Origin of the sequence: Streptomyces sp. SKN60 (genome assembly GCF_026236535.1) — a bacterium.
Taxonomy (GTDB): Bacteria; Actinomycetota; Actinomycetes; order Streptomycetales; family Streptomycetaceae; genus Streptomyces.
Genome location: NZ_JAHTMW010000011.1, coordinates 227,651 through 285,321 on the forward strand (window position 1 = coordinate 227,651; position 57,671 = coordinate 285,321).

45 protein-coding genes (2 of these 45 running past the window's edge) are annotated in these 57,671 nt (G+C 72.7%); 18 read left to right on the forward strand and 27 right to left on the reverse strand.

Translation table 11 applies throughout. The annotated features are described in order from the left end of the window. Positions 1-545: the 5' portion of an enoyl-CoA hydratase/isomerase family protein gene (locus KV205_RS20435; RefSeq protein WP_265865895.1), read on the reverse strand. It extends 526 nt beyond the left edge of the window; the window shows 545 of its 1,071 coding nt (coding positions 1-545); it begins with the start codon at positions 543-545; the stop codon falls past the left edge of the window. Between the two features lie 124 nt (positions 546-669). On the opposite strand from KV205_RS20435, the gene KV205_RS20440 reads away from it, so the two are divergent. Beyond that, a complete protein-coding gene (locus KV205_RS20440; protein WP_265865896.1) occupies positions 670-1,185 on the forward strand; it encodes an SRPBCC family protein in 516 nt (171 codons plus the stop codon). 138 nt (positions 1,186-1,323) lie between these two features. Further along, entirely contained in the window at positions 1,324-4,158 is a 2,835-nt protein-coding gene (locus tag KV205_RS20445; RefSeq protein WP_265865897.1) for a SpoIIE family protein phosphatase, read from the forward strand. Between the two features lie 91 nt (positions 4,159-4,249). On the opposite strand, the gene KV205_RS20450 is transcribed toward KV205_RS20445, so the two are convergent. Next, positions 4,250-6,574, reverse strand: a complete 2,325-nt coding sequence (locus tag KV205_RS20450) for a glycosyl hydrolase family 18 protein (RefSeq protein WP_265865898.1) — start codon at positions 6,572-6,574, stop codon at positions 4,250-4,252. Positions 6,575-6,995: 421 nt separating this feature from the next. Here KV205_RS20450 and KV205_RS20455 point away from each other — a divergent pair, with 421 nt between their 5' ends. Next, the gene (locus KV205_RS20455) at positions 6,996-7,577 is read left to right on the forward strand and encodes a TetR/AcrR family transcriptional regulator (RefSeq protein WP_265865899.1); all 582 of its coding nucleotides are present in this window, start codon (positions 6,996-6,998) and stop codon (positions 7,575-7,577) included. Here the strand turns inward: KV205_RS20455 and KV205_RS20460 are convergent, their stop codons facing one another. Beyond that, on the reverse strand, positions 7,578-8,222 hold the full coding sequence (locus KV205_RS20460) for a TetR/AcrR family transcriptional regulator (protein ID WP_265865900.1): 645 nt from the start codon (positions 8,220-8,222) through the stop codon (positions 7,578-7,580). A 71-nt stretch (positions 8,223-8,293) separates the two neighbouring features. Here KV205_RS20460 and KV205_RS20465 point away from each other — a divergent pair, with 71 nt between their 5' ends. Further along, on the forward strand, positions 8,294-8,494 hold the full coding sequence (locus KV205_RS20465; RefSeq protein WP_265865901.1) for a hypothetical protein: 201 nt from the start codon (positions 8,294-8,296) through the stop codon (positions 8,492-8,494). A gap of 168 nt (positions 8,495-8,662) precedes the next feature. Here KV205_RS20465 and KV205_RS20470 read toward each other — a convergent pair whose 3' ends face one another. The 3 genes from KV205_RS20470 to KV205_RS20480 form a co-directional block, all read right to left on the reverse strand. Then, a complete protein-coding gene (locus KV205_RS20470; RefSeq protein WP_265865902.1) occupies positions 8,663-9,931 on the reverse strand; it encodes an alpha/beta family hydrolase in 1,269 nt (422 codons plus the stop codon). Positions 9,932-9,977: 46 nt separating this feature from the next. Beyond that, positions 9,978-11,105, reverse strand: a complete 1,128-nt coding sequence (locus tag KV205_RS20475) for a CapA family protein (protein WP_265865903.1) — start codon at positions 11,103-11,105, stop codon at positions 9,978-9,980. 87 nt (positions 11,106-11,192) lie between these two features. Next, the gene (locus KV205_RS20480; protein WP_265865905.1) at positions 11,193-11,639 is read right to left on the reverse strand and encodes a DUF1772 domain-containing protein; all 447 of its coding nucleotides are present in this window, start codon (positions 11,637-11,639) and stop codon (positions 11,193-11,195) included. A gap of 91 nt (positions 11,640-11,730) precedes the next feature. On the opposite strand from KV205_RS20480, the gene KV205_RS20485 reads away from it, so the two are divergent. Further along, the gene (locus KV205_RS20485; RefSeq protein WP_265865906.1) at positions 11,731-12,321 is read left to right on the forward strand and encodes a TetR/AcrR family transcriptional regulator; all 591 of its coding nucleotides are present in this window, start codon (positions 11,731-11,733) and stop codon (positions 12,319-12,321) included. Between the two features lie 30 nt (positions 12,322-12,351). Here the strand turns inward: KV205_RS20485 and KV205_RS20490 are convergent, their stop codons facing one another. Continuing rightward, the gene (locus KV205_RS20490) at positions 12,352-12,957 is read right to left on the reverse strand and encodes a hypothetical protein (RefSeq protein WP_265865907.1); all 606 of its coding nucleotides are present in this window, start codon (positions 12,955-12,957) and stop codon (positions 12,352-12,354) included. A gap of 93 nt (positions 12,958-13,050) precedes the next feature. Here KV205_RS20490 and KV205_RS20495 point away from each other — a divergent pair, with 93 nt between their 5' ends. Beyond that, positions 13,051-13,698 carry an NADPH-dependent F420 reductase gene (locus tag KV205_RS20495; protein ID WP_265865908.1) on the forward strand — a complete coding sequence of 216 codons (648 nt, stop codon included), beginning with the start codon at positions 13,051-13,053 and terminating at the stop codon, positions 13,696-13,698. Between the two features lie 9 nt (positions 13,699-13,707). On the opposite strand, the gene KV205_RS20500 is transcribed toward KV205_RS20495, so the two are convergent. Together KV205_RS20500 and KV205_RS20505 are read right to left on the reverse strand one after the other, a co-directional pair. Further along, positions 13,708-15,219 carry an aspartate ammonia-lyase gene (locus KV205_RS20500; RefSeq protein ID WP_265865909.1) on the reverse strand — a complete coding sequence of 504 codons (1,512 nt, stop codon included), beginning with the start codon at positions 15,217-15,219 and terminating at the stop codon, positions 13,708-13,710. A gap of 99 nt (positions 15,220-15,318) precedes the next feature. Next, complete coding sequence (locus KV205_RS20505) at positions 15,319-16,359, reverse strand: asparaginase (protein ID WP_265865910.1); 1,041 nt, start codon at positions 16,357-16,359, stop codon at positions 15,319-15,321. A 108-nt stretch (positions 16,360-16,467) separates the two neighbouring features. On the opposite strand from KV205_RS20505, the gene KV205_RS20510 reads away from it, so the two are divergent. The 5 genes from KV205_RS20510 to KV205_RS20530 all read left to right on the forward strand — a co-directional run bounded on the left by KV205_RS20510 (position 16,468) and on the right by KV205_RS20530 (position 22,084). Continuing rightward, positions 16,468-16,923 carry an Lrp/AsnC family transcriptional regulator gene (locus KV205_RS20510; protein WP_265865911.1) on the forward strand — a complete coding sequence of 152 codons (456 nt, stop codon included), beginning with the start codon at positions 16,468-16,470 and terminating at the stop codon, positions 16,921-16,923. 177 nt (positions 16,924-17,100) lie between these two features. Then, the gene (locus tag KV205_RS20515; RefSeq protein WP_374214697.1) at positions 17,101-18,618 is read left to right on the forward strand and encodes a hydrolase; all 1,518 of its coding nucleotides are present in this window, start codon (positions 17,101-17,103) and stop codon (positions 18,616-18,618) included. Between the two features lie 162 nt (positions 18,619-18,780). Beyond that, a complete protein-coding gene (locus tag KV205_RS20520) occupies positions 18,781-19,584 on the forward strand; it encodes an endonuclease I family protein (protein WP_265865913.1) in 804 nt (267 codons plus the stop codon). A 146-nt stretch (positions 19,585-19,730) separates the two neighbouring features. Next, positions 19,731-20,564, forward strand: coding sequence for an AraC family transcriptional regulator (locus KV205_RS20525; protein WP_265865914.1), 834 nt, complete (start codon positions 19,731-19,733; stop codon positions 20,562-20,564). Between the two features lie 122 nt (positions 20,565-20,686). Next, positions 20,687-22,084 (forward strand): alpha/beta fold hydrolase, encoded by a 1,398-nt coding sequence (locus KV205_RS20530; RefSeq protein ID WP_265865915.1) that lies wholly within the window; start codon positions 20,687-20,689, stop codon positions 22,082-22,084. A gap of 8 nt (positions 22,085-22,092) precedes the next feature. On the opposite strand, the gene KV205_RS20535 is transcribed toward KV205_RS20530, so the two are convergent. From KV205_RS20535 to KV205_RS20585, 11 genes are all read right to left on the reverse strand, one after another. Further along, a complete protein-coding gene (locus KV205_RS20535) occupies positions 22,093-23,490 on the reverse strand; it encodes a serine/threonine-protein kinase (protein WP_374214698.1) in 1,398 nt (465 codons plus the stop codon). A 6-nt stretch (positions 23,491-23,496) separates the two neighbouring features. Beyond that, positions 23,497-24,282 (reverse strand): serine/threonine protein kinase, encoded by a 786-nt coding sequence (locus KV205_RS20540; RefSeq protein ID WP_265865916.1) that lies wholly within the window; start codon positions 24,280-24,282, stop codon positions 23,497-23,499. Between the two features lie 150 nt (positions 24,283-24,432). After that, on the reverse strand, positions 24,433-26,484 hold the full coding sequence (locus tag KV205_RS20545) for a family 43 glycosylhydrolase (protein WP_265865917.1): 2,052 nt from the start codon (positions 26,482-26,484) through the stop codon (positions 24,433-24,435). A gap of 33 nt (positions 26,485-26,517) precedes the next feature. Beyond that, positions 26,518-27,987 carry a hypothetical protein gene (locus KV205_RS20550; RefSeq protein WP_265865919.1) on the reverse strand — a complete coding sequence of 490 codons (1,470 nt, stop codon included), beginning with the start codon at positions 27,985-27,987 and terminating at the stop codon, positions 26,518-26,520. Between the two features lie 14 nt (positions 27,988-28,001). After that, positions 28,002-29,540 carry a peptidoglycan DD-metalloendopeptidase family protein gene (locus KV205_RS20555; protein WP_265865920.1) on the reverse strand — a complete coding sequence of 513 codons (1,539 nt, stop codon included), beginning with the start codon at positions 29,538-29,540 and terminating at the stop codon, positions 28,002-28,004. A gap of 13 nt (positions 29,541-29,553) precedes the next feature. Next, positions 29,554-30,534, reverse strand: a complete 981-nt coding sequence (locus tag KV205_RS20560) for an alpha/beta hydrolase-fold protein (protein WP_265865921.1) — start codon at positions 30,532-30,534, stop codon at positions 29,554-29,556. Positions 30,535-30,817: 283 nt separating this feature from the next. Continuing rightward, entirely contained in the window at positions 30,818-32,233 is a 1,416-nt protein-coding gene (locus tag KV205_RS20565) for a beta-xylosidase (RefSeq protein ID WP_265865922.1), read from the reverse strand. Positions 32,234-32,317: 84 nt separating this feature from the next. Beyond that, positions 32,318-33,301, reverse strand: coding sequence for an acetylxylan esterase (locus KV205_RS20570; RefSeq protein ID WP_265865923.1), 984 nt, complete (start codon positions 33,299-33,301; stop codon positions 32,318-32,320). A 160-nt stretch (positions 33,302-33,461) separates the two neighbouring features. After that, positions 33,462-36,326 carry a glycoside hydrolase family 3 protein gene (locus KV205_RS20575; protein WP_265865925.1) on the reverse strand — a complete coding sequence of 955 codons (2,865 nt, stop codon included), beginning with the start codon at positions 36,324-36,326 and terminating at the stop codon, positions 33,462-33,464. A 175-nt stretch (positions 36,327-36,501) separates the two neighbouring features. Further along, the gene (locus KV205_RS20580) at positions 36,502-36,789 is read right to left on the reverse strand and encodes a hypothetical protein (RefSeq protein ID WP_265865967.1); all 288 of its coding nucleotides are present in this window, start codon (positions 36,787-36,789) and stop codon (positions 36,502-36,504) included. A gap of 56 nt (positions 36,790-36,845) precedes the next feature. Then, a complete protein-coding gene (locus KV205_RS20585) occupies positions 36,846-37,661 on the reverse strand; it encodes a phytanoyl-CoA dioxygenase family protein (protein ID WP_265865926.1) in 816 nt (271 codons plus the stop codon). A 146-nt stretch (positions 37,662-37,807) separates the two neighbouring features. On the opposite strand from KV205_RS20585, the gene KV205_RS20590 reads away from it, so the two are divergent. Then, positions 37,808-38,608 (forward strand): helix-turn-helix domain-containing protein, encoded by an 801-nt coding sequence (locus KV205_RS20590; protein ID WP_265865968.1) that lies wholly within the window; start codon positions 37,808-37,810, stop codon positions 38,606-38,608. Positions 38,609-38,768: 160 nt separating this feature from the next. Further along, on the forward strand, positions 38,769-41,180 hold the full coding sequence (locus KV205_RS20595) for a SpoIIE family protein phosphatase (RefSeq protein ID WP_265865969.1): 2,412 nt from the start codon (positions 38,769-38,771) through the stop codon (positions 41,178-41,180). Here KV205_RS20595 and KV205_RS20600 read toward each other — a convergent pair. Next, complete coding sequence (locus KV205_RS20600; protein ID WP_265865927.1) at positions 41,173-42,366, reverse strand: Gfo/Idh/MocA family protein; 1,194 nt, start codon at positions 42,364-42,366, stop codon at positions 41,173-41,175. The two genes, KV205_RS20595 and KV205_RS20600, sit on opposite strands and share 8 nt — an antisense overlap. A gap of 105 nt (positions 42,367-42,471) precedes the next feature. On the opposite strand from KV205_RS20600, the gene KV205_RS20605 reads away from it, so the two are divergent. The 5 genes from KV205_RS20605 to KV205_RS20625 all read left to right on the forward strand — a co-directional run bounded on the left by KV205_RS20605 (position 42,472) and on the right by KV205_RS20625 (position 49,744). Further along, positions 42,472-43,332 (forward strand): helix-turn-helix domain-containing protein, encoded by an 861-nt coding sequence (locus KV205_RS20605; RefSeq protein WP_265865928.1) that lies wholly within the window; start codon positions 42,472-42,474, stop codon positions 43,330-43,332. A gap of 344 nt (positions 43,333-43,676) precedes the next feature. Continuing rightward, positions 43,677-44,786 carry a ricin-type beta-trefoil lectin domain protein gene (locus KV205_RS20610; RefSeq protein WP_265865929.1) on the forward strand — a complete coding sequence of 370 codons (1,110 nt, stop codon included), beginning with the start codon at positions 43,677-43,679 and terminating at the stop codon, positions 44,784-44,786. 97 nt (positions 44,787-44,883) lie between these two features. After that, the gene (locus KV205_RS20615; protein WP_265865930.1) at positions 44,884-47,019 is read left to right on the forward strand and encodes an alpha-galactosidase; all 2,136 of its coding nucleotides are present in this window, start codon (positions 44,884-44,886) and stop codon (positions 47,017-47,019) included. Positions 47,020-47,072: 53 nt separating this feature from the next. Continuing rightward, entirely contained in the window at positions 47,073-48,587 is a 1,515-nt protein-coding gene (locus KV205_RS20620; protein ID WP_265865931.1) for a glycoside hydrolase family 43 protein, read from the forward strand. A 152-nt stretch (positions 48,588-48,739) separates the two neighbouring features. Next, positions 48,740-49,744 carry a LacI family DNA-binding transcriptional regulator gene (locus tag KV205_RS20625; protein WP_265865932.1) on the forward strand — a complete coding sequence of 335 codons (1,005 nt, stop codon included), beginning with the start codon at positions 48,740-48,742 and terminating at the stop codon, positions 49,742-49,744. Between the two features lie 69 nt (positions 49,745-49,813). Here KV205_RS20625 and KV205_RS20630 read toward each other — a convergent pair whose 3' ends face one another. The 6 genes from KV205_RS20630 to KV205_RS20655 form a co-directional block, all read right to left on the reverse strand. Then, entirely contained in the window at positions 49,814-50,530 is a 717-nt protein-coding gene (locus tag KV205_RS20630; protein WP_265865933.1) for a hypothetical protein, read from the reverse strand. A gap of 94 nt (positions 50,531-50,624) precedes the next feature. After that, positions 50,625-52,592 carry a beta-galactosidase gene (locus tag KV205_RS20635; protein ID WP_265865935.1) on the reverse strand — a complete coding sequence of 656 codons (1,968 nt, stop codon included), beginning with the start codon at positions 52,590-52,592 and terminating at the stop codon, positions 50,625-50,627. Further along, a complete protein-coding gene (locus KV205_RS20640) occupies positions 52,592-54,823 on the reverse strand; it encodes an exo-alpha-sialidase (protein ID WP_265865936.1) in 2,232 nt (743 codons plus the stop codon). The genes KV205_RS20635 and KV205_RS20640 overlap by 1 nt, the downstream gene beginning before the upstream one ends. A 104-nt stretch (positions 54,824-54,927) precedes the next feature. Next, positions 54,928-55,854, reverse strand: a complete 927-nt coding sequence (locus tag KV205_RS20645) for a carbohydrate ABC transporter permease (protein ID WP_265865937.1) — start codon at positions 55,852-55,854, stop codon at positions 54,928-54,930. Continuing rightward, entirely contained in the window at positions 55,851-56,948 is a 1,098-nt protein-coding gene (locus tag KV205_RS20650) for a sugar ABC transporter permease (protein ID WP_265865938.1), read from the reverse strand. The genes KV205_RS20645 and KV205_RS20650 overlap by 4 nt, the downstream gene beginning before the upstream one ends. Continuing rightward, on the reverse strand, positions 56,948-57,671 hold the final stretch of the coding sequence (locus tag KV205_RS20655; protein ID WP_265865940.1) for an extracellular solute-binding protein. 953 nt of this gene lie beyond the right edge of the window; 724 of the gene's 1,677 nt are visible here — the last part of the coding sequence; the start codon falls outside the window, past its right edge; its stop codon occupies positions 56,948-56,950. Before KV205_RS20655 ends, KV205_RS20650 begins: the two co-directional genes overlap by 1 nt.

Below are 57,671 nucleotides of genomic sequence, written 5' to 3' on the forward strand. Positions count from 1 at the left end.
ATCGCGTCGGCGGCGCCGACGGGGGTGCCGGTCAGGGCGAGGTGGGTGCCGAGTTCGCCGGGGGCGCGGCCGAGCAGCCAGGTGCCGCCGACGTCGGGGACGAAGCCGATGCCGGTCTCGGGCATGGCGACCCGGGAGCGTTCGGTGACGACGCGGACGGAGGCGTGGCCGGAGATCCCGACGCCGCCGCCCATGACGATGCCGTCCATGAGGGCGACGTACGGCTTGGGGTAGCGGGCGATGCGCGCGTTGAGCCGGTACTCGTCGCGCCAGAAGGCGACGGAGGCGCTGCCGCCGGCGACGGCGTCGGCGTGGATGGCCCGGATGTCGCCGCCGGCGCACAGTCCGCGCTCGCCGGCGCCGCGCAGCACGACGGTGGTGACGGCGGGGTCGTCGGCCCAGGCGGTGAGCGCCTCGTCGATCCGGCGCACCATGCCGTGGGTGAGGGCGTTGATGGCGCGCGGCCGGTTGAGGGTGAGGAAGCCGGCCCGGCCCTCGGTGTGGACGAGGACCTCGGGCTCGGGGAGGTCGGCGGTGACCGACATGTTGTGTCCTTCCGGCTGCCGAAACGATCTTCCGTCCACCGTAACGGTCCAGGACCGGTCCGCACAGGCCCCTCCGTCCGCTACCGTACCCGCGGGTAACACAACGGCGGAGGGGAGCGGACCGATGACGCACGCGGCACGGCGGTGGAATCTGGCGGAGTCGCTGCGGGTGGACGCGGACCGCGCGACCCTGTACGGCCTGGTGTCGGACCTGCGGAACATGGGGCGGTGGAGCCCGGAGTGCCGCGGGGTGTGGGTGCGGCGGCCGCCGGTGCGGCCGGGCACCCGGTTCGTCGGCTTCAACCGGCGCGGCCCCTTCCTCTGGTTCACCACCGGCCGGGTCACCACGGCCCGCCCGGGCGAGGCCTTCGCCTTCGAGGTGGGGGTGTTCGGGCTGCCGATCGCCCGCTGGGGCTACCGCTTCGAGGACGACGGGGAGAACCCCGGCGGCACCCTGGTCACCGAGACCTGGGAGGACCTGCGCACCGGCCGCGGCGGGGGGCTCGCGACGCTGCTCGGCACGGTCTTCGCGGGCACGAACACGGAGCGCCGGATCGCGGTGAACCGGCACGGGATGCGCACCACGCTCGAACGGCTCGCGCGGACGGCCACCGCGCCCACCGCGGACACCGCCGGCTGACCCTGCCCGCCCGGTCCGCCGGTCGCTCTCCGTGGCGCCTCCCCCGACCGCGCTCCGTGACCGCCATGGGATCCGGGCGGCTCGTGCGGGCGCTCCCCGGCGGTCTCCGTTTCCCCTGTAGGCGGGGCCGGGGGCAGCATGGAAGGAGGCCCCGGCGAGCAGGGCGGGAAGGAGCGCACCGTGACGGGACGGGCGGACCGGTCCGCGGGTGGCGTGCGCGCGGGACGGACCGGGCTGCGGAGCGTAGCGGGCCAGGTCTTCGCCCTGCAGGCGGTCATCGCCCTGCTGATCGTGGCCGCCGCGGCGGTCGCGCTGGTGCTGCAGGGGCGGTACGACAGCGAGCGCGACGCCCGCAACCGCTCGCTGGCCGTCGCCGAGGCCTTCGCGCACGCGCCCGGCACGGCGGTCGCGCTGACCTCGCCCGATCCGACGGCGGTGCTCCAGCCGCGCGCCGAGGCCGCCCGCAAGGCCTCCGGCGTCGACTTCGTCGCGGTCCTGGCGGTGGACGGCACGCGGTACACGGACACGGAACCCGAGCTGATCGGCCAGAAGGCCAGCGGGGACGTGGCGCGGGCGGCGGGGGGCGAGTCGTTCACGGAGATCTTCCACGGCGCGCCGAACGACGCGGTGCGCGCGGTGGTGCCGGTCCGGGACGACCGGGGGGCCGTCGTCGGCATGGTGAGCAGCGGCATCGAGGTGGAGACCGTCGGGCAGGCCGTGGAGGGCCGGCTGCCGGTGCTGCTCGGCGCGGCGGCGGGCGGTCTCGCGCTCGCGGTGGGCGGCGCGGGCCTGGTGAGCGCCCGGCTGCGGCGGCAGACCCACGGCCTGGGCCCGGCGGAGATGACCCGGCTGAAGGAGCACCACGAGGCGGTCCTGCACTCGGTGAAGGAGGGCGTGGTCATCGTCGCCGGCGACGGGCGGCTGCTGCTCGCGAACGACGAGGCGCGCCGGCTCCTGAAGCTGCCGGAGGACGCGGAGCGGCGCCATGTCCGCGAGCTCGGCCTGGAACCCCGTACCGCCGCGCTGCTGCTGTCCGGGCGGGCCGCCACCGACGAGGTGCACCTGGCCGGGGACCGGCTGCTCGCGGTGAACGTGCGGCCGACGCGGGACGGCGCGGCCGAGGGCGGCTGTGTGATGACGATGCGCGACACCACGGAGCTCACCGCGCTCACCGGCCGGGCCGAGGTGGCCCGGGGGCGGCTGCGGCTGCTGTACGAGGCGGGCACCCGGATCGGGACGACGCTGGACGTCGTACGGACGGCGGAGGAGCTGTCGGAGGTGGCGGTGCCGCGGTTCGCCGACTTCGTGACGGTGGAGCTGCTCGACCCGGTGGTGCGCGGCGAGGAGCCCTCGGGGGCGTTCACGGAGATGCGGCGGACGGCGCTGAGCGGGGTGCGTGCGGACACCCCACTGCAGCCGGTGGGCGATCTGATCCGCTTCGTGGTGCCGACCACGCCGATGGCCTCGGCCCTGACCGAGGGCCGGGCGGTCATCCAGGCCGATCTGGCCGCCGCGCAGGGCTGGCGGGCGCAGGACCCGGAGGGCGCGGCGCGGGCGCTGGCGTACGGACTGCACTCGCTGCTCACGGTGCCGCTGCTCGCCCGGGGGGTGGTGCTCGGGATGGCGAACTTCTGGCGCGGCGCGGAAACGCCGGAGCCGTTCGGCGAGGAGGACCTGTCGTTCGCGGAGGAGCTGGCGGCCCGCGCGGCCCTGGCGATCGACAACGCGCGCCGGTTCACCCGCGAGCACTCGATGGCGGTGGCGCTGCAGCGCAGCCTGCTGCCGCGGGTGCTGCCCGAGCAGAACGCGATGCAGGTCGCCTTCCGCTATCTGCCGGCGACGGCGGGCGTGGGCGGCGACTGGTTCGACGTGATCCCGCTGCCGGGGGCGCGGGTCGCGCTGGTGGTGGGCGACGTGGTCGGGCACGGGCTGCACGCGGCGGCGACGATGGGCCGGCTGCGCACGGCGGTCGCGAACTTCTCCACCCTCGATCTGACGCCGGACGAGCTGCTCAGCCATCTGGACGAGCTGATCGACCGGCTCGGCGAGGAGACCGAGCCGGGGCCGCGGGGCGAGCTCGGGCCCGGGATCGGGGCCGAGGCCGGCGCCGACGGGGGCCCCGGCGAGGGCACGGCGGGCGCGACCTGCCTCTACGCGATCTACGACCCGACCTCCGGGGCCTGCACGATGGCCAGCGCCGGGCACCCGGGCCCGGCCCTGGTGCGGCCGGACGGCAGCGTGGAGTTCCCCTCGGTGCCGGCCGGGCTGCCGCTCGGCCTGGGCCTCGGCGACCGGCCGTTCGCCTCCGCCCGGCTCAAGCTGGAGCCGGGCAGCAAGCTGGTGCTGTTCACGGACGGGCTCCTGGAGGGCCGGCAGCGGGACTACGACTCCGGGCTCAAGCTGCTGCGGGAGTCGCTGGCGCGGCCGGACCGGACGCCCGAGCAGACCTGCGCGGACGTGCTGGCGACGCTGCTGTTCCCGGTGCCGGGCGACGACATCGCGCTGCTCGTGGCGCGCGCCGACCGGATCCCGGCGGACCGGATCGCCGAGTGGGAGGTGCCGACGGATCCGTCGGCGGTGGCGCCGGTGCGCACGGCGGCGGCGGCCAGGATCGCCGAGTGGGGCCTGGAGGACATCGGGTTCACGGCGGAGCTGGTGCTCAGCGAGCTGATCACCAACGCGATCCGGTACGGGCGTCCGCCGGTGCGGGTGCGGCTCGTGTTCGACCGGGTGCTGATCTGCGAGGTCTCCGACGGCAGCAGCACCTCGCCGCATCTGCGGCACGCGGCGGACACCGACGAGGGCGGCCGTGGCCTGTTCCTGGTGGCGCAGTTCGCGCAGCGCTGGGGCACCCGCTACGCCCGGCGCGGCAAGACGATCTGGGCGGAACTGCCGGTCTCCCCGGACGAGCCGGACGGCGACGGCGCGGGGCCGGTGCCGGATCTGGACGCCCTGGAGGACCTGGCCTGGTGAGGGCGCCGAGTGCCGTCGGCCCGGGTCTGGCCGCGGCTGTTCCCCGGCCGCCGCGGGTGCGCGGGCCGGGGAACAGCGCTGTTCCGTGCGGTCAGCCGAGGCCGGTGCGCAGGGCGTTCATCAGGGTGCCGTTCGTGGTGTCGCCGGACATCTCCCAGATGAAGACGCCCAGCAGACCCTTGGACTTCAGGTAGTCGGTCTTGCGGGCGATGGACCAGGGGTCGTCGAAGCTCCACCACTGGCCGCCCGGCCCGGTGTAGCCGTAGGTGGCGCCGGACTGTTCGTCGTGGTGCACGGTCATCCCGGGCACCATGGCGAGCAGGTTGGAGTAGCCCCGTACGCCGGCCTCCTCGGCGAACTGGCCGGGGGCCGCGCCGGTCGCGGACTGCCATTCGCCGGCCGCGCCGCCGTCGGCGACGCCCTGCCAGCCGCGGCCGTAGAACGGGATGCCGATGGTGATCTTGCGCGGATCGATGCCGACCGCGAGATAGGGCTTGACGGACTCGTCCACGCTGAAGTGGAAGCCGTACGGGTCCTGGGCGTCGGTGTAGAGGTTGGCCTGGTGGCCGGCCCGGTTCGGCTCCCAGGAGTTGTCGCTGCCGGCGCCGTGGAAGTCGTAGCCCTGGACCATGAAGTAGTCGAGCGCGCGCCCGGTCTTCGTGAGGTCCCAGCCCTGGCCGATCTTGACGGGGTCGGCGGGGGTGAAGGCGGTCAGGAGCCGGTGCTCGCCGCCGAGTTCGTCGAGCTGCTTGCGGAACTCGGCGACGAGAGCGGCGTTGTTGGCCTTGTCCTGGGTGCTGTAGTGGTTGCCGGGGTGCCCGTCGGGCGAGCCGGCCCACTCCCAGTCGAGGTCGATGCCGTCGAAGATGCCGGCGGCCACGCCCTCGCCGCCCGCGCCGTTGTAGACGGGCAGATTGCCCTTGATCCACACGTCGATGCAGGAGCGGACGAACTTCTGCCGGGAGGCCCCGGTGGCGGCGACGTCGGAGAAGTACTTGGAGTAGGTCCAGCCGCCGAGCGAGACCACGACCTTGAGGTTCGGGTGCTTGGCCTTGAGCTTCTTCAGCTGGTTGAGGTTGCCGCGGAGCTTGCCCCAGCCGTCGTCGGCGACGCCGTCGACGGACTGGGCGGCGCTGAAGGGCCGGGCGTAGTCGGCGTCGGCGTCGCCCGCTCCGGTGCCCTGGTCGGGGTCCTGCGGGTCGGTGCTGACGCCCTTGGTGACGCCGGCGAGGCAGGTGAGGTTGACGGGGTCGATGTTCTCGAAGGCGTAGTTGACGACGTCGAGGGAGGCGGCGGCGCCGGAGGTGTCGAGGTTCTTGACGAAGTACTGGCGTCCGTAGATGCCCCACTGGGCGAAGTAGCCGACCTTGAGGTGCCGCCCGGCGGCCAGGTCGGCGGTGGTGACGGTCAGCGCGTTCGAGGGCGGCGAGGCGTTGTCGGCGGCGTCGCGGGCGCGGACGGTGAAGGTGTACGGGTTGGCGGGGCCGAGTCCGCTGACGGTGACGCTCGTCGCGGTGCCGGGCACGGTCCGGGCGAGCGCGCCGTCCGTGTAGACGTCGTAGGCGACGACGCCCTTGTTGTCGCCGGCCGGGTTCCAGGCGAGGGCCACGCTGGAGGAGGTGACGCCGGTGGAGCGCAGTCCGCCGGGCGCGGTGGGCGGTTCGGGGTCGCTCGCCGGGTCGACGGTGGTGACGGCGAGCGGCGGGCTCTCGGGGCCGAGGTTGCCGCGGGCGTCCTTGGCGCGGACGGTGAGGCTGTACGCGGTGGCCGGGGCGAGTCCGGTGACGGTGGCCGAGGTGGAGGTGGCGGTGGCGACGACGGCGCCGTTCGACAGGACGTCGTAGCCGGTCACGGGGTGGTCGCCGGCGGTCGCGGGCGTCCAGTCGAGGGTGACGGTGCGGGTGGTGACGGCCGTGGCGTGCGGGGTGCCGGGGGCTCCCGGCGGCACGTCCGGGCTGCCGTCGCACTTGCCGCCGTCGACGGTGCAGCGGGTGGGCGGGGTGATCGGTCCGCTCGCGACGAACCAGTAGCTGTACGGCTCGGTGGAGCCGCCGGCGGCCACGGTGCCGTTGTAGTGGGCGTTGCGGACGGTGACATGGCTGCCGGTGACGGTGGCCTCGCCGTTGTAGTGCGAGGAGATCGTCACCCCGGCGGGCAGGTCGAACTCCAGGGTCCAGCCGCTGAGCGCGGCGGTGGTGCCGTTGCGGATCACGTAGATGCCGCGCCACCAGCTGCCGTTGTTCTCGGCGGTGAAGGTCGCGGTGACGGCGCCGGCGGCGTGCGCGGGCGCGGCGGCGGGGCCGGTGAGGGCCGTGAGTGCGGCGAGCGGGAGGAGCAGGGCGGCGAGCAGGGCGAAGAGGCCTCTGCCGCGGTGGTGGTGCCGTCGGGTGCGTCTTCTCCGGCTTCTTCTGTCCATGGGGTCTCCCTGGGACGCGTGTGAGGGGTGCGGGGAGCGCGTCGCGGGACCGTGTGGGGGCGGCTCGGGTCCGGCCCTGCGGTTGTGGGACCGCCGAACGGGAGCCAACGGCAAGGTAGTTGGTACAGACCTTTCCGTCAACGCGCCGTACGCCGCCTTGACGGGCCACAGTGGTCTACTCCACCGTGAGGAGCACGTCCGGGACGGGCCGGTGTGGGCCTGCCCCTCCCCCGGGCCGATCCGCCGTTCCACGCAGGACCGTGTGTGCACGCCCGGCCGCTCCCGCTTCGGGGGCGGCCGGTTCCGGTCGGGGCCGACCGGGTGCGGCGACCGGGTTCGGCAAAACCCGAGGTCCACTCCATCCGTAGTACTCTCGGCGGAGTACGTGACGGGGGCCAGGCGAGCGACAGGAGTGGGCACCATGGCGCGCAGGAACCCGGAGCGCCGGGCGGCGCTGGTCGACGCCGCGATCGAGGTGCTGGCCCGCGAGGGCGCCCGGGGCCTCACCTTCCGGTCGGTGGACACCGAGGCGGCCGTCCCGCCGGGCACCGCGTCCAACTACTTCGCCAACCGCGACGACCTGCTGACCCAGGCGGGCGCCCGGGTGTACGAGCGGCTGCAGCCCGACGAGGAGACGATCGCGCGGCAGCGCGTGGCGAGTCCCGACCTCGACACGTACACCCAGCTGATGCGCGAACTCGTGGGCCGCGTCAGCTCCTTCCGCACCGGCTACCTCGCGCTCCTGGAGCTGCGCCTGGAGGCCACTCGCCGGCCCGAGCTGCGCGCGATCCTGACCGAGCGGGTGCGGGCGGACGTCGAGGCCAACGTCGCGTACCACGAGAGCACCCACCTGCCCGGCGACGCGACCGCCGTGAAGCTCCTGATGCTCGCCCTCAACTGGCTGATCGTGGAGCAGCTGACGCTGCCCGAGGTCTTCTCCGGGGAGGAGCGCGACGCGCTCATCGCGGCGGCGGTAGACCGGATCGTCGGCGCGCGGAAGTAGCTAGTCCACTCCCCCACCGACGGTCCCGCCGTCGGCCAGGCCCTCCAGATGGGCCGTCAGGACGTCGAGGCAGGCCTCCGGGGCGAGCAGTCCCGGGTGCAGGACGGCGTTGAGGCCCAGGCCGTCGAGCAGGGAGGCCAGACGCTCGGTCTCGACGTCGAGGTCGAGGCCGGGCCGCAGCGCGCCCGTGGCGTCGAGGCGGCCGAGCACCCGGCGCACCAGGCCGCGCGCACCCTCGGCGGTGCGGCGCGAGAGATCGGCGAAGGCCGGGTCGGTCCGGGCGGCGGTGTTGAAGTCCAGGAAGACGGTGACCTCGGCGCGCCGCCGCTCGTCCAGCGGCAGCAGTTCGGCGAGCAGGCCGGTGGCGAGCCGCAGCTGCTCCGCGTACGGGCGGCTGCCCAGCTCCCCCATGTCCGCGACGCGTTCGAGCAGCCGGGCGCCGACCCGGTCGAGCATCGACTGCATGGCGAAGCGCATCAGTTCCTGCTGGCTCGCGAAGTAGTGGCGCAGCGAGCCGATGTTGAGTCCGGCCTCGTCGGCCACGTTCCGCAGCGAGGCGCGCTGCAGCCCTTCGCGTACGACGACGCGGAAGAGGGCGTCCACGACCTCCCGGCGCCGGGCCTCCGGATCCACCTGCTTGGGCATGGAGCCTTTCTATCACGGCTGTGATACAACGGGATGTATCACAGCCGTGATAAAAAACGTGGAGGATTCCCGTGGAGACGTTCCTCGACCTCATGCTCCTCAGGTTCGGCCTGATCGCGGCCGGTCTCGTCGTCCTGGCCCTGATCGCCTTCGCCGTCGCCGTGCGGTTCAAGCGCCGGGGCCGGCTCGACGAGCTGCGCCGCTACGCCGACCCCGTGGTGCGGGCCGGACTGCGGGCCGCCGCCCGGCGCCTGGACGGCGGCCGGCGATGACCGGCCCGGAGCTGCTGCACCACCTGCTGACGGACCGCCTGGTCAAGGTGGGCATCGTGGTCCTTGCCCTGGCGGTCCTGGCCCTCGGGATGCGGGTGATCTGGCGCCGGGCCGGCGGCACCCGCCCCGGAAGCCACGGCACCCCGGACGCCCCCGGCACCCCCGGTCTCACAGCCGCTCCGCGAACCAGTCGGCCGCGAGCCGACCCACCTCCGCAAGCGCGCCGGGCTCCTCGAAGAGATGACCCGCGTCCGGGACCGTGACGAGCCGGTGCTCGCACTGCAGCAGCCGCGCGGCCTGCCGGTTGAGGTCGAGCACCAGGGGGTCCGCGCCGCCGACGATCAGCAGGGTGGGGGCGGTGACGGCCTCCAGGCGCTCCTCCGCCAGGTCGGGACGCCCGCCCCGGGAGACCACGGCGGCGACGGTGCTCCCCGGCTCGGCGGCGGCCCACAGCGCGGCCGCCGCGCCCGTACTGGCCCCGAAGTAGCCGATCCGCAGGCCCGCGGCCTCGGGGCGGCCGGCCAGCCAGTCGGCGGCCTGCCGCAGGCGTTCGGCGAGCAGCGGGGTGTCGAAGACATTGGACCGGTCGGCGGCCTCCTCCTCGGTCAGCAGGTCGAAGAGCAGGGTGCCGACCCCGGCCCGGTTGAGGGTCTCCGCGACGGCCTGGTTGCGCGGGCTGTGCCGGCTGCTGCCGCTGCCGTGCGCGAAGAGCACCACACCGGTGGCGCCGTCGGGCACCGCGAGCCGGCCGCCGGCCTCCCCGGCACCCAGCGGGATCCGCACCTCGGGATCCGCCACGGGCCCGGAGCGCCGCCGCCGCAGCGCCGCGACGACCTCCTCGTCCGGGGTCTGCGCGAAGTCCCCGTAGAACTGCCCGATGGCATAGAAGGACTCCGGTTCGCGTACGCAGTACGTCTCGTCCGCCAGGCCCGCGACCCGCTCCGCCCAGCCGCGCGGGGCCACCGGCACGGCGAGCACGATCCGGGCGGCGCCCCGGGCCCGTACCACCTGGCAGGCGGCGCGCGCGGTGGCACCGGTCGCGAAGCCGTCGTCGACCACCACCGCCGTGCGGCCGCGGATGTCGACGGGCTCACGGGCGCCCCGGTAGCGCCGGGACCGCTCCTCCAGGACGGCCCGCTCGCGCCGCTCGGCCTCGGCGAGATCCCGCTCGGAGGCACCGGCCTGCAGGACCACGTGATCGTTGACGACCCGCACGCCGTGCTCGCCGATCGCGCCCATGGCCAGCTCGGGCTGGTAGGGCACGCCCAGCTTGCGGACCAGGCAGACGTCGAGCGGCGCGCCGAGCGCGTCGGCGACCTCGGCGGCGACGGGCACCCCGCCGCGCGGCAGCCCGAGCACCACCGGGTCCTCCCCCACCACCCCCGCCAGGAGTTCGGCGAGCTGCCTGCCCGCGTCGGTGCGGTCGGTGAAGTACATGTCCGCTCGCCTTCCTGCCCGTCTCCGCGCGCGGCCCGGCGGGCCGTCACACGGGCGTGGCCGTCAGGGCCGGTCCGCCGGGGGTCCCGGCGGGCGCGGGGTCGATCCGCATCCCGTACGGGCGGCTGATCCGGCCGAGCACGTCGTGCAGCCACACGAGGTCCCGCTCGCCGGCCCGTTCCAGGCGCAGCCGACGGCTGCGCAGCGGCACGAGCCGCACCTCCGCCAGGCCGCCGTCCTCGTCGCGGACCGAGACCAGATGGAGGAGCCGCAGGTCGTCGCGGTACTGCTGCTGTCCGGTGATCCCCTCGTAGTCGTTGACGAGGTCGCCGCAGCCGTGCAGGACGAGCCTGCCCCGGTACGCCTCCAGGGGCCGCGGATGGTGCGAGGAGTGCCCGTGCACGATGTCGGCGCCGGCGTCGACGAGGGCGTGGCCGAGGGCGACCTCGGCGCGGGCCGGGGCGTAGCCCCAGTTGGAGCCCCAGTGGACGGAGACGAGGACGAGGTCGCCGGGGCGGCGGGCGGCGCGCAGCCGGGCGGTGAGCCGGGTCGCGGCCGGGTCGTCGGGGCCCGCCGCGAAGTGGACGCCGCCGCGCCGGGCGGTCGCGGCCCAGTCGCGGGGCACGCCGCTGGAGGCGAGCCCGAGCGCGTACACCAGGAGCCGGCGTCCGCCGGGCAGCGGGACGACGGCCGGCCGCCGGGCCTCGTCCGCGTCCCGGCCCGCGCCGGCGGTGCGCAGCCCGGCGGCGGCCAGCGCGTCGAGGGTGTCCAGGAGGCCGCGCCGGCCGTAGTCGAGGACGTGGTTGTTGGCGAGGACGACGACATCGGGGCGTACGGCGGTCAGCGCGGGCAGGTTGGCCGGATCCATCCGGTAGTGCACGGCCTTGCCGGGGTAGGGCTCGTCGTTCCTGGTCACCGAGGTCTCCAGGTTGACCACGCGGGCCGCCGGGCGGGCGGCGTCGAGGAGGGCGAGGGCCTCGCCCCACGGGTACGCGGGGGCCGCCGGGGACGGCACCGGGCCGGCGATCCCTTCGGCGAGGGCGACGTAGTCCCGTGCGTCGTGGACGTAGCGCTCGGGGAGGGCCGGGTCGAGCGGATGAGGAAGGATCTGGTCGATTCCCCGGCCGAGCATCACATCGCCGCAGAGGAACAGACCGGTCAGGCCGCTGCCCATACCCCCAGGTTAGTCCGCCGGGCGTCGGGCGTTCGACGGGCCCGACGGCGGCCGGGCTGCGGCCGAGCTGCGGCCGGGCCGCCGCCCTCAGACGAGGGCGGTGACGAGCACGGTGAAGGCGGCGACGATGACGGCGACGCGGACGTAGTGGTAGCGGTCCCAGCGGTTCATCTGCTCCTTCCAGTCGGCGGGGCGGTTCTCCGGCGTCCAGGTCTTGCCCCGGTTGTTGATCGGGACGAGCAGCACGACCGACATGATCACGCTGACGATCAGCAGCCCGGCGGCGACGACGACGAGGCCGGCGCCGGGGCCGCCCCATCCGGCTATGGCCCAGACGGCGGCGAGGACCAGCGAGCCGATGTACCAGAACGGCATCAGCGCGCCCAGCATCCGGCCGCCGTGGGCGCGGCCGAGCTGGCCGGCGTCCTCGGGGAGGGCGTCGAAGATCCGGTTCATCACGAAGGCCACGGAGAGCTCCACCCCCACCATCAGGCCGACGACCACGGTGGTGAACACCTCGAGTGCGTTGAGCATGACGACCCCTCCAGGGATCTAGCGCTGCTAGCTGACGAGTCAACGCTAGTACTACTGCCGCTCGATTGTCTAGCGGTGCTAGGATCACATCATGTCGGTACAGGAACGCAAAGCACGCGAACGGGCGGACCGCGAGCGCCTCATCGTGGCCACGGCCCGCGAACTCGCCGAGCAGCAGGGCTGGGACGCCGTCACCACCCGCCGGCTCGCCGAGCGCATCGAATACAGCCAGCCCGTCCTCTACAGCCATTTCAAGGGCAAGCGCGAGATCATCGGCGCCGTCGCCCTGGAAGGCGCCACCGAGCTCGCCGCGGCGGTGCGGGCCGCGACCGCCACCGCGGCCGGGCCGCGCGAGCAGGTCGCCGCCCTCGCGCACGCCTACCTCGACTTCGCCGTGGACAACCCGGCGGTCTACGACGCCATCTTCCAGCTCGACGGCGGTCTCGCGTACGCGCAGGAGGACACCCCCGAGCCGCTGAAGGACGCCTTCGCCGCCCTCCTGGAGACCCTGGAAGGCGTCACCGGCGACAACGTCCACCCCGGGCTTTTCACCGAGACCTTCTGGGCCGCCCTCCACGGACTCGCCACCCTCACCCGGGCCAGACGCCTCCCGCCGGCGGACACCGCGCAACGGGTGGAGCTCCTGGTGGACCGCCTCGCCATCGTCCGAACCGGCGCCTGAACCGGCGCCTGACCCGGCGCCCGACCCGCTCTAGCGCCCGGCCCGGGCCGCGCGGCGGATGGTGGCGTCCACGAGGGCGAGGGCGTCCTCGGCCGTGCGGCCCGGGGCCCGGTTCCAGGGGCCGATGAGCTGGTACCAGCCCCGCGAGCGGAGCTCTTCGAGCATCCAGGCGCCCGCCTCGTTCATGGTGGCGGAGCTGCCGAAGCCGAGCCGGTGGGCGGCGAGCATGGCTCCGCAGACACAGCGTGCACCACGCGTGTCGCGCAGCTTGTACGGGGTGTTCTGCCAGCCCCATTCGGTCAGCACGCGCCGGGCGTGGGCCAGATGAACGGAGGGGCGTACGTCGGGGCTGCCGATCCGGCGCCAGACGTGCAGCCGGTCGGGCAGCATCGCGCCGAGCCGCCCGGGCAGCGGCCGTTCGGCGGGCGGGGGTGCGGGGAGGGTGTCGAGGGCCTGCGCGACGAGCCGGTCCACCGGGACGGAGAGCAGCCGCCGCCAGTCGGCGGCCTCCTCCCGTACCGGCTCCGGCGGCGCGGTCCAGCGGGCCACGAGTTCCCGCCAGGCGGCGGTCTCCAGGAGAGCGGCGGCCTCACGGTCGAGGGCGTCGGGGGTGGCGGGGGCGGCGGTGCTCGACATGCGGGTGACTCCACGAGTGATTCATACCGGTATCGGTAAGAATGTCGGCTTTACTGCACTCGCACTTGAGTCCCCGGCAGAAGGAGCGTCCGCATGAAGATCGCCGTACTCGGCACCGGCGAAGTGGGCCGGCGGCTCGGGAGCAAGCTGGTCGCGCTCGGCCACGAGGTCACCCTCGGTTCGCGCAGCGCGGACCACGCCGGCGCCACGGCCTGGGCGGCCGAGCACGGCGCCGCGCACGGCACTTTCGCTGCCGCCGCGCACGGCGCCGAGGTCGTGGTGAACGCCACCGGCGGCCTGGTGTCGCTCGCCGCCCTGGAGTCGGCGGGGGCGGACAACCTGGCGGGCAAGGTGCTGATCGACGTGTCGAACGCGCTGGACTTCTCCCAGGGCACACCGCCGAAGGTGCTCACGCCCGACGGCGGCAGCCTGGCCGAGCAGATCCAGCGGGCCTTCCCCGGCGCGCGGGTGGTGAAGACCCTCAACACCATGAACAACGCGATCATGGTGGATCCCGCGCGGGTGCCGGGCGAGCACTGCGTGTTCGTCTGCGGCGACGACCAGGCGGCCAAGGAGGTCGTCATCGGTCTGCTCCGCGCGTTCGGCTGGCCCGAGGCGCGGATCCTCGACCTGGGCGACCTGTCGGGCGCCCGGGGTGCCGAGCTGCTGCTGCCGCTGTGGCTGCGCCTCCTCGAAACCCTGGGCACCGCCGACTTCAACTTCGCGGTGCTGAAGGCCTGAACGGCTCCGTCACACGGCGGGCAGCGCCCGGCCCGTCGTACCCGTGAGGTACTCGGTGGTGAGCAGTTCGGCGAGCCGCTCGGGCGGCAGCAGCCCCTTCTCCAGGGTGAGTTCGGCCACCGAACGGCCGGTGGCGAGCGCCTCCTTGGCGATGGCGGTGGCCGCCGTGTAGCCGAGGTGGGGGTTGAGGGCGGTGGCCAGGCCGATGGAGTTCTCGACGCTCGCGCGCAGGTGCTCGGTGTTGGCGGTGATGCCGCTGACGCAGCGCTCGGCGAGGGTCAGGCAGGCGGCCCGCAGCGAGGTCAGGCTCTTCGACAGGGCGTGGAAGATGACCGGCTCGAAGGCGTTGAGCTGGAGCTGGCCGCCCTCGGCCGCCATGGTGATGGTCATGTCGTTGCCGATGACCTCGAAGGCGACCTGGTTGACGACCTCGGGGATGACCGGGTTGACCTTGCCGGGCATGATGCTGGATCCGGCCTGCACGGCCGGCAGGTTGATCTCGCCGAGTCCGGCGCGCGGGCCGGAGGAGAGCAGCCGCAGGTCGTTGCAGGTCTTGGAGAGCTTGACGGCGATCCGCTTGAGGACGCCGGAGAGCTGCACGAAGGCGCCGCAGTCCTGGGTGGCCTCGACCAGGTTGGCCGAGGTGACGAGCGGCAGGCCGGTGAGGTCGGCGAGGTGGCGGCGGGCGGTCTCGGCGTAGCCGGGCGCGGCGTTGAGGCCGGTGCCGATGGCGGTGGCGCCGAGGTTGATCTCGTGGATCAGCTCGACGGCCTCGGCGAGCCGGCCCCGGTCCTCCTCCAGCATCACGGCGTACGTGGAGAACTCCTGGCCCAGCGTCATGGGCACGGCGTCCTGGAGCTGGGTGCGGCCCATCTTGACGACGCCGCCGAACTCGACGGCCTTCGCGGCGAAGGCGTCCTGGAGCACGGCCATGGCGAGGAGCAGCTCGCGGGCGGCGCCGATGGCGGCGATCCGGATCGCGGTCGGGTAGACGTCGTTGGTCGACTGCCCGAGGTTGACGTCCTCGTTGGGGTGCAGCACCTCGTAGGCACCCTTCGGGTGCCCGAGGAGTTCGAGCGCGCGGTTGGCGACGACCTCGTTGGCGTTCATGTTGGTGGAGGTGCCGGCGCCGCCCTGGACGACGTCGACGACGAACTCGCCGTGCAGCGCGCCGTCCCGGATCGCCCGGCAGGCCGCGACGATCGCCCGCGCCTTGGCCGCGGGCAGCAGCCCCAGCTCCTCGTTGGCGAGCGCGGCGGCCTCCTTCACGGCCGCGAGCGCGTCGATGAGCTGCGGGTAGACGGAGATCGGCGTGCCGGTGATGGCGAAGTTCTCGGTGGCGCGCAGGGTGTGCACGCCCCAGTACGCCTCGGCGGGGACGTCCCGGTCGCCGAGCAGGTCGTGCTCGCGGCGGGTGGGACGGCCCGCGGCGGTCCCGGTCGGTGCGGACGCGGACGCGGGCCCGGACGCCGGGGCGGGGACGGACGCGGGGGCAGGGGCGGGGACGGGAGCGGAGTTCACGGTGCCGGTTCCTCGGGTGCGGTGCGCGGGGTTCGGGGAGGGGAGGGTCGCGGACGAGGTGCGGCGCCCCCGCGCCCGGCCGCCCCCGCCCCGTACGGCTCAGTGCGTGGCGGCGAGCACGGGTTCCGCGCGGACCGGGCCTTCCAGGAGCCCGCGCAGCAGGTGGGTGCGGCGGTCCGGGCCCGCGGTGTCGGCGAGCAGGGCGGCGAGCAGGGCGATCCGGGCCTGGCCGGGGCGCAGGGTGCCGGCCAGGACGGCGCCCGCGGCGGCCAGGTCGACGGCGCCGCCGCCGGTGTAGACCTCGGCGACGGTGCCGGAGGAGACGCGGGTGGAGAGGACGACGTGGACGCCCTGGTCGACGGCGCGGGCGACCGCCTCGGCTATCTCCGGAGTGGCGTTGCCGGCACCGGTGCCGACGAGGACGATGCCGCGGGCGCCGGCGGCGACGGAGGCGTCGAAGAGGACGGCGTCGCCGTCGGAGTGGTGCATGACGATGTCGACGCGCGGCGCGGCGGTGACGGGCGCGGGCAGCGGCAGGGCCGCCGGGCGCTCGGGCTCGCGCTCGACGTCGACCCGGCCGAAGCCGAGGCGCCCGACCCGGCGGCCGGACGGGTCGGCGAAGGGGTCGGAGTCGAGCGTCTTGGTCTTGACGGTGCCGCGGGCGGCGTGCACGAGGCCGTCGAAGACGACGAGGACGCCGAGGCCGTGCACGGTGGCGGCGACCTGGAGGGCGTCGTAGAGGTTGCCGGGGCCGTCGCCGTCGCCGGTGCCGAAGGGGCGCTGGGCGCCGGTGAAGACGACCGGGCGGGCGTCGGCGTGGTGCAGGTCCAGGAAGAAGGCCGACTCCTCGAGGGTGTCGGTGCCGTGGGTGACGACGATGCCGTCGACGCCGGGGTCGGCGAGGGTCTCGTGAACGGCGTGCAGCAGGGCCAGCTGGCGGTCGGTGGTCATCCGGGAGCTGTTGACGTTGAAGAGGTCGAGGACCTCGACGTCGATGTTGTCCGGTACGGCGGCGGTGGCCACGACGTCGTCGCCGGAGGCGTCGGCGGCGTAGCCGCTGCCGGTCCAGCGGCTGGCGATGGTGCCGCCGGTGCTGATGACCACGATGCGGCGCTGCCGGGTGTCGCGCGTCCACTTCATGATGCTGCTGTCCTTCCCTGGGGTGCGCCGCAACGATAGGTCAAACGACGCGCAAGGCGATTGCCACTTCAGCCCGGAATTGTGAATTCCGTGGTGGATAATTGCGCCATGGACCGAATCGATCTGCACATCTTGCGCGAGCTCCAGGCGGACGGCCGGCTGAGCAACCAGGAGCTGGCCCACCGGGTGGGCCTGAGCCCGTCCCCCTGCATGCGGCGGGTGCGCCAGCTGGAGCAGGACGGGGTGATCCGGGGGTACCGCGCGATCATCGACCCGGAGGCCGTGGGGCGCGGCTTCGAGGTGCTGGTCTCGGTCGAGGTGAAGCGGGACCGGGAGACCGTCGAGGCCTTCGAGGAGGCCCTCCAGGACATCCCGGACGTGATCGAGGCGTACCGCCTCTTCGGCAGCCCGGGCTGCCTGCTGCGGATCGCGGTCGCCGACCTCTCGGCGTACGAGCGGCTGTGGATCGAGCGGCTGACCACGCTCGTCGGGGTCACCGAGGTGAACTCGCAGATCATCATGAAGCGGGTCAAGGAGCCACGAGGTCTGCCCGTGGAGCGCTGATCCGGGTCCGGAATCCCAACTTCCGCACGGAGTCAGGCATTCCATGGGCGGGATCTGGTCATGTACGGTTCAACCGCGCGTGCTCTGAGCGACTCATCCCCGACGTTCTACGCGCGCAGAGTGGCCACCCGCATCGCCTTCCGCCCCACCGCCCCAGCCCCCACGGAGGTCTGACGGATGCCCGGACTCATGAGGTCCACCCGCCGCCGCTTCGCCGCGCTGACCGCCTGCGGCGCCCTGGTCGCCGCCGCGGCCGGCGCCCTCGGCTCCCCCGCGGTCGCCGCCCCGGCCGCCACCGACACCGACATCACCGCCGCCACCGCCACCGCCGCCACCACTCAGTCGGCCGGACTCGCCACGGCCACGCCGACCCGCGTGCTGTTCGACAACTCCAAGGCGGAGACGGCCGGAAACGCCGACTGGATCATCGGCACCGGCCAGCCCGACCCGCTCACCCAGGACGCGACGCCCACCGTCGAGACCGACTGGACCGGCGCGATCTCGGCCTGGGGCGTGGCCCTGCAGAAGACCGGCCGCTACTCCCTGAAGACCCTGCCGTCCGGCGGCACCATCACCTACGGCACGACGGCCGCCACCGACCTGCAGAACTTCGACACCTTCGTGCTGCCCGAGCCCAACATCCGGCTCAGCGCGAGCGAGAAGACCGCCGTGATGAAGTTCGTCCAGAACGGCGGCGGACTCTTCCTGGTCTCCGACCACACGGTGGCCGACCGCAACAACGACGGCTGGGACGCGCTCGCCATCATCAACGACCTGATGACGAACAACGGCGTCGACAACACCGACCCGTTCGGCTTCAGCGTCGACGTGCTCAACATCCAGACCGACAACCCGCGGGCGATCAGCAGCAGCACCGACCCGGTGCTCAACGGCGCCTTCGGCAAGGTGACCGGCAGCATCATCCGCAGCGGCACCACCGCCACCCTCAAGCCGGCCGACAACCCCTCCGTCAAGGGCCTCGTCTACCGCACCGGCTACTCCGGCAACACCGGCGCCTTCTTCGCGACCAGCACCTTCGGCAGCGGCCGGGTCGCGTTCTGGGGCGACAGCTCGCCGATCGACGACGGCACCGGCCAGTCCGGGAACACGCTCTACGACGGCTGGAACGACCCCGCGGGCACCAACGCGGCCCTCGCGCTCAACGCCACCGACTGGCTGTCCGAGGCCTCCACCGACGGCGGTGGCGGGGGCGGCGGCACCTGCACCGCGGGCCAGCTCCTCGGCAACCCCGGCTTCGAGTCGGGCGACACCGTCTGGACCGCCTCCGCCGGCGTCATCACCAATGACACCGCCCGCCCGGCCCGCACCGGCTCCTACAAGGCCTGGCTCGGCGGTTACGGCTCCGCGCACACCGACACGCTCTCCCAGACGGTGACCGTCCCGACCGGCTGCACCACCGCCGCGCTGAGCTTCTACACCCGGATCGACACCGCCGAGACCACCACGACCACGGCCTACGACAAGCTCAAGGTCGAGGTCCTGAACAGCTCCGGCACGGTCCTGTCCACGCTTGCGACGTACTCCAACCTCGACAAGTCCAGCGGCTACGTCCAGCGCGGCTTCAGCCTCGCGGCGTACGCCGGGCAGACGGTGACGCTGCGGTTCACCGGCACCGAGGGCTCCCAGCTCCAGACCTCCTTCGTGATCGACGACACCTCGCTCACCGTGGGCTGAGCCCCTTCCACACCCCCCACGGACCCACCCCCCACATCCCCCGCGCCGCACGGACCCGTCCGTCCGTGCGGCGCGGGTCACTCCGCCCTGGCACTCCGTCAGAAGCCGTCAGAAGACCCCGTCTGAAGCTGGTCAGAAGACCCCCACCCGAAGGGACCCCCCATGTCCGTCGCGCAGCGAGGCCCCTGGAAGACCTGGGCCGCGATATCCGCCGCCCTCGTCGGCCTCACCCTCCCCGCCCTCACCGCCGCCCCGGCCGGCGCCACGACGAACGCCTACGACAGCACGTACTACAAGAACGCGGTCGGCAAGACCGGCACGAGCCTCAAGTCCTCGCTGCACACCATCATCAGCACCGACACCCGCAAGATCTCCTACGACGCGGTGTGGAACGCCCTGAAGACCACCGACCAGGACCCCGCCAACAGCGCCAACGTGCTGCTCCTCTACAGCGGCACCTCGCGCAGCAAGACCCTCAACGGCGGTGACGTCGGCGACTGGAACCGCGAGCACGTGTGGGCGCAGTCGCACGGCTCCTTCGGCACCTCGGCCGGACCGGGCACCGATCTGCACCACCTGCGCGCGGCCGACGTCCAGGTCAACAGCATCCGCGGCAACAAGGACTTCGACAACGGCGGCAGCGCGGTCAGCGGCGCCCCCGGCAGCTACACGGACAGCAACTCCTTCGAGCCGCGCGACTCCGACAAGGGCGACGTGGCCCGGATGGTCCTCTACATGGCCGTCCGGTACGAGGGCGGCGACGGCTTCCCCGACCTGGAGGCCAACGACTCCACCACCAACGGCAGCGTGCCCTACCTCGGCCGCATCTCGGTGCTCAAGCAGTGGAACGAGCAGGACCCGCCGAGCGCGTTCGAGGAGCGCCGCAACGACCTCATCTTCAACTCCTACCAGGGCAACCGCAATCCGTTCATCGACCACCCGGAGTGGGTCGAGGCAATCTGGTAGTCCGCGCCGGATCGAACCGGGCGGGACGATCGGGCGGTCGGGCGGTCGGGCGGTCGGACGGTCGGACGGGGGGGTGCGGCGTGGGCGCCGAGTGCCGGGGCACGTACGGGAGTCCGCAGCGTCCGCGGAGTCCGCACCCCGACGCCGTGCGGGAGCTGCGCGGCGCGCTGCGCGGCCGGATCACGGCGGGCGGGATCACCGTGCACGACATCCTGTGCGCCGAGGACCGCACCGGCTTCGCCGCGCCCGGCCGGGCCGAGGCGTACACCGTGGTGCTCACCCGCTCCGGCGGCTATCTGCGGCGGATCGCCGGCGAGGAGTTCTTCGCGGACGCCACCGGCGGCTACCTCACCCGGCCCGGGGACGTGCACCAGGTCGCCCATCCCGCCGGGCCGGGCGACCGGTCCTCCGAGATCCGGATCGGTGCCGCGCTGTTCGCCGACCGCTTCGACGGCCCGCCGCGCTCCCGGCGGCTGACCGTCACCGGCGCCACCGACGTACGGCACCGGGAGCTGCTCGCGGCGGCCCGGCGCGGCACCGACGCCTTCGAACTGGCCGACCGGCTGCACCGGTTGCTCGACGCGGTGGCGGCCGACGCCGGGCACTGGCGGGCCGACACCGGCGCCCGGCCCGCCACCGCCCGCGCCCACGCCCGGCTGGTCCGCGACACCTGCGCGCTGCTCGCGGGCGGCGCGCCCGCGCTCCGGCTGCCCCTGGAGGAGCTGGCCCGTGGCGTCGGGGCCTCCCCGCACCACCTCAGCCGGGTGTTCCGCGCCGTCACCGGCAGCAGCCTCACCCGCTACCGCAACGAGCTGCGGGTCCGCGCCGTGCTGCACGCCCTGGAGGAGGGCGAGGACAGTCTGCGCGCCCTCGCCCACGCGTACGGCTTCGCCGACCAGGCGCACCTGACCCGGCTGTGCCGGGGCCAGACGGGACGGCCGCCCGGCGCCCTGCGGGTTCTTCTCCGCGACCGCGCATGAATGTCCAACGCGGGGGCGGCGGACAGCGGGCACCATGGCAGCGGCCGGAGCACCGGCCGGTGCCGCGGCCCGCCCGGGAGGCGTCCGCCGGCATCCCGTCTTCCGAACGGGGGAACGCGACGATGACCTTCCTGAGCAGAGCCGGTACGGCGCTGGTGGCGGTCCTGACGGCGGCGGCCTGCGCCGTCTCGGCGCCCGGCGCGGCCCGGGACACCGGGGGCGCGGGCGGTCCCGCGGCGGCCGGCCCGCCCGCGCTGACCGGCCACCGCCCGTGCCCCGGGCAGCCGGACGTGACCTGCGCCGACCTGACCGTGCCGCTCGACCGCAGCGGCGCCGTGCCCGGCACGCTCACGCTGCGGACGGCCCTGTACGGGCCGGCCGACGCGCCCCGCGGCACGCTGCTCTTCCTCACCGGCGGTCCGGGCCAGCCCGGTGTGCCGTTCGTGGAGCGGATCCGCTCCCGGCTGCCCAAGGCCCTCGCCGCGTACCGCCTGGTGATGATCGACCAGCGCGGCACCGGCGGCACCGCCGTCGACTGCCCCGCGCTCCAGAAGGAGGTCGGCAGCAGCGACACCGTCGCCCCGAGCCCGGGCGCCGTGACCGCCTGCGCCGACGTCCTCGGCCCGCGCCGCGGCCTCTACACCACCGCCGACACGGTCGCCGACCTGGAAGACCTGCGGCGCGCCCTCGGGGTGCCGTCCTGGACCCTGGACGGGGTCTCGTACGGCACGTTCACCGCCGGGCAGTACGCGCTGACGCATCCGCGGCGGGTACGCCGGCTGGTCCTGGACTCGGTGGTGCCGCTCGACGGCGCGGGCGTGCTGTACGAGGCGTCGTTCGCCCGCTCCGGCGAGGTGCTGCGCACGGCCTGCCGCGAGCAGCGGTGCGGCTTCGATCCGGCGGCGGACCTGGCGAAGGTGGTCCGCCGGGACGGCAACGGCGTCGGGGTGTTCAACCTGCTGGTCCTGGCGAGCATCATCGACCCGAAGCTGAACGACCCCCGGTTCGGCATCCTGTCCGCCCTGCACGCCTCGGCGCGCGGCGACCGGGCCCGCCTCGACGGCCTGGTGGCCGGCTTCGCCGAGTCCTCCGGCGAACCGCCGGAGGAGTTCAGCTCCGGCCTGCACGCGGCGACCCTGTGCGCCGACTCGCACTGGCCGTGGGGCGACTCGTCCGCGCCGGCCGAGGGCCGCGAGCAGGCCCTGCGGCGGGCGCTGGCCAGGATCCGCCCGGCCGACGTATGGCCGTTCCAGCGCGACACCGCCGCCGCCCAGGGCATCCCACGCACCTGCCTCCCCTGGCCCGCCACCCACCCCAACCGCCCCGCCCCGGGCCACACTCTGACGATGCCGGTCCTGCTGCTCGCCGGCGACCGCGACCTGTCGACCCCACTCGACTGGGCCAGATCGGTGGCCGCCGCCAACCCGACGGCAGAGCTCACGATCGTCGCGGGCTCGGGCCACTCCACCCAGAGCCGCGGCAATGGCGCCGGTGCCGCGGAGGCCTTCCTGCTGCGGTAACCGCCGTCCTACGAGCGCCCCGGGCGGGCGCAGGGCGGCAGGGCCGGGTGGTCGCGGGTGCGGACGGCGGGGAGCCAGGCCGTGGTGGGCGGGCTCGTGTGCGGGAGGCGGATCCGTAGCCAGACGGAGGAGCGGTGGTCCTCCTCGTCGATGATCGGTTGCCCGTCGGGGAGTTGGCAGTCGGCGGCGAGGAGGTCGCCGTGCCACACCCGGGCGGGGACGACGTTCTCGGCGGTGTACGGGCGCCGCGGGTCGATGGCCAGGCCGAGGCTGCACTCGGGGATGCGCTCGGGGCGTTCGCGGCAGCCGCGGTCGGCATTGAACACCTGGATCCGGGCGGGGCCGTGGTCGGTTCCGTGCCGGCCGGTGTACGACAAGACGGCGCCGCCGACGGCCGTGCAGACGGCGAGCGCGAGGAGCGCGGCGCGCAGCACGCGCCGCCGCCGAGGCCGTGCGGGGCGGTCGGCGGTGATGCGGGCGAGGAGGCGTTCGGCGGTGTGCGGGGCGCGGGCTTCGTGGCTGGGCGCGAGGCAGTCGGTGGCCAGGGCGCGCCAGGACTCCGGGACGGCCGGGTCGAGCCGGAGGGCGGTGCGCCCGGCGGCGTACTCCTGCACGGCGGCGCCGCGGGCGGTCGGGGTGGCGCCGGGGAAGGGGCGGGCGCCGCCGGTGAAGACCTCGTGGACGACGATGCCGAGGGCCCAGATGTCGGCGGTCGGCCGGATGCGGACGCCCTGTTCGCCGAGGGGTTCGCGCCAGCGTTCGGGCGGCAGGTAGTCGAGGGTGCCCATGGGCGGGGCGTAGCCGTGGGTGCCGGAGAGTTCGACGGCGAAGCCGAAGTCGGAGAGCCGGACCTCGCCGTCGGTGCCGATGAGGATGTTCTCGGGCTTGAGGTCGGCGTGCACCCAGCCGGCCGCGTGGAGGTGGGCGAGGCCCTGGCAGATGCCGGTGATCAGACGGGCGGCCTCGGCCGCGCCGACCGGGGTGGCCAGGCGTTCGCGGAGGCTGCACCGGGCGCGTTCCATGACGAGGACGATCGCCCCGTCCAGGGCGGGCCGGTCGGGGGCGGCCAGGACGAGGGAGCCGAGCAGCCGGACCAGCCGGGGGTGGCCGGTGGCGCGGGCGAGTTCGACCTCGCGGTGGGCGGCCTCGGCCACGTTGCGGGCCTGGCGCGGGGCGAGTCCGGCGGTCGGCATGACCTTGAGGGCGACCGACGGCACGTCGGCCCCCTCCTCCGCCCCGGCTTCGGCCGGGTGCGCGGCGTAGACGGTGGCCCAGGCGCCGGTGCCGAGGGGCTCGTCGACGATCCAGTCCCCCACCCGGTGGCCCGGGGGCAGGAGTTCCGGCGCGTCGCTGTCCCAGGTGCCGCTCGCGGCGGGCTCGTACGGCATCGGTGTCGTCGGCGGCATCGTGCCTCAGCCCCGCGCCTCGGGCTGCCGTGGTTCGGGGCGGGGCGGGAGGAGCGCCAAATGCTCCTCCGTGACGATCCCGAACTTCAGCGCGAGCCCCACGACCGCCTCCCGCTTGCCGTTGCGGCGGTCGGCACGGCCGGCCGCCTCCGGGCCGGGGGCGCCGATGCGCAGCTTCTCGTCGGCGAGGTAGTCGATGTGCGCGCTGACGGCGCGGGCGGTGAGCGGGGTGCGGGCGGCGGCGTGCCCGCGCAGCCGCTCGACGACCTGCGGGGTGGTGGGCACGGCGACCGGTGAGCTGTCGCGGAGCCAGGGCTCGCAGAGCGCGACGAGGACGAGGAAGTACGTGGCGGTCTCGTCGAGCGAGTACGCGGTGAGGGTACGGCTCTCCCAGGAGCCGCCCACCGCGTGCGGGTCCAGATAGACGTGGTCGGGGGCGAACACCTGGAAGGAGAGCGGGGTTTCGCGGCGCGAGGGCAGCACCACGCGGGAGAACTCGAAGGGGATGGGCGCCCCGAGGCGGCGCGGCGGGACGCGCAGGTACTCGCCGGCGCCCTCGGGGTTCTCGACCAGATAGCCGTGGGTGGCGCTGAGGTTGCTGAGCTGCCAGTGGTCGTCGGTGGCGCGGATCTCTCCGGCGAGGCGCGACACCGCCTCGTCGGCGAGCCGGAGTTCGACCGGTGTGGTCGCGGATCCGCGCCCGAACCGCACCCGTTCCCCCGGTCCGAGCCGCAGGGTCACGGCCGTTCCGCCGCCGTTGCCCTCCGGTAAGTGGACGACGATCCCGCTCACCGCACCGCTCCCCCGTCCCGCGCGCCGATGGTTGTCCGAACACGGCGAACGTTACCGCCTGCGCACGGAGATTCACCGCGTGGCATCGGCCACTTCGGCGGCGCACGCGGGGCGGTGGGGGCGCGGGGTGGTGGTGTGCCCGGTTTCGGGTCAGGGCGCGGCGGCTCCCGAGCGCAGGGGCGCGAGGCGCCGGTCGCCGAAGCCGGTCCAGGGCAGCCAGCCGCCGGAGGGCCGTTCCTGGACGCGGGTGCGGATCCGTCCGTCGGCGGTGACGGCGAAGACATGGATCGGGCCGGTGGTGTCGGCGGCGGCCGACGGTGTCGCGGCGAGGGCGACGCCCGGTTCGCCGAAGTCCTCGCCGAAGGTGCCGCCCGGGTCCCAGCCGCCGCCGGGGGCGGTCTGCCAGCGGTGGGCGAGGCGTTCGCCGCCGGGGGCGAGGGCGAGGGCTTCGAGGCGCCCGTCGGCGCTCGGTACGAGCATTGGGGCGCCGTCGGACCAGCCGAGCAGCGGCTGCCAGGCGTCCCAGCCGCCGCTGGGCACCGACTGGCGGCGGTGGAAGGCGCCCGTTCCGGAGGGGGCGATCGCGGTGACGGTCAGCCGGCCGCTGCCGTCGCGGGCGACCCGGGGCGCGGCGCCGGCGGCGATGCCGAAGGTGTTCCAGGCCGACCAGGTGCCGCCGGGCGACTCCTGCCAGCGGTGGAGCAGCGCCGTACCGCCGGGGGCGAGGACGAAGGCTTCGAGGCGCCCGTCGGCGTTGGCGGCGACCACGGGCGGGGCGCCCGCTGGGCCGCCGAAGCCCGCGTCCCACGGGTCCCAGCCGAGGGAGCCGGGCGAGGACTGGCGGCGGCGGGCGATCAGGGTGCCGCCCGGGGCGAGCGCGAACGCCTCCAGGCGTCCGAGGGCGTCGCGGGCGACGGCGGGCGCGGCGCCGGCCGGGCCGCCGAACTCCTCCCAGTCGTACCAGCCGCCGTCCGGCCGCTGCACCCGGTGGTGCAGGTGGGCGCCGCCGGGGGCGAGCGAGAACACCTCCAGGCGTCCGTCGGTGGTGCGGCCGAGGGTGGGCACGGCCCCGGCGGGTCCGCCGAAGGGCTCCCAGTCCGACCAGGTGTCGGTGGCGGGGTCGAGCTGGACGCGGCGCAGCATCGAGCGGTCGGCGGCGTCGAGGGCGAACAGGGTGAGCCGGTCCTGTACGTCGAGGGCGGCGGCCGGGTTGTCGGGGCTCTGCCAGGTCGGCGGGGTGTCCTGCCAGCGCAGCGGGGCGAGGTGGAGGCCGTGTTCGAACCAGCCGGCGGCGCTCGCGTGGGTCTCGGCGCCGTCGGCGACCACCTCGACGGCGTGCCCGGGGACGTGTCCGGCGTAGCCGTCGAGGGTGAAGCGGAGGGGGTCGCGGGAGGCGAGGACGTCGGTGCCCTCGTAGCCGCCGCGCGGGCCGAGGAAGAGGTAGTGCCAGCCGTCCCGGGCGACGACGAAGGGCGATTCGGTGACGGAGACGCCGTCGGCGGCGGTGGTCGCGTCGGCGAAGGCGGTGCCGGGTGCGCTCCAGTGGCGCAGGTCGGTGGAGCGGCGGTGGCAGACGAGGTGGCGGCCGTCGGGGGCCGAGAGCTCCGTGTAGTACATGACCCATTCCGTGCCGACGCGCAGGACCATGGGGTCGCGGGCGGCGGTGCCCCGGAACAGCGGGCCTGTCGGGACCCGGGTCCAGGTGAACAGATCGGTGGAGGTGGCGAGGTTGATCGCCGCGCCGGTGCGCCCGCCGGCCGCGTAGAACATCCAGTAGGTGCCGCCCGCCTCGATGACGTGCGGCGCCCAGAGGTGTTCCTCGCCGTGGTACGCCGGGTCGACGGTGAGCGCGTCGGGGTGGCTGGTCCACGGCCCGTACGGGGTGGGCGCGGAGGCGTGGGCGAAGGCGGTCTCGGCGGCGCTGTCGGGGGCCCGGCCGGGCGGTGCGGTGTCGCCGGTGATGCCGAAGAGGTGCCAGCGGTCGCCCGCGCGGACGAGGGTGTGGTCGTTGAGGTAGCGGCGGCGGTCCGGCGTGGACGGGTCGTGGACGTGGGTGAAGGGGCCGGCGGCGATCCACTGGTGGGGCGTGTCGGCCGGGGCGGGGGTGGCGGCGGTCGCGGTGGCGGTACGGGCCGGGAGCGGGAGCACGAGGGCTCCCGCTCCGGCCGTCCGCAGCAGGGTCCGCCTGCTGAGGGGGCGCATGGCTGTTCTCTGTTCTCCGGAGGGAGGCGGGGGTCAGTCGACGGCGGGACCGGAGGTCGTGTTGAGCCAGCCCCATTCGGACCAGCTGGAGAATCCGGTCTGCCACTTGTGGAAGACGCCCGCGTGACTGGTCCCGAGCACCTCGATGCGGCCGTCGGCGTTGGTGGCGGCGGTGACCTCCGTGCCGCCGGTGCCGAAGGACTCCCAGGAGCCGTAGGGCGCGTTGACGCCGGTCTGCCAGAGGTGCTGGGCCACGCTGCCGTTGATCGCGAACACCTCGACCCGGCCGTCGGGAGAGCGCTCGCTGGTGAGCTGCGCGTCGGCGGGGCCGCCGGTGGACTCCCAGCCGGACCAACCGGTGGCACTGGTCTGGTACTTGTGGAAGACGCCGACCGGGCCGGACGCGAAGACCTCAAGCCGCCCGTCCTGATTGTGATCGACCGTCAGGTCGCGGCCACCGCCGCCGAAGTCCTCCCACGCCGACCAGCCGCCGTTCACAGCCGTCTGGTAGAGGTGCTGGAAGGAGTCTCCGTTCAGCGCGAAGACCTCGAGTCGCCCGTCCGGGGCCTTCTCGATCTCGACCCGGCTGTTCGCGGGTCCGCCGCCGGCGGACTCCCAGTCGGACCAGCCGCTGCTGGGCGCGGTCTGGTACTTGTGGAAGACGCCCACGGGTCCGGACGCGAAGACTTCGAGCCGTCCGTCGGCATTGGCGCCGACGGCGATGTCCTTGCCGCCGCCACCGAAGTCCTCCCAGCCCGACCAACCGCCGGAAGGCTGCAGCTGGTAACGGTGCTGGAAGACGTTCCCGTTGATCGCGAACAGCTCCAGGCGCCCGTCCGCGTTCGGCCCGATCGCCAGCTCCGCACCACCCGGACCGCCCAGCGGCTCCCACTCCGACCAGGCACCGTTCACCGCCGTCTGCCACGCGTGATGAATCCCGTCCGCACCCGCCGCGAACACCTCAAGCCGCCCGTCCGCCGAACGCGCCGACACCACCCGGCCCGACTCCGCCGGATACACCAGGGGCGCGGGTCCGGGCTCGTGGTGGCCGAGGCGGTCGGCGGCGGCCCGCGCCTCGTCCAGGTGCCGCAGGTGGTGGCCCGCGTTGTAGGTGGACCAGGGCTGCCAGTTGGTGCCGCCGTTGGAGATCTCGTACGCCGCGTTCGCGTTGCACTGGGCGTCGTAGGCGCAGGCGTCGTCGACCTCGGGGTGCCAGTAGTCGTTGATCTGCCACAGTCCCCGGTCGCGGGACGGGGGCGTGTTGTTGTACGTGTTGGTCGCCGACGGGTCGCAGCTGGACTCGGCGAGGGCGACGGCGACCGCGGTCACCAGGGCGTCGCCCCGGAAGCCCGCTTCGTAGCCGACCCGGGCGCACAGATCGCTCGGGGCGGCGTACGCGGGCGAGGCGCCGGCGAGCACTCCCGCGGCGAGGAGCAACGAGACGAACGCCGACAGGACGACGTTACGGGGCGCTCTTCGGGCGGCGCTCTGCGTGCTGGCCATCTGATGTCCTCTCCTCAATCGACCGCGGGGCCGGCGCTGTTGTTCAGCCAGCCCCATTCGGACCAGCTGGCGAATCCGGTCTGCCACTTGTGGAAGACGCCCGCATGGCTGGTGCCGAACACCTCGATGCGGCCGTCGTCGTTCGCCGTGGCGGTGACCTCCGTGCCGCCGGTGCCGAAGGACTCCCAGGAGCCGTAGGGCGCGTTGACGCCGGTCTGCCAGAGGTGCTGGGCCACGCTGCCGTTGATCGCGAACACCTCGACCCGCTCGTCGGCCGTCCGCTGGCTGCTCAGCTGCGCGTCGGCCGGGCCGCCCGTGCCTTCCCATCCCGACCAGCTCGTGGGGCTCGTCTGGTACTTGTGGAACACGCCGACCGGGCCGGACGCGAAGACCTCAAGCCGCCCGTCCTGATTGTGATCGACCGTCAGATCGCGGCCTCCACCGCCGAAGTCCTCCCACGCCGACCAGCCGCCGTTCACAGCCGTCTGGTAGAGGTGCTGGAAGGAGTCTCCGTTCAGCGCGAAGACCTCAAGTCGCCCGTCCGGGGCCTTCTCCATCTCGACCCGGCTGTTCGCCGGACCGCCGCCGGCGGACTCCCAGCCCGCCCAACCGCCGGAAGGCTGCAACTGGTACCGGTGGAAGACACCGACCGGCCCCGAGGCGAAGACCTCAAGCCGTCCGTCGCCGTTCGCGCCGACGGCGATGTCCTTGCCGCCGCCACCGAAGTCCTCCCAGCCCGACCAACCGCCGGAAGGCTGCAACTGGTACCGATGCTGGAAGACGTTCCCGTTGATCGCGAAGAGTTCGAGGCGCCCGTCCGCGTTCGGCCCGATCGCCAGCTCCGCACCACCCGGACCACCGAGCGGCTCCCACTCCGACCAGGCACCGTTCACCGCCGTCTGCCACGCGTGATGAATCCCGTCCGCACCCGCCGCGAACACCTCAAGCCGCCCGTCCGCCGAACGCGCCGACACCACCCGGCCCGACTCCACGGGGTGGACGAGCGGCGTGGGCCGCGGCCCGCTGCCGGGCACGCAGGGCAGCTCCACGCCGCCCTCGGCGAGGTACGGCTCGGGGTCGATGCCGTACGAGGCGGACGAGTCGCCCCAGATCCGGAGGTGGAGGTGCGGGCCGGTCGAGTTGCCCTCGGAGCCGATCAGAGCGATCTGCTGGCCGGCGACGACGTGGTCGCCCTCGAACACGTCCCGCTGGTACATGTGCCCGTACTCGGAGATCTTTCCGTCCGGGTGCTGGATGCGGATCCACTGCCCGTAGCCGGAGTCGTCGTACCCGGAGATGGTCACCACGCCGTCGCCCACGGCGTAGATCGGCGCCCCGTAGGCGCCGCCGATGTCCACGCCGTTGTGGCCGCTGTGGTAGTGCTGGGTGACGGGGCCGGCGGCCGGGCAGGCGGTGGCGGAGCCCAGGGCCTGCCCGGGGGTCTGTGCGACGGCCGGGGAAGCGACGATCAGTCCCGGGGCCAGGGCCGCGGTCGCGCTCGCGCTCGCGGCGAGCAGGGCGCGCAGCGCGCGCCGGCGAAGGGCGGACAACACGTGATGCCCCCCGTCAGGCCTTGCGGAGGCGGTCGATGACGCCGTTGATGTCCCGTTCGAGCAGGTCGCCGCGGACGAAGTGGCCGCCGGGCACCTCGTACGACTCGTGACGGATGCCCACGCGGTCGAGGTTGGCCTTGAACTCCCGCTGGGTGTCGAGCACCACGGTCTCGTTGGCGTAGCCCTGGATGTCCTCGGGGCTGGTGCCGGCCACCAGGAAGACCCGCTTGTTGCGGTAGCTCTCGATGCGCTGGATCGGGTTGTCGGCGCTGACCCGCGCCTCGTCCCAGAACGGCATGCCGTAGACGCTGCCGCCGCCGAGCTCCACGGCGGCCGAGGACAGGTTCGCCCAGTGGGTGACCGCACCGTTGAAGCCGCGCAGGCTGGCCGGGCCGGAGTGGGCGCTGACGGAGGCGAAGTGCCCGTAGTACTTGGCCGTGTACTTCAGCGCGCCGAAGCCGCCCATGGAGAAGCCGGAGACGGCTCGCCCGTCGTACTCCGCGTAGGTGCGGAAGTTCGCCTCGACCCACGGCAGCAGCTGGGACATGTGGAAGTGCTCCCAGTTGCGGGGGCCGACGGCCGAGCTGACCGGGTTGGAGTACCAGCCGGCGCGGCCGCCGTCGGGCATCACGACGATGAGGCCCTTGCCGGCGGTCAGGCCCCGGATGTTGTGGTGGGCGTCGAAGGTGATGAAGTCCTCCAGGCCGCCGTGCAGCAGATAGAGGACGGGGTAGGTGCGGCCGCTCCAGTGGTAGTCGTCCGGCAGCAGGACGTTGACGGCCGGGTTCCAGCCGATGGCGTCGGTCTGGAAGCGGTAGTACCACATGCGGGGGTCGCCCTCGTTGCGCTCGACGATCCGCAGCCCGAAGCCGTCACCGGCCGCCGCGGCCGTGGGGGCGGCGGCGAGGACGCCGCCGGCGCCGAGGGCCAGGGCGGCGGTGAGCCCGCCGGCGGACTTGAGGATGTTCCTGCGCGAAGGCTGCTGCGCGGTCAACGTGACCTCCAGGGGGAGAGGGGAAGCGTGGCGCCGGCCGTTCCGGCCGCCCGTGACGGGCGGTTCGGAAGGTAGCGCCGTCCCTCCCCCGCGGAGAATCCGGAAGGTTACGGACTGACAGGAGCGGGCGGTGTGGGATAGGGTCCCCGCTCCTGCGGCGTCAGGCCGGCCAGGCAGTACGGCCGGCCCAGGTGGGGCTCCCAGCCGTACCGGGGAGCCCGCGTGCTCAAGGGGACAGGTCAGGCCAGGCCCCGCAGGCGCCAGATCTGGCTCTTCTTCCAGGTCAGATCGGTCGCCGGGTCGCCGGTCCACTGGGGGCCAGCAAAGTGACGGTGTAGCCGTCCGCGGCATCCGTCCACGGCACGATCACCGAAGCCGAGTTGCCGCTGACGGTCAGCGTCCGGTCGGAGACCGTCACCGGCCCCGTCACCGCGCCGCCGCCGTTGTTCGGTATGCGCTGGACGATCGCGCGCACCCGGCCGTTCTCCACCACCGACGTGGTGTCGAGACGGTTGAGGTCGACGGTGACATCGCCGGTGTTGCCGTTGCTGCCCAGCAGGATCTTGGCGTTGCGCGCGGAGTCGTCCTTCGTCGCCACCCCGTCGGTGTTCGTACCGGGCGTGAGGTGCACGATGTTGCCGGTCTGCGAGCCGTAGTACCGGTACAGGAACCACTCGCCCAGTGGCAGATACCGACCGCCGTTCCTGGTGAGCAGGTTCGCCGCGAAGTCGTGCAGGTTGGCGCCCCACGCCCAGTTGGCGCGCATGCCGTCCGCCCCGGCGCGCTCCAGACGGGAGATGTACCAGCCGCCGCGGCCGGGGTTCTGCTCGGTGTTGGCGGCGTACTCGTTGACCTGGAACGGACGGCTCGTGGTCATCGACCGTGCCGCCAGCTTGGAGTTGACGGCGTTGGCGTCGGCGACCGGGTCACCCGGCAGGTCGTGCCAGCTGTAGATGTCGGGTTCGACGTTGTTGGCCTTCACGTAGTCCAGGTACGTGTTCCACCAGGGGCCGCCCCAGTCCGCGGAGGGCTTGCCGGCGGTGCTGGCCCCGACGATGGCGGCGCCCGGGAAGGCGGCCCGGATCCGCTGGTGGGCCCGCTTCCACATCTCCAGGTACTGGGCCTGCGGCCGGTCCCAGAATGAGGAGTAGTCGGGCTCGTTCCAGATGTCCCACTGGATGTCGGTCATGCCGGCTGCCTTCGCGTCGGCGAGCAGCCGGTCGTAGAAGGCGTCGAAGCGGGACCAGTCGCCGTTGTCACCGGGGAAGGTGGGCGAGGTGGTCCCGTCGGCGCCCCACAGGTCGTGCGGCAGGATCACGAAGGTGCCGCCCAGCGCCTTGGTGCTCCTGTACTGGGCGACGGTGGAGTTCCACCGGCGGTCGTACTTGCCGGCGACCCACCCTCCCGGGCTGTCCAGCTGGGCGCCGCCGGCCCGCATGAACGTCCACTTGATGTCCTTGTAGAAGTGCTCCTGGGGCAGCGAGCCGTCCTCGGCCATCCCGTAGAGGGTGCCCGAGGCACGGTACGTGGGGGCGCCCCCGGTGGCGGAGAAATCGACGGTGACGGTGGTGTCCGCGGCCTGTGACGAGGCGGCGGGCACCAGGGTCGCGGCCAGGGTGGCCAGGAGGACGGCCACGGACGCGAGGGCTCTGCGTCGGGCGGGGGTCGCGGGTCCTGAGGGTGTGGTGAGCGGCTTCATTCTGCGGCTCCTGGGGTGGACGGAGAGGGTGGACCGGGGCCCGATCGGTCCCGGGCCTTCCCCACCGAGGTGCGCACGCGGCGGTCAGAGCTCCGGGGTGAGACCACGCTCGCGCAGCCAGGACAGCTGGACGGGCGGGTTGGAGCCGTAGCCGCCGCCGTGGTCGCCGAAGGGCCAGACGGTCATGGTGCGGTCCTCGCCCCGGTAGTGGTTGTAGGCGGCGTAGACCGTGGAGGGCGGGCAGATCGGGTCCATCAGGGCGACGCTGAACAGCCCCGGTGCGGTGGCCCGTTGGGCGAAGTGGACGCCGTCGAAGTAGTCGAGGGTGGTGAAGGTCCGCTCCACACGGTCGCGGCTGTGCCGGCGCAGGTACTCGGCGATCTCCGGGTACGGGCCTTCCCCGGTGATCTGTACGGCCCGGCGGAAGTGGCACAGGAACGGGACGTCCGGCAGCGCCGCGGCCACGCGGTCCCCGGCGAGCCCGGCGACGGCGAGGGCCAGGCCGCCGCCCTGGCTGCCGCCGGCCACCACGATCCTGCCCGGGTCGAGGCCGGGCAGCTCGGCGACGGCGTCCACGGCGCGCACGCAGTCGGTGATCAGCCGCCGGTAGTAGTAGTTCTCGGGGGAGTCGATGCCTCGGGTCATGAACCCCCCGGCCCACTGCGTGCCGTCGCCCGCTGTCCGGTCCGGGGTGTCGTGGCCCTGGCCCCGGCTGTCGACGACGAGCTGGGCGTAGCCGGCGGCGGACCAGAACAGGTGGTCGGCGGGCAGACCACGGCCGCCGCTGTAGCCGATGTACGTGACGACGACCGGCAGCGGTCCTTCCGTTCCGCGCGGGCGCAGGAGCCAGGCGGCCACCGGCTCGCCGTTCCAGCCGGGGAAGCGCACGTCGTCGACTTCGACGGTGTGCAGCAGGTGCGCGGAAGTGACCCGTTCGACCTTGATCGTCCCGTCGTGGGACCGGGCTTCGGCGAGGGTGCGGCGCCAGAACGCGTCGAAGTCGTTCGGAGCGGTCAGCTGCGGCCGGTAGCCGACGAGGCCGTCGGTCCCGAGGTCGGTGAGCGGCATGGGGGCTTCTTCCGGTCGGAGTGTGGACGAGGTGGCGGGGGTTCGTGTGGCATCGGGACCACGCGCCCTCGCGGGTCCGGGGCACGGCTGGGCAAGGGAGTGGCGGCCCGTCCTCCCCTCCGTCGGACGGGCCGCCGGCTTACGGGGCGGGCGCGAGCGGTCAGTCGGCTCCGCCAGGGCTGCCGAAGCGGAAGGCGGAGAGGCGGAAGTCGCCGTGCAGGGTCAGGCGCAGGTCGTGGACGCCCTCGGGCGGGGTGGCCAGTTCGCCCGTGACGGTCTGCCATGCGTAGCGGTCGCCGGTGAGGGGGACGTCGAGCTCGGCAAGGACCTGGTCGCCTGCCCGGACGACCAGCCGCGCCTCGCCGGGTCCGGCGTCCTCGCGGGCGGTCTCGGCCTCGATCCGGACGGCCCCGGAGAGGTCGACGCCGTGGAAGAGAAGCGTCCCGGGCCGAGCGGGGTCGGTGGGCGTGACCGCGTCACCGTCGGTCCGGGTGGTGTCGACGAGGGTGACGTCCGCGTAGTCGTCGAAGTCGACCGCCAGGGTGCGCCGTTCCAGGACGATCCGGGGCGCCGGGGCCGTCCCGGTCACCGTCAGCGGTGCGGTGAGGACCGGGTGGTCGGCGGAGCGGGCGACGATGATCTCGTAACCGCCGGGATCGACGGTGAAGGCGGAGGTGGCGACATCCCAGTGGGCGAGCCGTTCGGCGGGCAGCCGGAACGTCACCTCGCGGCTCCCCCCTGGCTCCAGGCGCACCTTGCGGAAGTCGGCCAGGCGCAGTCCGGGCGCCTCGTGACGGGCGTCCAGCGCCCGGACGTAGAGCTGCACCACCTCGCTGCCGGCCCGGGCACCGCTGTTGGCCAGGGTCACCGTGATGTCGACCGCGCCGTCCTGGCCGGTCGACGACCGCGACAGCCGCAGGTCGCGGTAGGAGAAGTCGGTGTACGACAGGCCGTGGCCGAAGGGGTAGAGGGGCGCGGCCCGGTGGTACTGGTAGGTCCAGCCCGCCTTGATGATGTCGTAGTCGAGCGGGGCGGGCAGCGGGTCGTCGCCCCGGTACCAGGTCTGCGGCAGTCGGCCGGCGGGCTCGGCGTCGCCGAGGAGCACGGCGGCCAGCGCGTGGCCCGTCTCCTGCCCGCCGTGGGAGGTCCACACCACGGCGGGCAGGTGCTCGTCGGCCCAGTCGACGGCGTACGGGTAGCTGCTCATCACCACGAGCGCCGTCTCCGGGCGCACGGCCGCGACCGTGCGGAGCAGCTCCTCCTGCGTCGCGGGCAGGGCGGTGTCCGCGCGGTCCTCGGTCTCACGGCCGTTGATCATGGGGTGGTTGCCGAGGACGACGACCGCCGCGTCGGCCGCCTCGGCGGCTGCCCGGGCCTCGGCCGCGCCGTCGCGCAGCAGCTCTCGTTCCCAGCGTTCGGCGGAGTCCGGGGCTCCGGCGGTCACGGTGACGCGGCCGTCGGCCGGATCCACGGCGGCGTAGCGGCCGGTGAGCACGGAGCGCAGCAGCACCGAGTCCTGCCCGGCCGGTTCGAGGAGGAAGGTCTCCTTGACGAACCAGTTCTTGAGCGTCTTCTGGTCGGCCGCCACGGTGGCGTCGTCCTTGAGGCTCAGGTAGTGACCGGTGTCGGCGGCGCGGAGGGTCAGCATGCCGCGGCCCCAGCCGGTCACGTCGAAGGCGGTCCTGCCGAGGAGTTCACCGGTGGTGCGGGAGCGCAGCGCGATACGGTCGGCGCCCTCCACCCGGACCACCTCGCCGCCGTGGGCGCCGAGTGCGGTGTCGAATGCGGCGTCGAGGCCGTCGGCGACGGTCACCTGGTAGGGCATGGTGCCGCTGTACCAGTCCTCGCACAGCGTGTCGGCGAGTGGGCCGATGACGGCGATCCTGGGTGTCCGCGCCGGGTCCAACGGCAGCAGGCCGTCGTTCTTGAGCAGTACCACCGACTCGGTCGCCGCGTGCCGCGCCAGGGCGCGGTGCTCGGGGCAGTCGATCGCCTCCGGTCCGATCCCGGCGTACGGGTCGAGGTCCGGGTCGAACTCGGCGAGACGGAAGCGGAGTTCGAGCTGGCGACGCACCGCGCGGTCCACGTCGGCCTGGTCCATCAGGCCGCGCTCCAGCGCCTCGCGCAGTCGGCCGACCGGCGTGGCGCTGTCCTCGTCGTGGTCGGTGAAGCTGTCGATGCCCGCCTTGAGGGCGGCGGCGTGGGACGCGGCGTGGTCGTCGAAGTAGTGCTCCGGGTCGACCAGGTTGGAGGGGGCCTCGGCGTCGCTGACCACGAACAGCTCGTGTCCGGTGGGCCGCGCCCAGCGGCGCAGCTCGGTCTCGATCAGCGGGCTGATGTGGCAGGGGCGGCCGTTGACCAGGTTGTACGCGGCCATGGCTCCGGTCGCGGCGCCGGAGGCGACGACGGGCCGGAAGGCGGCCAGGTCGTACTCGTGGAGGACGCGCGGGCGCAGCCCGGAGGAGGTGGTGCAGCGGTCGTCCTCGTTGTTGTAGGCGAGGAAGTGCTTGAGAACGGGAGCCGCCCGCAGGTAGGTCGGATGGTCGCCGGCCAGGCCCCGGCAGTACGCCTCGCCGAGCCGGGCGGTGTGCACCGGGTCCTCGGAGTAGCCCTCCTCGTTGCGTCCCCAGCGCGGGTCGCGCAGCAGGTTCAGGACGGGCGCCCAGGCCTGCAGGCTGTGAGAGCCGCCGGTGGCGGGCCGGCGGTGGTGGTGGAAGGCCCGAAGCTCGACCGAGACGGCCTCGGCGACCCGGCGCACCAGGTCCTCGTCCCAGGTGGCGCCGAGGCCGACGGCCTGCGGGAAGACCGTCGCCACCCCCAGCCAGGAGACCCCGTGCAGGGCCTCGCTGCCCGTACGGAAGGCAGCGAGGCCGAGCCGAGGGACGGCCGGCACGTACTGGTGCAGCATCGCGATCCGCTCTTCGGGCCTGAGCCGTGAGAGCAGGTCGTCGACGCGCTTCTGCAGTGGCAGGGCGGGATCACGGAAATCGGGCGGCTCGGATGCGGACGCGGGCGCGGAACTCACGTGGAAACCCCTCAGGCGAGCTGGTTACGGTGGCGTTCATCGAAGCGCTTCGACCGTCCCATTCACCTCCACGACCTGTCAATGAAAGCCGCAGAGAAAGTACTCCCCCGTCAACTCTCCCGACTCCCGCGAAACCACCCCGCCGCCCTCCCTTGCCGAGTCAAGCGATTCGACGTCAGGACCCGGTCTGCGCCCGCACGTCGACGACCCGTTCGAAGAAGAACTCGTGCTTGAGGAAGGAGACGTCGTACTCGTGACCCGGGTACGGCGGGATCAGCTGGGCGGCCTGGAACAGTCGCCATCCGTCCTGCAGCGCGGCCACCCCCGACTCGTACGGCGGCTCGTCGCTGTCACCCGTGGTGGGCGAGGTGCGGCCGGTGCCGTCGTAGCGCGACCAGCCGACGACATGGGAGTCCAGCGCCGAGCTCGCCAGGTACAGCACGAGCACCTGCTGCCGCAGCATCGGGGCGGCGGTGGCGTCTTTGGTGTCCGCCGGCGCGGGCGGGATCGCTTCGGTCGTCATGCCACGGTCCCCTTCGGACGGTTGGAGACCCTGGTCACCCAGTGGTCGAGGTCGAAGCCGTCGTCACCGGTCAGCTCCCGCCACAGCAGGATGCGGTTGTACCGCTCCAGCCGGCCGGTCGCTCCCTCGTACCACGGGAACATCGCGTCCAGCTCCGCGGTCACCCGCGGGTCATGGAGATCCGAGGTGTCCCACAGACGGCGTTGACGCACCCGGGGATTGAAGCGGATCTTGAACATGTAGCGGAGGATGTCGCTGTCGTTGCGCCGGCCCCCGTGCCAGATGCCGTGGTGCAGAAGCACCACCGTGCCGGCCGGGCAGACCAACCGGTCCTGGCCGCGCAGGTTCTGGTAGCGGCCGGTGTCCGACTCGTTGATCCGCCGCAGATGGCTGCCCGGCACGCTGAGCGTTCCGCCCATCTCCAGCGTCACGGTCTGCGGGTAGTACATCAACTGGACGTCGAAGGCGTCCGGCCGGACGTCGATGATGGCGTCCCCGTGCAGCGGCTGCGCGGCGCCGCCGTGCGGCTCGCGGGTATGCACGAAGTGGTGGTCCACCCACGGCTCCGGGCCGACCAGGCTGCGCAGGGCCCCTGCCACCTGGGGCAGTTCCAGCAGCCTGCGGACGAAGGAGCCCTCCGCGTACGCGTCGGACAGCGGCGTCCCGTACGGCACCGGCGGCACCCCGCCCGCCAGTACCGCCAGGCCCTCGGCGTTCATCTCCGCCGGCACCACCGCGTCAAGCCGCAGTGACCCGCGCGCCACGAAGCGCGCCATCTGAACCGAGTTCAGCAGTTCTTGGCTGTTCTCCATGACGGCCACGCTAGGTCCGGCCCGCCGCGCACCGCGTGGGCCGCGTTCACCCTCCACTGGTCGATTTTCACCGTGCCGTCCGCCACGTGCATCGACGACCGCGCCCCCAGGAGTGGCCGCGTCCGCCGTGGGTAGAACACGTGACCATGCAGACGGTCCTCGCCCCTCTCGACGAGCCTCCCACTCTCGCCGCCCTCGGCATCGGCGTGCACGGTCCGGCCGGCCAGGTGGACGTGTTCTCGCTGCCGGACATGTGGCAGCTCCATCTGTACGGCTACGACGCCGACTTGACGGTCGACGGCACCGAGCACGCGATCCGCCCCGGGCGGGTCAGCCTCGTACCGCCCGGAACCGAGGTGCGTTACCGCTACCGGGGCCGCTCCGAGCACCTCTACGCCCACCTCCGGCTGGGTTCGGCGGGAACACCCCACAGCATTCCCGTGATCCAGCACACCGGACCCGAGCTCGACCTGCTCACCGCACAGTTGCGGCAGGCACTGGCCGCCTGGCCGAACACCCCGGCCCGGGCCACCGCCGAGGTGTGGGCCGCCCTGTGGCGGATCGCCCGGCTCACCCCGCCGCGGGAGCAGAGCGCCCGGGCCGTTCATCCTGCGGTGGCGGCCGCGACGGCCCTGATCGAGACGCGGCTGACGGAGTCCCTGTCGGTGCCGGAGATCGCGAAGGCGGCCGGCGTTTCCCACAACCACCTGACCCGGCTCTTCCGCGCGGCCACCGGGGAAACCGTCGTCGGCTACATCCGGGCCCGCCGGATGGAACGCGCACGCCATTTCCTGCGGGCCACCACGCTCTCCATCCCCGCCGTCGCCGCCTCGGTCGGCATCCCCGACCTCCAGGCGTTCAACAAGGCCTGCCGCCGTGAACTCGGGGCGTCACCTCGCGGCATCCGTTCCGCCGGTCCCGCACCGCGCGACAGCGCGGCCCAGTAGATCGCCGAACGGCAAAGGACACCGGCCACGCGCTGTTGACCATGCGGTACCTACCGTGACCGAGTCGGCGCGCCAGACGGCGCGGACCTAGGCTGGAACCAGCCGCTGGAAACCGGTCCTGGCGAGCACCGCTGTCCGGACGGAGGCGTGGCGCGTGGAGATGGCTGCCAAGCGGGACGGCCCGACTGCCGCTGTCGTGGTCGACCCGGACGGCAAGGTGAGTGGTTGGAGCGAGGGCGGGCGGCTGCTGCTGGGCTGGACGGCGGAGGAGACCGTGGGGCGGCCCGTGACCGACCTGTGGGCCGATCGCCCATCCGGCCTTCCCGAAAATCTCGGCATCGGCTCCGACCCCACGGGAGTCGTCCCGCTGAGGCACCGGGACGGTTCCACGGTGGACGCCGTGCTGACGACCCATCCGCTGCGCGGCGCGGACGGCCGCGTGCTGGGCCGCGTGGTGACCGTCCAGCCGTGGGGACGCCGCCCCGTGATCGCCGACCGGGCCTTCGAACAGTGCCCCTTCGCTCTGGGCGTCTACGACCCTGAGCTGCGGTTTCTGTGGGTCAATGCCTCCGCGTGCCGGGTGATGGCGCACTCCGAGGAGCAGGTGCTCGGCGAGAAGTACCGCGAGCTGTTCCCCGAACTGGACGACATGGCATACACCGACCGGCTCTCCGAGGTGGCGAGGACGGGCGAGCCCGCACGCCTCATCACCGTCTTCCGCCCGCTCGGCAGCAACTACGCCAACGCCTGGGCCACCAGCATGTGGCCCGTCCGAGACGCCGAGGGCAAGGTCCGCGCGGTCGCCAACTGGGGATTCGACATGAGCGCCGAGTACTGGGCTCGGCAACGCCTGCTCATCCTCAACAAGGCCAGCGGCGGCATCGGCCTGACACTCGACGTGATCGGCACCGCCCAGGAACTGGCCACGACCCCGGTGCCGGGATTCGCCGACCTCGTCACCGTAGACCTCTTCGACGAGGTGCTGCGCGGGGAGGAACCGCCCTCCGCGTCCGCGTTCACCTCCGGCGACACGATCACGCTCAGCCGTGCCGCCCAGCACAGCGCGAAGGAGGACACCGACCGGGCGCCCGGGCCCGCGACGCCGGTCAGCCACCCTCCCGGTTCCGTCGCCGCCCGCTGCATGGCCACCGGCAGGTCCACGGTCGAGCTCGCCGCTCAGCCCGGCGAGGGCGGCGAATGGGCCTTCGGGCCCGGGCTCGCCGCCGACCCGGCCCACTGGCCACCGGGCAACCCGTTGATCGAAGGGTCCATCGCCGCAGACGGGCTGACCGGCCGGATCACCGTGCCGCTCCGGGCCCGCGGCGCGCTGCTCGGTGTCGTCGTCTTCTCCCGCCTCGACCGGCCCGAGGCCTTCACCGCCGACGACCTGATCCTCGCCGAGGAGATGACCGCCAAAGCCGCCGTCGCCATCGACAACGCCCGCCGGTACTCGCGCGAACGCACGACCGCGCTGACCCTGCAACGCAGCCTGCTGCCGCAGGGGCTACCGGACCAGAAGGCGGTCGAGGCGGCATCCCGCTACCTGCCCGCCGGGACCGGCGCGGAAGTGGGCGGTGACTGGTTCGACGTCGTTCCGCTGTCCGGCGCCCGGGTCGCCCTGGTCGTCGGCGACGTCGTCGGCCACGGCCTGCACGCCTCGGCCGGCATGGGCCGGCTGCGCACCGCGGTCCGCACGCTCGCCGATGTCGACCTGCCGCCGGACGAGCTGCTGACCCACCTGGACGACCTGGTCCTCCACCTCGCCGGCGAACTCCAGCCCGCCGGCCGCTTCGAGCCGACCGGCGAGTCCGGCGCCACCTGCCTGTACACCGTTTACGACCCTGTCTCCCGGCGCTTCACGCTGGCGAGCGCCGGCCATCCGCTGCCGCTGATCATCTCCCCGGACGGCACCAGGACACCGGTACCCGCACACCCGGGTCCGCCGCTCGGCATCGGCGGGCTGCCTTTCGAGGCCACCGAGCTCGAGCTGCCCGAGGGCAGTCTGCTCGCCCTCTACACCGACGGACTGGTAGAAAGCCGCGAGCGCGACGTCGACCAGCGGATCGCCGAACTGCTGCGAGCCCTGAACCACTCGGCCACCTCCCTGGAGGCCCTGTGCGACACGGTGATGGACGCCATGCTCCCGGAACGCCGCACCGACGACGCGGCCCTGCTGCTCGCTCGTACGCACGCGCTGGATCCCCGCCACGTCGCCGACCTGGCCGTAGAGCCCGACCCCGCACAGGTGCCGCGCGCCAGGAAGTTCGCCGTCGACCAGGTGGACGCATGGGGTCTGGAGGAGGCGTCGTTCGTCACCGAACTGGTCGTCAGCGAGCTGGTCACCAACGCCATCAGATACGGCGCGCCGCCGATCAGGCTGCGGCTGATTCGCGATACCTCCCTGATCTGCGAGGTCTTCGACGGAAGCAACACCGCTCCGCACCTGCGCCGAGCCCGCGCCTTCGACGAGGGTGGCCGGGGCCTGCTGCTCGTCGCCCAGCTCACTCAGGGGTGGGGCACCCGGCACACCACCAACGGCAAGACGATCTGGTGCGCTCAGGCGCTCACGTGATGCGGGGTCCGTCTCCGTGGTCGGGGATGGGGAGGCGCACGCCGGCCTGAAGGGCGGACTGGTGGGCGATGATGCCGGGGAGGGTATAGCGGGCGGCGGTCCACGCGTGCAGCGGTGGAGGCGTTCGTGTCGTGACCGCGGTGGCGAAGTCGTCGGCGAGGAAGTGGTGGCTGCCCTCGTGGCCGTTGGGTGCGTGCGCGAACTCGCGCGGGAGTCGGGAGCGGTCGTGGACGGGTGCGGTACCGGAGGCGAAGGCGTCGCGCAGTTCCGGGGCGACGTGGGAGAGCGCCGGGTCGTCCGGTGCGAGGGTGGGTGCGGGCTGCAGGTGCGCGGTGACGTCGTGCTCGCCCTTCTTGTCCTGCCACAGGCTGACCGAACCGAGTTGTTCGAGGACGGCCTCCGTGCCGAAGTAGCGGAAGCGTGACTCCTTGCCGATGTATCCGACCCTGCGGAACTCGTTCGTGCGGAAGCTGCCGCCACCCGCGACTTCGAACAGCGCGGTCGCGTTGGAGAAGTCGTTGTCGAACTGGCTGATCTCGCGATCGAACACGCCGTCGCCGCGCTCGTCCCGAACGCCGATCGCCGAGACGCTCACGGCGTGGGTCTGCCAGGCGCCGAGGACTCCGCCGATCGAGTGCGTGGGGTAGAGCAGCGGCGGGTAGCTGGCGGTGGACTTCCAGTCCTCACCGCCGCTGTACTTGTACGCGTCGTAGAAACCCCAGTCCATGTCGTGGACGTAGTCGCCTTCCGCGTAGAAGATCCGGCCGAACGCTCCCGCGGCGATCTGGGCGCGCGCGTAGACGGTCGCCGGGTGGTAGTAGCTCGTCTCGCCCATCATGTAGATCCGGCCGGTCTCCTCGGCCGCTGCGATGATGTCCGCGATCTCGGCCTCGGTCACGCCCATGGGGACCGCACTGTAGACGTCCTTGCCCGCACGCAGCGCCTGCACGGCGAGGGGGCCGTGGGTCCAGCGCTGGGTGAAGAGCGCGATGGCGTCGAGATCGGAGTCGAGCATGTCCTCGAACGAGGGGAACGTGCCGGCGAGGTCATGCTCGGTGACGAGTTGCTCGGCGCGCTCCGGGAGCAGGTCGGTGACCTTGATGTCACCGACGTCCGGGTGCAGGCGCCAGAGTTTGGCGAACGAACCGGCGAACTGGCCGGCGCCGACGATGCCGAGTGAGAACACGCGAAATCTCCATCGGGAGCGGAGGAGTGGGTGCGAGCTGGTGCCGGTCGCATGACGGTGCGGGCTCCGGCACTGCTCCACGACGATAGGATCCGAGTACCCGCGATGTCTGCACCGTTTCGAAGCGAGAACTTCTTGGATCCTCAGGGTGCTCTGGTCGACGAACCCTCGTACCTGCGCGGCTGGTCCGGACGCCCGACGCTGATGGCGGCAGCGCACCGGCACGACGACCTGGAGATCAACTTCGTGGCCGGCGGTGGGTCGATGCTCTATCTCTACGGCGGCGAACTCCTCGAAGTCGCGGTGGGCGGCCTCGCCGTGTTCTGGGCCGCGATCCCGCACCAGTTGGTGGCGAGCCAGGCGACGCGCGTCCACTGGCTGCATGTGCCCTTCGACCGGTTCCTCGCCTGGGGGCTGCCCCAACCACTCCTCGCCCGTGTGCTCTCGGGCGTGCCGATGATCACTCACACAGCCCGTGCCGACGCGAGCGATCCGGCGAAGTTCACGCAGTGGGCCGCGGATCTGGCCGCGGACGACGACGAACTGCACCGCATCGCGATGCTGGAGATACAGGCGCGCGTCCGACGTCTGGCGCTCGCCACGGTCGGCGATCCCGCACATCGACCCGCCAGTGACGAACCGGCCCTGCGCCAGGCGGCGTCCATGGCGCGGTACATCGCACAGCACTTCCGCGAGCCGATCACCGTCGCGGACGTCGCCGCGGCGGCGCATGTCCACCCGACCTACGCCATGACCCAGTTCCGCAAGGTCGTGCGTACCACGATCGGCGACTACGTGAAGCTGTACCGGCTCGCCGAAGCACGCCGGTTGCTGGTGACCACCGACCTTCCCGCGAGCCAGGTGGCCACGGCCGCCGGTTTCGGTTCGGTCAGCCGTTTCTACCGAGTCTTCACCGACGCGTGCGGGACCACCCCGGCACGATTCCGACACGGGCGCGGGATGTAGGTACCTGGCGACTCTTGACGAGAACATGCCGCGTGTCTACTGTCCTGCGACGGAACCGAACAGACTTCAACAGGTCACTCCCTTCCCCGTCCGGCGACGCCGGCCTGCAGAGCCAGCAGCTCACCGCCGACCACGCCAACGGTGTGACCACACTCATGGCGGCGCTTCCGTCCGGACCTGGCGCCGCCGGCAGCAACAGGGGCCTCTCCCCCTCCCCCACGCGCCGTTCTGCCGTTCGTCTCCAGGCGGCCGCCGACGCCGGCGCGAAGGCGCCACGGCCGGGCCGCTGACGGAACGGCGCTCAGTCCCGTTCATGAGCATCACTCTCAGAAGAGGACACCCGCATGAGAAAGTCCTGGCTTCTCCACCTGATCACGCTTGTCGCCGTCGTGCTCGGGGTGACAGCGACAGGTGCCGCCCCCGCCTCCGCCGCCTCCAACACGCCCTTGCGCGTCATGCCGTTGGGCGACTCGATAACCTGGGGCGTGGGAAGCACCACGGGCAACGGCTACCGGGCCCCGCTGTGGGACAGGCTTGCGGCGGACGGCCATCCACTGGACTTCGTCGGCACGTTGCGGGGCGGTTCGATGTCCGACCCCGACAACGAAGGCCACTCCGGATACCGCATCGACCAGATCGCCGCCCTCGCCGACGCCGCGCTGACCCGCTACCGGCCCAACGTCGTGACGCTGCACATCGGCACCAACGACCTCCAAGGGGCCTCCGAGGCCAACACCGCGATCGCCCGGCTGAAGTCGCTGGTCGACCAGATCACCGCCGACGTCCCCGACGCGACCGTCCTCGTCGCCTCCCTGGTCGTGTCCACCAGCAGCTCCGAGGAGCAGCACCGGGGCGCGTACAACCAGGCCATCCCCCAGATCGTCCGCGAGGCGCAGGCCGCGGGCAAGCGCGTCGCATTCGTCGACATGAGCGCCCTGACCGCCACGGCCGACCTGGCCGACCCCCTGCATCCCAACGACTCCGGCTACCGGAAGATGGCCGACGCCTTCCACCGCGGCATCCAGGCCGCGGACAGCGCCGGGTGGCTGAGGAACCCCGCCCCCGCACCCGCGCGCGTACAGTCCGGCATCGCCGGCAAGTGCCTCGACGTCAACGGCGCCGGCACCGCCGACGGGACCGCCGTCCAGACCTGGAGCTGCGGCGACGGTGCCCACCAGATCTGGTCCGCCTACACCGACGGCACCCTGCGCTCCCTGGGCAAGTGCCTCGACGCCGCCGGCTGGGGCACCGCCAACGGAACCAAGGTGCACCTCTGGGCCTGCCACGGCGGCGCCAACCAGGTCTGGCAGCCCTACAACGGCGGCTACCGCAACCCCGCCTCCGGCCGCTGCCTCGACGTCCCTGCCGCCTCCACCGCCGACGGCACGCAGCTCCAGCTGTGGGACTGCCACGGCGGCTCCAACCAGAAGTGGACCACCCTGACCGCCGGATGACCCCCCGTTCCCTGGATCTGAGTCCCATCCGGGCTCAGGTCCAGGGAAGCGCTTCAACCCGAGGAACCGTCCGGCACTGACCTCGAATGGGGCCGCCATGACCAAGGAACAGGGGACCTTCCACTGGGGGCACGAGGCCCTTCACCTCGAGCTCGTCCTCGACGACGACGGCAGCCCGCGCCTGACGCACCTCGGACTGCCCGGCGAAGCGCAGAGCGTCCCCGGCGCATCCCTCCCCCTGGTGGAGGTGACGGCCGCGGGTCACGGCCGCCACTGGTCGGGCAGCCGCCTGATCGGGACCGCTCTCGGCGGACGGCTGCGCCACCGGGCCCACTTCGCGGCCCGCGACGGCGACTGGCACACCCTGACCGTGCATCTCCACGACCCGGAAACCGGGCTGGTCGCGGAGGTGACCTACCGGTCACCGGACGGCATCCCCGTGCTCCGCGGCGAAGTGACCCTGCGCAACGAAGGGCGGACCACCTTGCACCTGGAGTCGGTCAGCTCGCTCGCGGTGGGCTGCCTCACCCCACGGGACCCGGCGGCCGTCGACGCCGCCGACCTGCTGTGGGCGGACAACGACTGGCTCGCCGAGTGCCGCTGGCAGCGACAGCCGATGCGCCGGACCACACCCGGCGTCAGTGGACGCGCGACGTACGGCCACGGCAAGGCGGGCCTCGCCCTGAACGGACAGGGCACCTGGTCCAGTTGCGGACACCTGCCCATGGGCGGCCTGACGGACCGGCGCACCGGCCGCAGTTGGGTGTGGCAGATCGAGCACAACGGCGGGGGCTGGCGCTGGGAGTGCCAAGAGCACGACGAGGCGGCCTACGCCGCACTGTTCGGGCCGACCGACACCCACCACGGCTGGCGGCACCCCCTGGAACCCGGCGCCGTCTTCCGCACCGTACCGGCCGCGCTGGCCTTCGGCGCCGACGGCGGCCCCGACTCCGCGTTCGCCGCGCTGACCCGCTACCGCCGCGCCCAGCGCCGCCCTCATGCCGACCACCAGCGCCTGCCCGTCATCTTCAACGACTACATGAACTGCCTGATGGGCGACCCCACCACCGACAAGCTGCTGCCGCTGATCGACGCGGCGGCCGAAGCCGGCGCCGAGCACTTCGTCATCGACGCGGGCTGGTACGACGACGGTGACGGCGGCTGGTGGACCAGCGTCGGTGCCTGGGAGCCGGCCGCCGCACGCTTCCCCGGCGAGAAGGGGATCCACGAGGTACTGGACCACATCCGCCGACGCGGCATGGTTCCCGGTCTGTGGCTGGAGCCGGAAGTCGTCGGCGTCCACAGCCCCATGGCCAAGTCCCTGCCCGACGAGGCGTTCTTCCGCCGCGACGGCGCCCGCGTCACGGAGACCGGCCGGCACCACCTGGACCTGCGCCACCCGGCCGCCCGTGCCCACCTGGACCAGGTCGTGGACCGCCTGGTCGGCGAGTGGGGCGTCGGCTACCTCAAGCTCGACCACAACATCGACCCCGGGTCCGGCACCAGCGCCCACCCCGGCGAGACCCCGGGCGACGGCCTGCTCGGCCACAACCGGGCGCACCTCGACTGGCTCGACGGCGTCCTCGACCGGCACCCGCACCTGGTGGTGGAGAACTGCGCCTCCGGCGGCATGCGCTGGGACGACGCCATGCTCTCCCGGCTGCAACTGCAGTCCACCAGCGACCAGCAGAACCTCCACCTCTACGCGCCCATCGCGGCCTCCGCGCCCACCGCCGTCACCCCCGAACAGGGTGCCGTCTGGGCGTACCCCCAGCCGGAGGACTCCCTCGACGAGGTGGCGTTCACCATGGCCAACGCGCTGCTCGGCCGGATCCATCTCTCCGGCCGCATTCCGGAACTCGAGCGGGAGGCCCGCGCCCTGGTCCACGAGGCGGTGGCGGTGTACAAGGCCATCCGCGCCGATCTGCCGCAGGCCGTGCCGTCCTGGCCACTGGGCCTTCCCGCCTGGGACGACCCCTGGATCGCCCTGGCCATGCGCACGCCCGCCACCACCTACCTCACGGCCTGGCGCCGCCCAGGGACCGACGCCACGGCGACGCTGCACCTGCCCCACCTGCGGGACACCCCCGCCCGTGTCGACCTGCTCTATCCCTCGGTCAGCCGGGCCGATTCCGCCTGGGTGCCCGACACGGCCGAGCTGAGCCTGACCCTGCCCACCGCGCCGTCCGCCGTCCTGCTCCGCATCACCCCCACGGACCCCGGCGCTCCCTGAACCACCCCGACCACGCCACGACTCCCGCACGAATCGACGAGAGGACCCCTCGGGTGACACCACCGCGCCGGCCGGACCAACGCTTCACCAACCCCGTGATCCCCGGCTTCCACCCCGACCCCAGCGTCTGCCGCGTCGGCGACGACTACTACCTGGCCTGCTCCAGCTTCGAGTACTTCCCCGGCGTACCCCTCTTCCACAGCCGCGACCTGGTGCACTGGAGGCAGATCGGCAACGCCCTGGACCGGCCGGACCAACTGCGTCTGCCCACCTCCATGCCGTCCTCCGGCGGGATCTACGCCCCCACCCTGCGCCACCACGACGGCCGCTTCTGGCTGATCGTCACCAACTGCAGCGAGGGCGGCGGCAACCTGATCGTCACGGCCACCGACCCGGCCGGACCGTGGTCGGACCCCATCTGGGCGCCGGGCGTCCCCGGAATCGACCCCGACCTGGTCTGGGAGGAGGACGGCACCTGCTGGTGCACGGTCGCCGGGGTCTCGCAGGTCCGTCTCGACCCGGCCACCGGACAGACGTACGGAACACCGCACCGGCTCTGGTCCGGCGGGCCCGGCGCCAAGGCCCCGGAGGCGCCGCACCTGTACCGGATCGGCGACCACTGGTACCTCCTCATCGCCGAGGGCGGCACCGAGCGCGGCCACGGTGTCTCGATCGCCCGCGGCCCTACGCCTGCCGGCCCGTTCGAGCCGTGCCCGGCCAACCCGATCCTCACCCACCGCGGCACCGACCACCCCGTCCAGAACACCGGGCACGCCGACCTGGTCCAGGGCCCCGACGGCTCCTGGTGGATGGTGCTGCTCGGCGTCCGGCCCGGCGGCGGCACGCCGGGCTGGCACGTGCTCGGCCGGGAGACCTTCCTGGCCCCCGTGACCTGGGTGGACGGATGGCCGGTCGTCGGCGAGGTCGCCCTGGACCTGCCCGAGCTCCCGTGGCCGCTCTCCCCCGGCCCTGTCGAGGAGCAGCGGGACGACTTCGACCTCGCCGAACTGCGACCGTCCTGGATCTCCCTGCGCGACCGGCCGGCCGAACACTGCACCACCAAGGAGCGCCCCGGCTGGCTGACCCTCCGCGCGCGCGGAGGATCCCTGGACGAGCCCGACGTGGTGTTCACCGGCCGGCGCCAGCAGCACCTCGCGTGCCGGGCCCGCACTCTGGTCGATGCCGCGGAGGGGGACGGCGGCCTCGCCGTCCGGCTCGACGAGCGGCACCACTACGCGATCGAGGTGTCCGGCACGGAGGTACGGGCCATCGCGCGCGTCGGCTCCCTGCGCACGGTCGTGGCCACGCGGTCCGTGCCCGCCGGGCCGGTGGTCCTCGCCGTCACGATCACGGAACAGCCGACTCCGCACGGACCGCGCACGGGACCCGACGTCGTCTCCCTCGGCGTCGAGCAGCCCGACGGCACGTTCACAGAGCTCGCGACCCTCGACGGCCGCTACCTGTCGACCGAGGTCGCCGGCGGCTTCACGGGCCGGGTCATCGGCATGTACGCCGCGGAAGGCACCGTCCACTTCGACTGGTTCGACCACGAGCCCCTCGACGGCTGAACGGAGGCCCCCTCCCTCTGCCCGGCCGGGCATCGAAGCGCTTCAACTCAGAGCTGGACAACGCGCCAGGCTGGGGCTAGGGTCGGTGTACATTTCACGCAGGATTGATGGGCTCGCATGATCGAAGCGCTTCATACGGCTGGGAGAGCTGGATGGTAACCCTCGCCGAGGTCGCCCGGCACGCCGGAGTGTCGGCGAGCACGGTGAGCTATGTCCTCAGCGGCAAGCGGCCCATCTCCGCGGCCACCCGGCTGCAGGTCGAGGAGAGCATCCGCGAGCTGGGATACCACCCGAACGCGGGCGCGCGGGCCCTGGCCAGCAGCAGGTCGAACATCATCGCGCTGATGGTCCCCCTGCGCACCGACATGTACGTGCCGGTGATGATGGAGATCGCCATCGCGGTCGCCACGACGGCCCGGACACACGGGTACGACGTGCTGCTGCTGACCGGCGAGGAGGGTCCCGAAGCCGTCCGCCGGGTCACCGGCAGTGGGCTCGCCGACGCGATGATCCTCATGGATGTCGAACTCGACGACGAGCGGCTGCCGTTGCTGCGCAGCACCGACCAGCCGTCCGTACTGATCGGACTGCCCGCCGACACCTCGGGACTGACCTGCGTCGACCTCGACTTCAGGGCGACCGGCGCGTTGTGCGTCGAGCATCTGGCCACGCTCGGCCATCGCGACATCGCCGTGATCGGCGAGGCCCCCGCGGTCTACGAACGGCACACCGGCTTCGCCGAGCGCACCCTCGACGGACTCCGTTCCCGGGCACGGGAGTTGGGCATCAGGGTGTTGCACCGGCCGTGCGGCGGCGGCTACGACGCGATAGCCGCCACCCTCACCCGCATCCTCGATGAGCGCCCCGGCACCTCCGGGTTCGTCGTGCAGAACGAGCAGGCGGTCGAGCCACTGCTCGCCCTGCTGCGCCGGCAGGGCCGCGCCGTCCCCGAGGACGTGTCGGTGGTCGCGATCTGCCCGGAACAGGTGGCCGTCCAGGCCTCGGTGGGGCTGACATCGGTCTCCATCCCCGCACAGGAGATGGGCCGGCAGGCGGTGGAGCGCCTGGTCGCCAAGATCGACGGTCGGGGTACCGACGAAGTCCTGCTGATCGCACCCGAGTTGACGGTGCGGGCGAGCAGCGGATCGGCGCCCTGAGGCGTGGACCGGGCCGAGGTCGACCACGCCTGAGGAGGACGTGGGACCGACCTCGGCCCTGGCGTCGGGTCAGCCGCCGTTGATGGTCAGGTTGTTGGTGTGGAAGTCGAGTCCGCCGGACGACGAGGTGATCTCATAGCCGAACTGGACGTCGCCGATGGTCTCGTTGCCGGGCATCCAGCCCTTGGTGTGGGCGATCCAGTGGAGGATCGGCTTGACGTCCACGGTGCCGGAGCGGGAGTCGGACGTCCGCAGGAACGAGAACACCTGGTTCGACCCGTTGGTGCCCTTGTAGACGTTCCAGTTGTGGCCGCCGAGGGTGACGTTGCCCTGATAGCCGCCGATGGGGCCGACCGCTCCGTTGTCGTTGACCCAGAGCATGATCTCGTACTGGTGGTCGGTGTCCCAGATGTCGTACGACGTGTTGTACGCGCCGGACGACGGGACGCTGACGTTGTAGTCGCTGGTGAGCCGGCCGAGCGAGTCGATCGTCTTGTTGATCGTCTTCGTCGCGTTGGGGTAGGACTTGATGCCCCCGGTGTCGGGGTGGGCGGCCCAGACGCCCCAGTCGGTCCCGGAGTTGGCCCAGAGGCACTGGCTGCCGGCGCCGGAGCCCCAGATGTTGTTGTAGAGCCTGTAGCCGTCCAGGCCGGTGCTGCCCCATCGGTCGCAGGAGTTCCAGACCGCTGCCGAAGCGGGGGCGGAGGCCAGGCCGACGGTGGCACCGAGAGCCATCGTCGGCGCCAGCACCGCCATGGTGATCCTGCGCATCGTGTCTTTGACCATGGTGTCCCTTCCACGGGTGGGGGGAATTGTGGGGGGTACTACCACGCCCCCTGGCTGAGGACGTTCTCCTCTCCGGGGACGAGATCGACAGCGGTCATGGCCGGAGCACGGCCACGCCGTAGCGGCCGAGGGTGACCCGGTCGGTGACGGCCGTCGCCGTGAGGAGATCGTGGTGAGTGCCGGGCACCTCGACGGTCACCGGCTCGCGGCCGTGGTTGAGCACGAACAGCAGCTCGCCCCGGCGGACGGCCTCGACCTGCTCGGGGAGGCCGTCGAGCACCGGCCGGACGCCCGCGGCGGAGGCGATCCGGGCCAGCAGGTCGCGCAGCGCCTCCGGCTCCGGGAGCGTGGAGACGTACCAGGCCCGGCCCTTGCGCAGGACGGCGGGCAGTCCGTCGAGTTCACCGCCTTTGTACGGCACGGTCTCGTCGGCGGAACCGTCGGCCTCCAGCTCCTCCGACCACAGGGACGCACTGAAGCCCTCGCAGGTGACCGTCTCCCCCACGTCCAGCGGCCACCACTCGTGCAGGGTGCGGATGCCGAACAGCTCTCGCAGCCGGGGATCCATGCCACCGGGGCGGACCCGGTCGTCCTCGTCGGCGACGCCGGTCTGGAAGCCGCAGACGAGGGTGCCGCCCCTGCGGACATGGGCGAGGAGCTGGTCGATCGCCGCGTCGGTGAGGGCGTAGAGCTGCGGCACGACGACCACGGAGTACGGCGTCAGGTCGTGCTCGGGGTGGGCGAAGTCGGTGGTGAGGTGCGCCTGCCAGAGAGCTCGGTGCCAGGCGCGCAGGACGTCCGGGTAGTCCACCTGGCCGGACAGGCGGCCGTCCTGGGCGCCGGCCCACCAGGCGTGCCAGTCATGCAGGATCGCGATGTCCGCGGGGATGGTCCGGCCGGTCGTCTCGGCGGCGATCCGCTCCAGCTCCGCGCCGAGCCGCTTGACCTCCTGGTACGTCCGGCCCTCCTCACCGGCGTGGCTGACCATGCCGGAGTGGAACTTCTCCGCGCCCTGCCGGGACTGCCGCCACTGGAAGTAGCAGACGCCGTCGGCCCCCCGGGCCACGGCCTGCAGGGACCAGAGCCGGTTGAGGCCGCGCGGCTTGGGGTGGTTCACGCCCCGCCAGTTGACGGGCCCGGCGGCCTGCTCCATGAGCATCCACGGCCCGCGCGCCTGGGAGCGGGTCATGTCCTGGACGAGGGCACCGCTCTGGGCGCCCAGCGGATCGCGCGGATCCGGGTAGATGTCGACGGAGACGACGTCCTCCTCCTCGGCCCAGCGCCAGGCGTCCTGGCCCGTCCACAGCGGCATGAAGTTGCTGGTGACCGGGATGTCGGGGGTGTGGCGGCGGACGATGTCCCGCTCGGCGACGTAGCACTCCAGGAGCATGTCGGAGGTGAAGCGCCTGAAGTCGAGCACCTGGGTGGGGTTGCGCATGTAGTGGGGCAGCCGGGGCGGCAGGATGCCGTCCCAGGTGTCGTAACCCTGGCTCCAGAAGGCCGTGCCCCAGGCCTCGTTGAGGGCCCCGAGGGTGCCGTACTTCTCGCGCAGCCAGCGGCGGAAGGCTGCCGCGGCCTCGTCGCCGTAGTCGAAGGTGCAGTACTCGTTGTTGATGTGCCACATCGTCAGCGCCGGGTGGCCGGCGTAGTGGGCGGCGAGGTCCTCGGTGATGGCGGCGGCGTAGCGCCGATAGGTGGCGCTGGAGTGCGAGAAGTGCTGCCGGCCGCCCCACCACTCGGTGCGGCCGTCCTCGGTGACGGGCAGGGTGTCCGGGTGCAGTCGGCCCATCCAGGGCGGGGGCGAGGAGGTCGGGGTGGCGAGGACGACGCCGATGCCGTTGTCGTGCATCAGATCCATCAGCGTGTCCAGCCGACCGAACTCCCGTGCGCCCGGCTCCGGTTCCAGCGTCGACCAGGAGAAGACGCCGAGGGTGACCGAGTTGACCCCGGCCGCCTTCATCAGCCGGACGTCCTCGCGCCAGGTCTCCTCGGGCCACTGCTCCGGGTTGTAGTCGCCGCCGAAGAGAAGGCGGCCGCGGGTCACGTCGCTCAGGCCGGGCATCAGACGGGCTCCCCGTACTGCACGCCGCGCCCGTTGGTGCCGAGGTAGACCCGGCCGTACACGCGCGGATCGCCGGTCACGGCCCGGCCGGTCCAGCCCCACTGGTGCTGGTCGTCGTTGATCCGCACCCAGCTCTTCGCCTCGTCGTCGGAGCGGTGGACGGCGTTGAAGCCCTCGGTCGCGCCGACCAGGTAGATCGCCGGGTAGGCGGCGTCCGGGGCGGCCTTGCCGAAGCCCAGGGTGTGCGAGGACCGGCAGCTGCCGACCTTGGCGAAGGTGGCGCCGCCGTCGGTGGAGCGGTACAGCCCGGCCTCCTTCGCGCTGAGCCACAGATCACCGGAGCGTCCCGGTGCCGCGGTCAGCTGGAACTGCGGGTCGCCCGAGGGCAGGCCGGTGGCCGTGGCGGTGAAGGTGAGGCCGCTGTCGGTGCTGGCGTGGACCGTGCCGGCGGTCGTCTCGTAGGCGTAGAAGCGCGTCGGGTCCATGGGGTCCGCGACCAGGACGGCGCCCTTCGGGACGGAGGTGGCCTCGGACCAGGTGGCGCCGTTGTCCGTCGAGCGGTACGCCGGGTTGACGGTGCCGTTCGAGGACCCGAGGGACCACAGAAGCACACTGCCGTCGGCGTTGGTGACGATCGGGCCGGGCGCGTCCTTGGCGGCGGCCGGCTGTGACGCGAAGGGCGACCAGGTCTGTCCGCCGTCGTTCGACCAGGCGCCGTTGGCGCTCCCGCTCCAGCCGGTGCGCACGACGTACGAGGGTCGGGCCGCGGCCTGGGCGAGTCCCGTGGTCGAACCGAACACGGGGTTCGACGCCATGCCGCGCGAGGGGGATGCCGTGAGCGACTCGTGGTACATCACGCCGATGTCGCCGTTGCCGCCGATCAGATGCGCCTCTCCGACCGGCGGCGAGATCAGATGGATGATGGCGGTCTCCTCCAGGCCGCGGATCTGCGGCGCCCAGTGCCTGAGGTCGCGCGTGCCGTACAGGGTCGCGCCGGTGCCGTAGACGACGTGCCCGGAGTCGAACGGGTCGAGGCCGAGGGCCTGGATCCACCAGCCGAACTTGGGCTTGTCGGCTCCCCACTTGAGGTAGGGGGTCTCGGAGACGTCGAGGACGGCCTGGTCCTTCAGGGACGTCCAGGTGCGGCCGCCGTCGGTGGAACGGAAGAGGGTGTCGACCTCGGCCCAGCGGTTGTTGGTGGACACGACGAGTGTCCCGGGCCGACGGGCGTCGACGGCGACGCCGCCGTAGCCGAAGGCGTCGGTCCCGCCGTCGCTCGTCGTCCCGCCGGGCTTCACCGGGGTGACCTCGGTCCACTTCCCGTTCGTCGTCAGCAGCTTGTGCACGCTGCCGTCGGACTGACCGTTGGGGCCGGGGGCGTTGGCGTACGTCACGTACAGCTCGCGGGTCATGCGGTCGTACGCGGCGCGGATCGGCACCGTCGCGGCGGTTCCGGCCGGCTGCCCGGGGACGGGCTCCCAGGTCCTTCCGTCGGACGTGCGGTACAGGTTGGGGCGGTCGGCGTCGCCGCCGGAGTCGCCCCAGCCGGCGTAGACGGTACGGCCCGCGGCGACCAGGAGGGTGATGCCCTGGCCGGTGGCGCTCGGGGCGGCCGGGAAGTCCGCGGACTGCCACGTGGCGCCTCGGTCCGTCGACTTGAGCAGCCCGTCGTGCCGGGTGCCGAGCCACAGCGTGTCGCAGTTCCGCGGGTCGACCAGAAGCCGTTCACCGCATCCGCGCCCGTCCTCGTTGGCTCCGAGCTTCACGGTGAGGTCCGTGCGCTCCCAGGTGGCACCCCGATCCTCGGACCGCAGCACGGCCCCGTTGCCGGCCCAGGGCTGCGTGTACGTGCCGAGGGCCAGGTACAGCCGGTTCGGGTGGGCCGGGTCGACGGCCATGGCCTCGACGCCGAGGAGGTTCCAGTCGTCCCACCCGAGGTGGTCGGTGAGCGGGATCCAGCGGTCGGTGCCGTCGTCCCAGCGGTAGGCGCCCCCGATGTCGGTCCTGGCGTAGGCGAGCCCTCGTACCGAGGGGTGGAACAGCACCCCGCTGATGAACCCGGTGCCGCCCATGGCGGCGGTGCGCCACCGGTAGCCGCTCTCGGCGGCGGCCGAGGGGGCGGCCGAGGCGGCGGCCTGCGCCTGCCCCGACACCGCGGGCAGGGAGACGACCGCGGCGGCGGCCGCGGAACCGGCGAGAACGGAGCGCCTGCTGATGTGGAACGTGCTCATGACATACCTCGATCCTGAGACGAAAGGGGGGAGATCGAGCGGTGATCAGAGGTGCGGGGCCGTGTCGACGCGCGGCTCCGCCGCGTGGGCGCGACCAGCGGGCGTCAGCCCTTGATGGCGCCCGTGAGCATGCCCTTCTTGAAGTGCCGCTGGACGAACGGGGAGGCCACCGCGACCGGGATCAGCGCGAGGACCATGACGGCCATCTGCAGTCCCAGGGAGGAGAGTTGGCCGGTGCGGACCGCCTGCTGGAGGCCGGTCGGCGCCTCGGTGTTCTTCTGGACCAGTTGGATGAGCACGTTCTGCAGCGGCATCATCGACTGGTCGCTGAGGTAGATGGACGCGTTGAACCAGGCACTCCAGTACCCGACCGCGTAGAACAGCGAGATGACGGCCAGCACCGCGCGCGACAGCGGCATGATGATGGTCAGCAGGATGCGCAGGTCACTGGCCCCGTCGATGCGGGCGGAGTCGATGAGTTCGGGTGAGATCCCCATGAAGAAGGCCCGCAGGACGAGGATGTTGAAGACGCTGACGGCACTCGGCAGGATCAGCGACAGATAGGTGTCGGTGAGCCCCAGCGACTGCACCAGAAGGTACGTCGGAATGAGGCCGGCCCCGAAGAACATGGTGGCCATGATGGCCATCAGGAAGAACCGGTGGCCCAGGCTCCCCGGCCGCGACAGGCCGTAGGCCGCAAGCACCGACACCGTCATCGAGAACAGCGTGCCGACGAGCGTGACACCGAGCGAGACCATGATGGCCCGGCTGACCTGGCCACCGCTGAGCAGTTCCGTGTAGTTGACGAAGGTGATGCCCTGGGGGATCACGACGAGGCCGCCGACCTCGTCGATCACGGGCTTCGGGGAGAGGCTGGTGATGATCACGATCCACAGCGGGCCGAGCACCCCGAGACAGCAGAGCACGAGGAAGCCGCCCTTGGCGGTGAGTCCCGCCTTGCTCGGCGGCTCCTCCCACACAGGGCGGGCGGGAGCCTTGAGGCTGCGGATGAGCTGCGTGTTGAGGCTCACTTCTGGTACACCCCCTGCTCGCCCAGCAGGTGCGCGAACTTGTTCGCGCCCAGGACGAGACAGACTCCGATGAGTCCCTTGGCCAGGCCGACCGCGGCCGCGTAGCTGAAGTCGCCGTTCTGGATGCCCATGTTCCATACGTAGGTGTCGAGGACCTCGCTGGCCCCCGCGCCGACCGCGTACCGCTGGAGCAGAAACTGCTCGAATCCGACGCTCAGCGCGTCGCCCACCCTGAGGACGAGGAGCAGGGCGATCACCGGGCGCAGCGCGGGCAGCGTGACGTGCCACATGCGTCGCCAGCGCCCCGCGCCGTCCATGGCGGCGGCCTCGTACAGGTCGGTGCTGACGGCGGACAGCGCGGCGAGGAAGACGATGATCCCCCAGCCGGCGTCCTTCCACACCGCCTGTGCGGTGACCAGAAACTTGAAGAGGTCCGCGTCGGTCATCAGGTCGAAGCCGCTCCACCCGTGCTTCTCGAGGGTCTGCGCGATGATGCCCGCGCCGCCGAGGATCTGCTGGAACACGGTGACCACGAGGACCCACGAGAAGAAGTGCGGCAGATACATGATCGCCTGCGCCACGGCCCGTACCCGGGGACGGATCACGCTGTTGATGACCAGCGCGAGGGCGATGGGGACGGGGAAGAACAGCACCAGTTGGAGCACGAACAGGACGATGGTGTTCTTCGTGGCGCTCCAGAACAGCGGGTCGTCGAGCATCCGGGAGAACTGCTCCACGCCCACCCACGGGCTGTGGAGCATCGCGGTGATGCCGTTGCTGGAGACGTACGGGTCGTAGTCCTGGAAGGCGACGACGTTGCCGAGCAGCGGGACGTAGTTGAAGAGCAGGAGCAGGGCGATGACGGGCGACGTCATCAGGATGAGCGCGCGGTCGCGGCGCCAGCGGACCCGGAAGGGGACCTTGCCCAGCTTGCCCGCCCTGCCGGACCTGCCGGCCCTGCCGGACCTGCTGGCCCTGCCGGACCTGCGCGGCACGCTCTCCTTCCCGGTGGCCGCGGCGACCGCTGCCCTCGGCTCCTCGACGGCCGCGGTCGGCCGCGTCCCGTCGGGCCTGCTCCCTGCCGTGAGGGACATCAGTTGCCGCTGCCGTTCTTGTCGAGGAGCTCCTTGTACCAGTCGCGCAGCTTGTCGCCGCCGGAGGACTTCCAGGTGGAGATGGCCTGCTGGATGTCGGAGAGCTTCTTGTTGCCGCGTACGAAGTCGATCTCCAGCTGCTCGAACTGGCTGGAGAGGGTGGCGTATCGGGTCGGCTCGACGATGTTCATGCCGTAGGTGGACGTCTTCTTGACGAAGGCGCCCTGCCGCTGCTGCCACTCGACCTGCTTGCGGGCGATCTCGGGGAGGTCGGGGTGGGCCACGTAGGGTGCCGGAGCCGCCAGCATCACCCAGGCGTTGTTCACTTCCTGGATGCCCCGGTCGTTCTTGACCGGGACGCCGCCCCTGACCGTGTAGTGGGTGCCCTCGACGCCGTACTCGACGAACATCCGCTCCTTGGTGCCGTACGGCGCGGCCGCGAAGTTGGCGGCGGCCAGCGCGTTCTCGACCGTCTCCTTCGAGGCGCCCTTGCGGATCATCGACCAGATGGTGGCGGGCGGGCCGGCATACAGCGTCGGGTTGCCGCCGTCGGCACCGAAGTAGTCCATGCCCTCGATCTGGAAGTCCGGGTTGGACTGGGCCTGTTCGGCGGTCTTGCCGTACCAGGAGGACATGTCGTTGTTGTAGACCAGGATCTGTCCGGAGCTGAACCGCTGGCTGGGATCGCCCGTGATTGCCTTGTCGTCGGGATGGACGACGCCG

Coding starts and splice junctions, on each gene's coding strand:
- KV205_RS20535 (WP_374214698.1), bottom strand. CDS start 23,490: ATGCCGCCGACGACACCGATGCCGTACGAGCCCGCCGCGAGCGGCACC.
- KV205_RS20505 (WP_265865910.1), bottom strand. CDS start 16,359: ATGAAGTGGACGCGCGACACCCGGCAGCGCCGCATCGTGGTCATCAGC.
- KV205_RS20570 (WP_265865923.1), bottom strand. CDS start 33,301: ATGCCGCTCACCGACCTCGGGACCGACGGCCTCGTCGGCTACCGGCCG.
- KV205_RS20615 (WP_265865930.1), top strand. CDS start 44,884: ATGACCAAGGAACAGGGGACCTTCCACTGGGGGCACGAGGCCCTTCAC.
- KV205_RS20530 (WP_265865915.1), top strand. CDS start 20,687: ATGACCTTCCTGAGCAGAGCCGGTACGGCGCTGGTGGCGGTCCTGACG.
- KV205_RS20585 (WP_265865926.1), bottom strand. CDS start 37,661: ATGGAGAACAGCCAAGAACTGCTGAACTCGGTTCAGATGGCGCGCTTC.
- KV205_RS20630 (WP_265865933.1), bottom strand. CDS start 50,530: ATGGTCAAAGACACGATGCGCAGGATCACCATGGCGGTGCTGGCGCCG.
- KV205_RS20515 (WP_374214697.1), top strand. CDS start 17,101: ATGCCCGGACTCATGAGGTCCACCCGCCGCCGCTTCGCCGCGCTGACC.
- KV205_RS20460 (WP_265865900.1), bottom strand. CDS start 8,222: ATGCCCAAGCAGGTGGATCCGGAGGCCCGGCGCCGGGAGGTCGTGGAC.
- KV205_RS20590 (WP_265865968.1), top strand. CDS start 37,808: ATGCAGACGGTCCTCGCCCCTCTCGACGAGCCTCCCACTCTCGCCGCC.
- KV205_RS20475 (WP_265865903.1), bottom strand. CDS start 11,105: ATGGGCAGCGGCCTGACCGGTCTGTTCCTCTGCGGCGATGTGATGCTC.
- KV205_RS20595 (WP_265865969.1), top strand. CDS start 38,769: ATGGCTGCCAAGCGGGACGGCCCGACTGCCGCTGTCGTGGTCGACCCG.
- KV205_RS20625 (WP_265865932.1), top strand. CDS start 48,740: ATGGTAACCCTCGCCGAGGTCGCCCGGCACGCCGGAGTGTCGGCGAGC.
- KV205_RS20545 (WP_265865917.1), bottom strand. CDS start 26,484: ATGCGCCCCCTCAGCAGGCGGACCCTGCTGCGGACGGCCGGAGCGGGA.
- KV205_RS20440 (WP_265865896.1), top strand. CDS start 670: ATGACGCACGCGGCACGGCGGTGGAATCTGGCGGAGTCGCTGCGGGTG.
- KV205_RS20520 (WP_265865913.1), top strand. CDS start 18,781: ATGTCCGTCGCGCAGCGAGGCCCCTGGAAGACCTGGGCCGCGATATCC.
- KV205_RS20490 (WP_265865907.1), bottom strand. CDS start 12,957: ATGTCGAGCACCGCCGCCCCCGCCACCCCCGACGCCCTCGACCGTGAG.
- KV205_RS20550 (WP_265865919.1), bottom strand. CDS start 27,987: ATGGCCAGCACGCAGAGCGCCGCCCGAAGAGCGCCCCGTAACGTCGTC.
- KV205_RS20605 (WP_265865928.1), top strand. CDS start 42,472: ATGTCTGCACCGTTTCGAAGCGAGAACTTCTTGGATCCTCAGGGTGCT.
- KV205_RS20650 (WP_265865938.1), bottom strand. CDS start 56,948: ATGTCCCTCACGGCAGGGAGCAGGCCCGACGGGACGCGGCCGACCGCG.
- KV205_RS20455 (WP_265865899.1), top strand. CDS start 6,996: ATGGCGCGCAGGAACCCGGAGCGCCGGGCGGCGCTGGTCGACGCCGCG.
- KV205_RS20495 (WP_265865908.1), top strand. CDS start 13,051: ATGAAGATCGCCGTACTCGGCACCGGCGAAGTGGGCCGGCGGCTCGGG.
- KV205_RS20610 (WP_265865929.1), top strand. CDS start 43,677: ATGAGAAAGTCCTGGCTTCTCCACCTGATCACGCTTGTCGCCGTCGTG.
- KV205_RS20485 (WP_265865906.1), top strand. CDS start 11,731: ATGTCGGTACAGGAACGCAAAGCACGCGAACGGGCGGACCGCGAGCGC.
- KV205_RS20510 (WP_265865911.1), top strand. CDS start 16,468: ATGGACCGAATCGATCTGCACATCTTGCGCGAGCTCCAGGCGGACGGC.
- KV205_RS20635 (WP_265865935.1), bottom strand. CDS start 52,592: ATGCCCGGCCTGAGCGACGTGACCCGCGGCCGCCTTCTCTTCGGCGGC.
- KV205_RS20565 (WP_265865922.1), bottom strand. CDS start 32,233: ATGAAGCCGCTCACCACACCCTCAGGACCCGCGACCCCCGCCCGACGC.
- KV205_RS20480 (WP_265865905.1), bottom strand. CDS start 11,639: ATGCTCAACGCACTCGAGGTGTTCACCACCGTGGTCGTCGGCCTGATG.
- KV205_RS20470 (WP_265865902.1), bottom strand. CDS start 9,931: ATGTACTTCACCGACCGCACCGACGCGGGCAGGCAGCTCGCCGAACTC.
- KV205_RS20445 (WP_265865897.1), top strand. CDS start 1,324: ATGGAAGGAGGCCCCGGCGAGCAGGGCGGGAAGGAGCGCACCGTGACG.
- KV205_RS20450 (WP_265865898.1), bottom strand. CDS start 6,574: ATGGACAGAAGAAGCCGGAGAAGACGCACCCGACGGCACCACCACCGC.
- KV205_RS20580 (WP_265865967.1), bottom strand. CDS start 36,789: ATGCTGCGGCAGCAGGTGCTCGTGCTGTACCTGGCGAGCTCGGCGCTG.
- KV205_RS20640 (WP_265865936.1), bottom strand. CDS start 54,823: ATGAGCACGTTCCACATCAGCAGGCGCTCCGTTCTCGCCGGTTCCGCG.